The following is a 57,671-nucleotide window of genomic DNA, read 5'->3' as shown; positions in this document are numbered from 1 at the left end:
AGTAATTTTAACATTTTGTCCAATAGTTCGTTTACATATTGCTCCCCCAACTAACTCCTGAATTTTCTTGCTTGTCCTGACAGCGAAATACTGCGTCAGAAAGTCTTGAAATGCGACAGTATTCCTGCGGCTTTCTTCCTTGCCTTTCTCTGCCAGTCCGTCGCAATATTTCTTCAAGAGTTAATTGGTGGAGCAATAATAAAAAAGTCAGAGTGGAACGGATAAAGCGGACGCGGACAGTATATAAGTTAAATGAGAAAAATATTTTTCCGGTGCTTGACACACACGGCTCAGTGTGATATAATATATAAATGTAATGTACAACGGCACTACTGTCTAAAGGAACTGATGGGCTGACCGATTTACAAAAATAAATCGAAAGAGGTGACAATCGTGAAAGAGGGAATCCATCCTGAGTTTAAGAAGACTACAATTACTTGCCACTGCGGTAACGTGATCGAAACTATGTCTACTAAGGAGAACATCAAGGTTGAAATCTGCTCAAAGTGCCATCCGTTCTATACCGGAAAGCAGAAGCTTGTTGATACAGGCGGACGTGTTGACAGATTCAATAAGCGTTTCAATCTCGATAAGTAATCACAAGCCGGTCTATGACCGGCTTTTTTCCGCTTTACACGATAAAAATATGAACTATTTCACTGTTTCAAAGCCTGCCACAGCTTCCTTTATTGAGAAGCGTTCGGAATTTATAGGGTATATAGCTCCCGTAAAGACAAATGACGAGGCTGTAGAGTTCGTCAACTCCATAAAGGCGCAGCACCGCAAGGCTCGTCACAATGTGTATGCGTATATAGTGCGTCAGGACAATATTTCCCGATATTCCGATGACGGCGAACCACAGGGAACTGCGGGAGTGCCCGTGCTTGACGTTCTGAAAAAGCGCGAACTTACTGATGTCTGCATGGTAGTTACCCGTTATTTCGGAGGTATACTTCTTGGCGGAGGCGGACTTGTAAGAGCATATTCCCACGCCGCTTCCCTTGCGTGTGATGCGGCTCATATCATGGATATGCGGCTTTGTCACCGTATAAGACTTGTTACCGATTACGGACTTTACGGCAAGATAAGCTACATCCTGCCGAATTATCAGACGATAACAGAAAACTCCGATTTCGGCAGTGACGTTACACTGGACCTGCTGGTGCTCAACGAGATGCTCCTTCCGCTTATGAAAGAACTTACCGAAGCTACTAACGGTTCCGTAAACGTAACGGATATGGGGGAACTGTATGAGGACTTCTCATCGGTAATAAAATAACAGCAGATTTTATAAGAAAAAATCAATTTAAAAAAAGGGTTTTTTTAATAAACAAGGTATAAGTATATAGGAAATAATGCGCTAAGGGGTGATAGTATGACAGTTCGTGAGCAGACAGAGATAAACGAGATCGCTATATTGAGCAGATATGCCTGCACAAGCGTTGACGAGGAGAATACCAGACGAGTTAGATACGAAGAAAAGTGTCCCTACAGAACAGAATTCCAGAGGGACAGAGACCGTATCCTTCACTGCAATTCCTTCCGAAGACTCAAACGTAAGACACAGGTATTCCTTTCTCCTGTAGGCGATCACTACCGCACAAGACTTACGCACACACTGGAAGTTGCTCAGATAGCTCGTACTATCGCAAGAGGACTTCGCCTGAACGAGGACCTTACCGAGGCTATCGCCTTAGGTCACGATCTGGGACACTCTCCTTTCGGTCACTGCGGAGAAGCGGTGCTGAACGATATTTGTCCCCACGGCTTCAAGCACTATCTGCAAAGCGTAAGAGTTGTTGAAACACTTGAAAAAAAGGGCAAGGGACTGAACCTTACCTTCGCAGTAAAGAACGGCATTGCCTGCCATACCAATATGATAGCCTCTACCAAAGAGGGCAATGTGGTAAGACTTGCCGATACCATAGCTTACATAAACCACGATATAGAGGACTCTATACGTGCAGGGATATTAACTCCCTTCGACCTGCCGCCGAAATGCGTCAGGGTACTGGGAAATACCAAGACCAAGCGCATAACTACCCTCATCGCCTCTGTTATTCAGAACGGCGCCTATGAGATAGATTTCGCAAGCGATATACGCAAGGCTCACGACGATCTCAAGGACTTCATGTTCGAGAGAGTCTATACCAATCCTGCCGCAAAGCAGGAGGAAGCAAAGGCCGAACTGCTCGTCCGCAAGCTCTATGCGTATTTCATTGAGAATACAGATAAACTGCCGCCCGAATACAGACAGATAGCTCACGACACTGATGCCGACAGAGCAGTCTGCGACTATATTTCGGGTATGAGCGACGGCTATGCCGTTGACCTTTATACCGACCTTTTTGTGCCGAAATTCTGGAAGTGAGGACTAAATGCCGCAGAACGATGAATTCCTTTATGCGCTCGTAAATGCCAATCCCATAGATCAGGTAATGAGCTCTTATGTACACCTTATCAGACGCGGCAGGAACTACGTCTGCAACTGTCCCTTCCATTCGGAGAAAACTCCGTCCTGTACGGTGTATATGGACGATCCCCATTTCTACTGCTTCGGCTGTCAGTCAGGGGGAGACGTTATAACCTTCATCATGAAGATAGAGAACCTCACATTCCACGAGGCTGTGAAATTCCTCGCCCAGAGGGCAGGGATGGAGGTCCCCGATTATAACGGGAACGGTCAGGATAAGGCTTATACCCAGCGCCGTACACGCATCTATGAGATGAACCGCCTTGCCGCAAACTTCTTCTACCTCAATCTCGTAAAGGGAAGCAATAAGGCGGGGCTGAAATATTTCCACGACAGACAGCTCACTCCCCAGACCATAAAGAAATACGGTCTCGGATTTGCTTCCGATTCATGGGACGAGCTTACAAATATGCTCCGCAGCAAGGGCTACAGCGACGATGAAATAATCGATGCGTGGCTTGGCGGAAGATCAAAAAACGGACGTGTCTTTGATATGTTCCGTAACCGCGTGATGTTCCCAATAGTGGACCTCCGCGGCAATATAATCGGATTCGGCGGAAGAGTTCTTGACGATTCCAAGCCGAAATACCTGAATACGGGAAATACTCCCGTGTTCGACAAGGGAAACAACCTGTTTTCCATGAACTTCGCAAAAAATTCCAACTCCAAGCGTCTCATCCTCTGCGAGGGATATATGGACGTTATCGCAGTAAATCAGGCAGGCTTTGAGAACGTCGTTGCCACACTGGGAACAGCTATAACTCCCGAACAGGCAAGGCTCATAAGCCACTACGCCGACGAGGTCATAATTTCCTACGACAGCGACGGGGCAGGTCAGAATGCTACTCAGAAGGCGGTAAAGCACTTCAGCGACGTAGGAGTTACTGCAAAAACACTTAAGATAGAAGGCGCAAAGGATCCTGACGAGTTCATAAAGAAATACGGTGCGGACCGCTTCCGTATGCTTCTTGACGGTTCGGGAGATTCGATGCTATTCCTTCTGGGACGATGCGCCGAGGGAGTCGATGCCGATACAGAACACGGCAAGACGCTCCTTCTGAATAAAACTGCGGAGATACTCGCCGATATCGGAAACGATATCGAAAGAGAGGTCTATACCAGAAGCACCGCAGAAAAGTACAGCTTTTCATACGATATACTGAAAAGCCGTGTGGACGCAGTACGGTTCGGAAAGCGAAAGAGCTTCAAGAAGAAGGAATGGAAGAATATAACCGCACGGGCAACATACGTCCGTGATGACATAAATCCCGAGGCAGTAAAGCATAAACGAGAGGCTAAGGCGGAAGAGACCATAATATTCTATCTGCTGAGGCGTCCTCAGGAAGCGGAGAGCATAGAAAAGGATGCACCGCCTGAGATATTCGTTACAGACTTCAATAAGCGGGTTTATTCCGCTTTGCTTGACAGGATGAAAAACAGTGACAGATTTTCGCTTTCGCTTCTTGCCGATGAATTTTCGGTGGATGAAATGGGCAAAATAAGCGGAATGGAAGCGCAGAACCGTGAACTTGAAGTTAATCCGCAGGTTTTCGCAGACTGCGTTAAGGTACTGAAAAATACAAGGCCCTCATCCGATCAGGAGAACGGCATTTCCGATGATGACCTGAGGGCGCTGTTCAGTTCAAAAAGGAACTGATCACATAATTTTATACAGGAGAAAATATGAAAAGAAATATTATCGCTATACTTGCATCTGCTGTGATGCTTACCGTATCGGGATGTTCTGCTCCCGCAGTTTCGGGTTCGGACGTGGAAAAGCCTGAAAAGTACGAGCTTGAACCCGATGTGCCGATCGAACATTCCTTTGATCCTGCCGATCATGAGTGGTACGGTGATATATCAGCAAAGCTTGCGGACTATGCAGACGTTATCGAGATACCCGAAAAACTCACAAGACGTGAGGTAAAGTGGTTCCTTGACAAGATACACAATGACCATCCCGATATCTTCTGGCTTCAGTCCTATTATAACTCCACAAAGTCGAACACTACCAAGATAGACTTCGTTCTTCCCGAGGACTATACCAAGGAAGAGGAAATGAAGATGCATCAGGAACTTCTTGATAAGGTGGACGAGATAGTGGCTTCTATCCCCGAGGGAAGCTCGGATTTCGACAAGGCAAAGTTCCTTCACGATTATATCGCCGAGAACTGCTACTATGACCATGCTGCGCTGAATGACAAGGATGCAGTGTTCTGTTATACGGCTTACGGCTGTCTCGTAGAAGGCAAGGCTGTGTGTGCGGGATATACCAATGCTTATTCACTTCTTATGCGCAAGGCAGGCATCGAATGCGGCTATTCATGGGGATACCCATACGCAGGTGATTCTCACGCATGGAACTATGTAAAGCTGGACGGCGACTACTACTGGGTCGATGTTACATGGGATGACCTTGATATGGAGAAAAAAGGCGGACTTGTGGTAAATGACACCTACTTCATGATAACAAGTGAAATGATGCGCCGTACAAGATCGCTGGACCGCGAACAGAACTTCGCTCCAGAGTGTACGGCTACAGAATATAACTACTTCCGACAGAATGACGCTTACTTCACCGAGTATGATTCGGATAAGGTGAAAAAATGCCTTGAAGCTTCAAAGGACAAGGGCATGTGCGAAATGATGTTCGATAATTACGATGTCTACTGCAAGGCGGTTGATGAGCTTCTTGCAAAGAAAAAGATAAGAAAGCTTGCCGGATTCAGTATGAAAAACATGCAGTATATGCGTGATGACAGAATGTTTACTCTGACATTTTCTTTTGATACCTGATACAGAGACAGATAAATATAAGTTAGTTATTGAGGAGGAATTCATTATGGATCCTAAAAAGAATACTATCGATGTCCTTATCGAAAAAGGTAAAGCCTCAGGAAAGCTTACTACCAAGGAGATAACAGACGCTCTTGAGGAACTTGATTTCGACGTTGAACAGCTGAATAATTTCTATGACAGCTGTGAAGCGAACAACATCGATATAATCGAGGATATGGCAGAGGATACCGACCTTAAGATCGGTCTCGATTCAAATATGACGGATGACCTTGAAATGGCGCTTTCCACAGAGGGAATAGCTATCGACGATCCCGTAAAGATCTACCTTAAAGAGATAGGCAGAGTTCCGCTCCTTACTACCGAGGAGGAAATAGAACTTGCCCAGCGTATGGTGACGGGCGACAGCTATGCAAAGAAGCGCCTTTCCGAAGCAAACCTCAGACTGGTGGTAAGTATCGCCAAGAAGTATGTGGGAAGAGGAATGCAGTTCCTGGACCTTATACAGGAGGGAAACCTCGGACTTATCAAGGCTGTTGATAAATTCGACTATACCAAGGGCTTCAAGTTCAGTACCTATGCAACATGGTGGATACGTCAGGCTATAACCCGTGCTATTGCGGATCAGGCAAGAACTATACGTATCCCTGTTCATATGGTTGAAACTATCGCCAAGGTAAAGAAGGTGTCAAGTCAGCTCCTTCACGAGAACGGACACGATCCGAGTCCTGATGAGATAGCTGAAAAGCTGAATATGCCTGTGGACAAGGTCCGTGAGATAATGCGGGTTGCACAGGATCCTGTGTCGCTTGAAACTCCTATCGGTGAGGAGGAGGACAGCCACCTCGGAGACTTCATCCCCGATGATGATGCACCTGCACCAGCCGAAGCCGCTTCACGTTCAGTGCTGAAGGAACAGCTCAACGATATTCTTTCTACGCTTACGGACCGTGAGGCAAAGGTGCTTCGTCTTAGATTCGGTCTTGATGACGGAAAACAGCGCACCCTTGAAGAGGTGGGCTTACAGTTCGACGTTACCCGTGAACGTATAAGACAGATAGAAGCTAAGGCACTCAGAAAGCTTCGTCACCCAAGCAGAAGTAAAAAAGTCAAAGATTTTCTGGATTGATCAGGAGGGAACAGAATGGAAAAAAAGATGACGATCGAAGCGCTGATCGAAAAGGGAAAGGTCAGCGGAAAGCTCACAACAAAGGAAATTACAGACGCTATCGAGGAAATGGATTTCGATGTGGATCAGATCAACGGTATCTATGATACCTGTGAGGCAAACAACATCGAGATAGTTGACGACCTTGATATCGACAACTCACTCAGCCTTGACGATGATCTTGATATGGACCTTGATATGGCTGATGACCTTGAAAAGTCACTTTCTACAGAGGGAATCGCTATCGACGATCCTGTTAAGCTCTATCTTAAGGATATTGGTAACTATCCGCTTCTCTCCGCAGAGGAAGAAGCTGAACTCGCTCAGCGTGCCGCAGACGGCGACAGAGAGGCTAAAAAGCGCCTTGAAGAAGCTAACCTCCGTCTCGTTGTAAGTATCGCAAAGAAGTATGTGGGAAGAGGAATGCAGTTCCTTGACCTTATACAGGAGGGCAATATCGGCCTTATCCGTGCAGTGGACAAGTTCGACTACTCAAAGGGCTTCAAGCTCTCTACATATGCAACATGGTGGATACGTCAGGCTATAACCCGTGCTATTGCCGACCATTCAAGAAATATCCGCCTCCCCGTTCACATGGTCGAGACTCATAACAAGATAAAGAAGGCAGCTAACCTTATCCTCAGCCAGACCAACCGTGAGCCTACTCACGAGGAAATAGCCGAGATGATAGGTATAACTCCCGAAAAGGTCCGCGAGGTAATACGCTTCTCGCAGGATACACTTTCTCTTGAAACTCCTATCGGTGAGGAGGAGGACAGCCACCTTGGAGACTTCCTTCCTGATGATAACGCTCCTGCACCTGAGGAGTCCGCTTCAAATACTCTCCTTAAGGAACAGCTCAACGAAGTTCTTGATACACTGACAGAGCGTGAGGCAATGGTGCTTAAGCTCCGTTTCGGACTTGAGGACAACAAGGCACGTACTCTCGAGGAAGTAGGAGAGCGTTTCGACGTTACCCGTGAGCGTATACGTCAGATCGAGGCAAAGGCACTCAGAAAGCTCCGCCACCCAAGCAGAAGCAAGAGACTCAGGGATTTCCTGTATTGATAAGAACTGACAGATAAAAAATACAGCCATGAAGAAGAATATATGCTTCTTTGTGGCTGTTTTATCTTTGTACTTATGCAGATGTTTATATGTATTATTGGAGGGACTCTTTGAGTATGTGTTCACCGCGATCATTTTCAGAGCCTTTACTTTATATTTTCAGCCTTACAGGGTACTCACTCATAGTAATACTAAACAAGTTATTTCTACACGAGTACCCTGTAAGGCTGAAAATTTGTGGCAAAAAGTCTTTGGAAAAGGGGTTCGGGGGTGACTCCCCGCAGTGCGGGGAGATGTCCGAAGGACAGAGGGGACCGCCTCCGTCAGAGGGAACCTTTCCTCAGAAAGGTTCTTCCCCCGATAATTCCAACAGTTCTGAAATGTTATTTCATACTCTGAGTGAAGTCGTTATAGATCTTCTGCTCGATAACCTCAGCTTCCTCATGTGTAGGAGCCTTGGCAGTTATGTAAGTCTTTATCTTAGGCTCTGTACCTGACGGACGAACGATAGCCTTGCAGCCGTTCTCCAGATAGAAAGCAAGAACGTTTGACTTAGGAAGTGTAAGCTCAGTAACCTTACCTGTAGTGATATCCTTTGAAGTGCTTGCCTTGTAGTCCTCGAAGCGCTCTACCTTAAGACCGCCGATAGCAGCAGGATGTTCACTGCGGAGCTGAGTCATGATCTCTTCCATGCGCTTCATACCGCTTTCACCCTCGAAAGTGAAGCTGTAGAGTGTCTGATAGAACACGCCGTACTTCTTGTACATATTCTCACGAGCCTGCATGAGAGTGATGCCCTGAGTGCGGTAATAAGCAGCCATTTCGCAGATGAGCATAGAAGCGTTAACAGCGTCCTTATCTCTTACGTAAGAGCCTGAAAGGTATCCGTAGCTTTCCTCGAAGCCGAAGATGTAACGGTCTTCCTGTCCCTTTGATTCGAGAATACCGATCTGCTCACCGATGAACTTGAAGCCTGTGAGAACGTCGATGATCTTAACGCCGTACTCCTTGCCGATGAGGTTTACGATATCAGTAGTAACGATAGTCTTAACTGCAACAGGATCCTTTGGCATAGTGCCCTTCTTGACTCTCTGATCGCAGATGTATTCGAGAAGCATAGCACCAACTTCGTTACCGCTGAACAGAGCGAAACCGCCGTTTCCGTCGGGAACAGCGATACCAACACGATCGCAGTCGGGATCTGTAGCAAGAAGCAGATCAGGCTGTATCTCATTGCAGTATCTGAGACCTACCTCGAGAGCCTCGCGGATCTCGGGATTCGGGTAAGGGCAGGTAGTGAAGTTGCCGTCGGGCATTTCCTGTTCCTTTACAACAGTAACATCAGTGATACCGATGCGCTTAAGTATCTCACGTACAGGCTTGTTACCTGTTCCGTTAAGAGGAGTGTAAACGACTTTAAGACCGCTTGTTGGGCAGAGGTCGGTATTTATACCCTCAGCGAGAACGTTCTTGTAGAAGTCCTCGATAACGTCGTTTCCGATGTATGATATATTTCCCTTAGCGAGTTCTTCATCGAAAGAAGAAGTCTTGACGCCGCTGAATATATCAAGTGAGTTTATTTTTTCAAGTATTATCTCAGCGCCGCGGAGAGTTATCTGGCAGCCGTCCTCGCCGTATACCTTATAGCCGTTATACTTGGCAGGGTTGTGGCTTGCAGTGACCATGATACCGCCCTGGCACTTAAGAGCGCGTACAGCCCATGAAAGACATGGTGTAGGCATAAGCTCTGTGTAGATATGAACCTTGATTCCGTTTGCAGCAAGTACCTCTGCGGCAGCCTTAGAGAATACATCTGATTTGATGCGGCTGTCGTAGGAAATAGCAACGCTTGGGTTCTTATATTCCTGATTGAGGTAATCAGCGAATCCCTGAGTTGCACGTCTTACTGTGTATATGTTCATTCTGTTTGTACCTGCACCGATAACGCCGCGGAGTCCGCCTGTACCGAATTCCAGGTCTCTGTAAAATCTATCTGATATGGCTTCCTTATCCTCTTTGATGCTTTCAAGCTCTGATATAAGATCAGGATCTTCATTTACATTCTGACACCAGAGGTTGTAAAGTTCCATTTCCCTCATTGTAAATTCCTCCCATTAAAGAAATATATATTATTATAGCACACTTTCAAGGATTTGAAAAGGGGATTGGACGCTAAAACTGAAATTTTTTTGTTTTTACTATATATAAATTCTATATATCAACATAATGTGTTCAAAAAATAGAAACAACAGTGAAGTATTTTGTTTATTATCATGCGAGCGCAACTGAATGATATCAATTATGTTAGTTTAAGGTAACTGCTGCAAAATAAAAGGCGGACTTTAAGTCCGCCTTATCGTGTTATTCCATACTTGTGAGAACTTCCATAGCCTTAAGGTACTGTGCGTCGAGGTTATCGTCCTCGTTTTCGATCTGGATATCGGGGGTAAGACCAACGCCGTTGAACTTTGTACCTGCGGAAGTCTGATATTCCGCAACAGATAGCTTAACAGCGCTTCCGTTCTCGAATTCGGAAGTAACCTGCATAGTGCCGTAACCCTTTGTCTGTTCACCGACCATAACAGCGCCGTCAATATCGTGGAGAACTGCTGCGAAAAGCTCGGCTGTGCTTGCAGTCTGCGAGTTCACGATAGTCGTCATGGGGATATCAAGGTCAGAATCGTTTGAGTAGATGACTGTTTCGCTGTGACCGTCCTTATATTCTGCTGTAGCCGCAACGCCTTCGGGAAGAAGGGGATCGAGGCATTCTTCAACGGCTGAAAGAGGACCGCCCATATTGTTTCTAAGGTCGAAAATTATTGAAGTAGCGCCGTTTGTGGTAAGACGCTCCAGAACGGTTATGAACTGCTGAGGGGTATTGTCCTTGAAGCCTGAGATTTTTATATATCCGATGTAATTTGCGAGCATTTCGCCTTCTACAGTTTTTTCCTCGATAGTACGTCTTGTGAAAGTGAACTTCTTGTCGATACCGTCACGTCTTACAGTGAGTGTAACGTTTGAACCTTCGGTACCGCTCATAGCGTTTACAGCCTCAGAGAAGCCGACATCCGTAACAGCAAGGTCATCAACAGCGGTAATGATATCATTTTCCTGAAGTCCGAGTTCGAGAACAGGGGAGTTGTTCATTATATTGGTTATCCTGATATATCCGCTTTCGTCGGGAGCGAGAGTAAGTCCGAGACCTACCTGCTGACCTGAGTTGCTGTTTTTCTCGTTTATATACTCTTCCGAAGTCATATAATGCGAGTTCTTATCGTTAAGACCTGAAACATAGCCCTGAAGGATACCGTCCTTAAGCTGGTTTTCGTTGATATCGCCGAGGTAGTTGTCTCTCACGTAGGTATCAAGAGCCTGAAGAGAGCTGTATTTCCTTGATTTTTCGTTTACGTCCACGACCTTTTTATTGAAGCTCTGGAGCGAGAAGAACGAAGTTAGGATAAATGTAACGGCAATAGCTATTGCGATAAGGCTAAGCGCAAGACCGAGACTGATTTTTTTGTTCATAGTATCATCGCTTTCTTTGAGGTGAAGTAGAAGAAGTGAAGTATGCACTACCGTATTTACAGCGGTGTATACACAAAATTCGGGCAGGAGGAATAATTCTCCCTGCCCTGAATAGTATGCGGTTTATAGTTTATGGCCATACATAGCCTGAAGGATCCTGAGGAACGCCGTTCATGCGTATCTCGAAGTGGAGATGAGCGCCTGTGGACCAGCCTGTGGAACCTATGTAACCGATCACCTGTCCCTGTGAAACATAGTCGCCAACGTTTACGGAAACGCTCTGGAGGTGACCATAGAGTGTAGAGTAAGTACCGTCGTGTGAAATGACAACATAGTTACCGTATCCGCCGCCGCATCCGCAGCTTGAAGTCTTTGCGTAGTTATGGCTGCAAGAGTTGTTAGCTGTGATAACAGTACCCGACTGTGCGGCAACAGCAGCACCGCCCATGATACCTGCATCGCCGATATCGATACCGTTATGGGATCTGCCCCAGCGGTAGCCGAATCCGCTTGAGATGTAAGAGAATCCGGGTGCGGGCCATACGAATCCGCTTGAACCGACGGTGGACTGGATCTGAACCGGTTCCTGGTAAACAGGAGCGGGAGCAACATAGGTATCCTCTGAGCCTGAAGCATTAGCGGCAGCCTGTGCAGCGGCCTGAGCGGCAGCAGCTTCAGCGGCAGCCTGTGCAGCAGCGGCAGCCTCAGCAGCCTTACGGCGCTGTTCTTCCTCAAATCTGCGCTGAGCTTCTTCAGCGGCTCTGCGGATCTGTTCCTGTATGTCAGCTTCCTCTGCGGCAAGCTGAGCGTTAGCGGCTTCGAGTTCAGCCTTATCGCCGTTGAGCATTTCCTGTTCCTTGGCGATACGAGCTATTTCATCCTCGGTATCCTGCATTTTAACGTTGAGAGTTTCTCTTTCTGCTGCCTTTTCTTCCTTACGCTTTTTCTGATCCTCCTGTTTCATCTGGAGGTTAAGACGCTCGGATTCAAGGTCTTTCTTTGAAGCTTCAAGCTCGTCTATCTCGCCGAGGATATTGTTTATAAGATCCTCGTCGTATTCAGCTATACGGTTAGCCATCTGAACTCTCGACATCATGTCGTAGAAGCTTGATGAACCGAGTACGACAGAAGCGAGGTTATCGTTTCCGTTTACGTACATATAGCAGAGGCGCTCCTTGAAGACTTCGATATTCTTATCGATATCGTCCTGCTGCTGTTCGATGTCCGAGTCGAGTTGTGTGATATTCTGTTCTGTAGTGTTTATATCCTCATCGATGCTTTCAAGCTCCTGATTGAGGAGGTCGATATTATCCTGGATAATAGATATTTGCTCACGCAGGGTATCCTGATAAGCTCTTTCGTTAGCCTGATCGTTGGCAAGCGAGCTGATCTGATTTTCGAGTTCTGCGATCTTTTCGGAATTAGCCTTACGCTGTTCCTGGATCTCCTGTATCGTTCTGTCTGCCGAACCGATGTTTTTTTCCTTGAAATTCGGTGAAGCTGCAACTGCTCCGCATGAAACTGCGGCACAGAGCATAATTGAAAGTATCTTCTTAGTAAATTTTAAATTGACCATAATCGAACGGTGATTATTCACCATAGACTCCTTTCGCATAAGTTATTGTTACCTGTATATCAAGCATCATACATCAAGATGTTTTCTTGTACTGATAACGCTTCCCAATGCCCCGATAATGCAACCTGCAAGGAGGTATGCAAGTCCAACGTATAATCTTATTCTTCCGAATGGGATTATACTTCCTATACCAAATGCATTCATCAGCATAGCCTGTTCTGTGAGGATACGGTATACTGCGCGGTAAACTGCCCATGTAATGAAGAAGGCACCTGCACCTGCGAAGAAACCCGTTACCATACCTTCAACGAAGAACGGAGTTCTGATAAAGCTGTTTGTAGCGCCGACGTATTTCATGATCTGGATCTCTTCACGGCGGGCGAAAACGCTTGCCTTTGTAGTGTTAGAGATCATAATCATAGAAACGGCTGCAAGAGCGATGATGATAGCTCCTGCGATAAGGGTTACAACACGTCTCAGTTCGCGGAGGAACTCTGCTACCTGAGGTGAAGAATTGGCGCTTTGAATTTCGGAGATCTGACTGATGAGAGCAGTAGTCTGTTCTATCTTGTCATTATCCTTGACTGTGACGCTGAAGCCGTCGGGCATGAACTGATAATCGTCTATCCTGTCGAAGATAGGCTTGCCCTTGCTGGTTATCTGGTCCTGCATGCGCTTATAAGCTTCCTCCTTGGAAATATAATCGACTGTGTCGACGTTTTCCATGGACTGTATCTCCTGCTGTATCTCCTGAACTCTTTCTTCTGCGGAATCGGGGGTGAGATAGACAGCTATCTCGTTCTGGTTGCCGAGACCGAGTATCATCGAGTTCATATTGATATAGAAGAGCGCGGCGCATCCTACAAGAAGCAGGGAAATAAGCAGAACACAGAATGTAGCGAAGGCCATCATCTTGTTCTTCCAGATATTTTCAACGCCTTGATTTGCAAGGTATTTAAAACCGCTCAGTTTCATTCTGCACCTCCCTGGTTAGCGTTGGTGAGTGCAGCTATCACCTCGTCGATAAGAGCATCCTCGGTTGATGTGACAGGTTCTTCGTGAGTCTCTGCTGCGTGAGTCTGTTCAGCCACAGCCATAGCAGCTGCAAGCTCTTCCTCGGGCAGCGGTTCATCGTTTGTACCTGTTATTACCTCGTCGAAGACTATCTCTCCGTCGGTGATATTTATGATACGTCCGCCGAAGTGACGGACAAGGTCATGCTCATGGGTTACCATAAGAATGGTAGTTCCCTGATCATTGATACCTTTAAGCAGTTCTACGATCTCATAAGACAATTCGGGATCGATATTACCCGTAGGCTCGTCAGCGATGATAAGCTGAGGATCGTTTACCAGTGCGCGGGCAATGGCAACACGCTGCTTTTCGCCGCCCGAGAGCTCATCGGGGTAGGAGTTTGTCTTTGCGTGGAGTCCTACGAGACTGATAACGTAGGGTACTCGTTTTCTTATGTACTTGATCGGAGCGTCTATAACGCGAAGCACGAAAGCGATATTTTCGTAAACTGTCATAGACGGGATCAGTCTGAAGTCCTGGAATACGAAGCCGAGAGTACGGCGGAATTCAGGGATCTTTCTTTTCTTCAGCTTATTGAGGTTATAGCCGTTAACGGTAACAACGCCGCTTGTAGCGTCTATCTCCTTAAGAAGCAGTTTGATCATGGTACTTTTTCCCGCACCTGACGAACCTACAACGAAAGCGAAGTCGCCGTCGTTGATCTTGAGGCTGACGTTGTTAAGAGCGTCAACGCCGCTGGAATAGGTTACGGATACGTTCTGAAGTTCTACCAAATGGGTTACACCTTCCTTAAAGTTAGAGAGAAAAACGGATTTTGCATGTCATAAAGCGAGCAGACATGATTTTTTCTATTTTCATCCGTATTGCTGATCTTCATTACAGGAGTATCAGAATTTAACTGGGTTAGCTGACAGGTATTTCTTGACCATGAGAGCGATCTTGAAAATGATAGCGTGATCGAACTCGCGGAGGTCGAGACCTGTGAGCTTCTTGATCTTTTCGAGACGGTATACCAGAGTATTTCTGTGAACGAAGAGCTTTCTTGAAGTTTCTGAAACGTTCAGGTTGTTTTCGAAGAACTTCTGGATAGTAAAGAGAGTCTCGTGATCGAGAGAATCAATGCTTCCCACCTTGAATACCTCGTGGAGGAAAGTCTCGCAGAGAGTAGTGGGAAGGTGGTAGATAAGTCTTGCGATACCGAGGTTGTCGTAGCTTACGATGACCTTGTCTGTATCGAATACCTTACCTACTTCAAGAGCCATCTGAGCTTCCTTGAATGAACGTGCAAGGTCCTTTACGCCGACAACAGCGGTACCGATACCAACGTTAACGCGGGTATAGAATTCGCCGCTGAGAGTATCAGCGATAGAACGAGCGAGCTTTTCGAGGTCCTTTGAATCAACGGTGCTCTTGAGCTCCTTGACGAGGACGATATCGGTCTCTGTGATATTGAAGACGAAGTCCTTGTTCTTATCAGGGAAGAGGTTCTGGATAACGTCGTAAGCGGAGATATCATTAGCAGAAACGATTCTGATGAGGAAAACAGCTCTGCTTATCTCAGCGTTGAAGTGCAGTTCGCGAGCCTTGATAACGATATCGCCGGGGAGAACGTTATCGAGGATGACATTCTTGATGAAGTTGTTTCTGTCATACTTCTCATCGTAATACTGCTTGATATTTGAGAGGGTGATAGCGAGGATGCTTGCATATTTTGCAGCAGCATCGTCGACGCCCTCAACGAAAACCGCATAATCGGGCTTTACTCTTGAACCGAAAGGCTTGTAAGTGAAGCCGTCGCGGATGAATATATCGTGCGAGTCGCTCAGATCGAGTGAAACGAACTCATTTGTTGTACCTACGCGAGTGAGGTCGCTGCAGGCGATGATGGTAGCGGTCTCATCAACGACACCTATAGTAGCGTCAATGGTGTCGCGCATCTGATGAACTAAACCCTGAAATAATCTGTTGGACATAGTGTGCATCCCTTCTCTTAAAATTTTGTTATTTCGGGTGAGCTGCAAAGGAATCAGTAAACACAATTGCCCTGCGGCGAATATATTACAAATTGTAACATATAGTTATTGCCAAAGTATGAATACAGTGTTAACTTTCTTTTAACAACCCACATAAATACCATGTTTTGAGTGTGAAAGTTGTGTGAAAATTACAAAACAGCAAATGATTTTGTAACCGTTCAGTAACTTTTTGAGCTTTAAATGTAATTTTTAGATCACATTTTTTCGGGCTGATCTATCTTGAGGATAGTCAGGACATTTCTTATAGTCTGACGAACTGCTAAGCAGAGCAGAAGTCTTGCATCCCTCAGCTCGGGAGTTTCTGCATTCTTTACGCTGCATGCGTCGTAGAAGCGGTGGAAAAGTGTTGCGGTATCAACAGCGTACTTAGTGATCTTTGCAGGATCGTAAGCCTTTGCTGCGGAATCTATCTCCTTGGGGAGAGAAGCAAGGTGACGTATCAGTTCTATCTCACGGGGATCTGAAAGCAGATCGAGGTCTGCCTTTTCGGGGATATTGATACCTTCCTCGGCGAGAGCCTTCATCATGCTGCAAATTCTTGCGTGAGCGTACTGAACGTAGTAAACGGGATTCTGTGAAGTCTTCTCGATAGCGAGACCGAGGTCGAACTCGAACTGTGAATTTGCTTCACGGAGATTGAAGAAGAAACGAGCTGCATCGATCGGTATCTCATCCAGAAGAGTAACAAGAGTGATAGCCTTGCCGCTTCTCTTTGAGAGCTTTACGGTCTCACCGTTTCTTACGAGACGAACCATCTGCATGAGTACAACATCGAGCTTTGATTCGTCCACACCGATAGCGTTGAGGGCAGCCTTAAGACGAGGAACATAGCCGTGGTGATCGGCGCCGAGAACGTTTATAGCCTTATCGAAGCCTCGTGTAACGAGCTTGTCATAGTGGTAAGCGATATCGGGCACAATATAAGTGTAAAGACCGTTGCTCCTGCGGAGAACGAAGTCCTTGTCCAGACCGTAATCTGTAGCTCTGAACCAAACAGCGCCGTCCTGTTCGTAAGCCTTGCCGGATTCGAGGAGCTTGTCCACGATCATCTTTGTTTCGTTCTTTGCGTGGATCGTGCTTTCTCTGAACCAGTTATCGTATACGATGCGGTATTTTTTGAGGTCACGCTCGAGACCTGCGATATTCAGCGGCAGAGCGTAGTCTACAAGAGCTTTGCGGCGGTCCTCTTCGGAAACGTCCTTAAGCTCGAAGATGTGATCGTGGTAGTAATTTGCAGCATGTTCGATTATGTCGGTGCCGAGGTAAACGTCCTCAGGCATCTCGAAGTCCTGTCCCTCGCCGCTCTCAGCGAAAATAGCGGAGCAGAGGGCATCTGTATCGTTTCTGTGCTCATAGATGAGCTGCTGTCCCTTGTCGGAGCAGAGCTGCATATAGCGGAGCGACAGTGATTTTCCGAATTTTTCTATCTGGTTGCCTGCGTCGTTGACGTAGAACTCACGCTCTGCGTGATATCCTGCCCATTCCAGAACGCTTGCGAGACAGTCGCCTATAGCGCCTCCTCTTGCGTTTCCGATATGCATCGGACCTGTGGGGTTTGCTGAAACGAACTCCACAAGCACCTTCTTGCCGTTTCCTGTATCGGTACGTCCGTAGTTCTCGCCTTCATCGAGAACAGTGCTGACTACGTCCGAGAACCATTTCCTGCTGAGGAAGAAGTTCATGAATCCGGGACCTGCTACCTCTGCGCGTTCAAAGATCGAGCCTTCAAGTGCGATCTTTTCGCAGAGAAGTTCAGCTATCTTTCTGGGAGCCATTTTGAAGGCTCTTGCGCATACCATAGCGGTATTTGCGGCGAAATCGCCGTGGGACTTATCCGCAGGTATCTCGATAGTGAAAGAGGGTATCGGTTCAGCGGGGACAGCACCTTCCGAAACGAGGATGCCGAGAGCGTCGACGATCAGTGTATGGAGCTGCTGTGAAGCTTGTTTAATAAGGTCTGACATTGCTAATGTTCCTTTCTTATGTATATACAGGTCAATTCTGTTCTTCAACTTTCATAATGATCTCGTTATCCGAAAGATAGGATGAGTTGAGATCGAGGGTATATTTAAGATAGAGTCTGCCGTCCTTGGCGATAGTATTGTCGATAGCGTGGGTATAAACGCCTATCTGCATACTTCCGTAAGGAGTTCCGTACTGGCAGTAGTGTTTGCGTCCCAGTTCGAGGGAGAGGACTGAATTTGCGGTTCCCTCACGTATGATCGAAGCGGACTTGCTTCCCTCTACGGTGATAGTGGTAACAGAGCCTTCAAATCCCGTAGCCGAGGTATCCTCATAGGAGATGATGTCGCGGCCGTTTACGTTATACAGCTTTGCGCGTGTAAGGAGTTCGGTCTCGCTTTTTTCGTCATCCTGATATTGTACGCTGGTGAGGGAGATCAAAACGTTGTTTTTCAATTGTTTCTCCTTTTATATATAAAGTGGTTTATGCGTTCGCGGTCAATAGCTTCTGTCGGCATTTTCTATGGCAAGCTCGAGGAGCATATCGATAAGCTCGGGGAGTTCCATTCCCATATGCTGCATCAGCTTGGGGAATACGCTGTTTTTTCTCATTCCGGGAGCGTTTCCTATCTTGTTGAGAAGGAGCTTTCCGTCATCTGTAAGGAACATGTCAACACGAGCCATGCCCTTGCAGCCGAGTGCCTTGTAGGCGAGTACGGCGGTATCTTTTACCAGTTTCTCGGTATCTGCATCTATATTGGCAGGGATAACGAGATCGTCGCCTGAACGAGCCGAGAAGTTGTTGGGATCATAAGGCTTTGCGGTGGAGACTATCTCTCCTATACATGAAACGGAAGGGGACTCGTAACCGTAAACAGCAGCTTCGAGTTTTCTGCCCTTTATGAATTTTTCAACAACGACCTTGTTGTCGTTTGAGAAAGCTATCTTTACAGCGGTATTCAGCTGCTCGATGTTATCAGCCACAGTGGTGCAGAGGCTGCTGCCTGTATTTGCTGGCTTTACGATAACGGGGAAACCGAGAGTATCAGCGGCTTCACGGCATTTTTCCTCAAGTCTGTTGAGTTCACGCTGTGTAATGAGCATCCAGTCGGCAGTTGCTATTGAGTAGTCGTCCATTATCATATGTGTATGTGATTTATCCATACATGAGGCAGAGGAGAGAACTCCGCAGCCGACATAAGGAATTCCCGACATATCAAGGAGTCCCTGCAAGGTACCGTCGGCGCCGCGTTTGCCCTGAAGAACCGGGAAAACCACGTCTATTCTCTTCACGGAAGTCTCACCGTTTTCGATGGTTATGATACCGCGGTGGAGAGGATCAGGTGAAATGATAGCGGAAGTGCAGTCGGGATCTGTTTCCCATGCACCGCTTGCGATATCATCGGGATCACCGGGGAAATAAAGCCATCTGCCTTTTTTAGTAATGCCGATGCAAATAACTTCGTATTTATCGGCAGGAATATTTTTGATTATCTCTGCAGCGGTAGCGGTCGAAAGGTCGTGTTCTCTTGAAGTTCCGCCGAAGATAACTGCAGCTTTGATCTTTGCCATAGCAGTCTCCTTTACAAAAAGTTTCAATAGTCAATTTCAAGTATCACTATATTTTATCACATTTCACAAAAAACTGCAAGTATTTTTTGCGGAAATGAAAAAAAGTTCGCAAGAGTAGCACGAAACGGACAATTTTCAACACATGGAATTGTATAAAATGACGGAGGAAAATGGAGCTTTGGCTAAAATTTACAAAATTCACTTTGTTGATTATCACCAAAGGGGAAGAAAAAACCGCAGTAGGTGAACTGCGGTCAGGTATTTTATCTTCTTCCTTCTTCTGTATCGGAAACGGTGAGACAGTCATATTTCAGGATGTAGTCATATACCTCCTGAACTGTGGTATAGGCTACGCCGACGTAGCTGTCCGCACATCCGTAATAGAGTGCTATCCGACCTGTTTCCGAGTCGGCAAGTGCGGCACATGGGAAGCACACATTCGGTACGAATCCACGTTCCTCGTACCATTCCTCGGGGGCGAGGAGATAGTTTGAGCAGCGGTGAAGGACCTTCGAGGGCTCGTCCTTGTCGAGTATAGCGGCACCTATGCTGTAAACGTATCCGTTGCAGGTATTAACCACACCATGATAGAACAGGAGCCAGCCTTCTGTAGTCTCGATAGGAGCGGCACCTGCGCCTATTTTGAGGTTTTCCCACCAGTTTTCGGATCTTCCCATAACATGGCGGTGACGTCCCCAGAACTCCATATCCCTGCTTTCGCTGATGAAGATGTCGCCGAAAGCGGTGTGACCGTTATCGCAGGGGCGTGAAAGCATAACGTAGCTGCCGTTTATCTTCCTCGGGAACAGAACTGCGTTGCGGTTGTAGGGGAGGAAGGGGTTCTCTATTCGAGTGAACGTTCTGAAATCGGTAGTCCTTGCAATGCCGATAGAGGGACCGTAGCAATCCTGACACCACATTATATAATAGGTATCATCCACTCTGACCAGACGGGGATCGTAAGCATAGATCGGCATGAATGGTTCACCCTTTTCGTCGGTGAAGGGTATCTTTTCGGGATCGAAATCCCAGCGTAGACCGTCCCTGCTTCTGCCGAGGTATATATGCGGAACTCCGTTTCGCTGTTCGCCCCGGAACACGCCGATAAAGCCTTCACCGTAGGGCATAACCGCACTGTTGAAGATACGTGCCACATTGGGGAGGGGGTTCCTGTTGATTATCGGGTTTTCGGAGTGCCTCCAGATCGGAGCAGAGCAGCTTTCGGGCTTATCCTGCCACGGCATATTGGGAAGCGGCTCGCAGATAAGTTTTATATCAGACATAATTAACTCCTTAGTTATGATAATTTAATTAAATTAAGCGGTGCGCTGCACTTTAGTTTAACTTGATTATACATTATTTCAGTGCCTGTGTCAAGTAATTTCTGAGGGAATAAAGCGATTTGGTGATAGTGCAACAAAAAGGGAACTGTGACTGGACAAATTGCCTAATATAGCAGTTTGATAGGTATATAAAACAAAAAACCATAGTACTCCGAACTGCTGTCGGAAATACTATGGTTTAATTTACAGATCATTGTTTCTTAACATCAATGATTACGAATTCGGAAAAAGTACCCGTTTTGAACGGGATAGCCCAGCCTGAGATGCCTGACGTTACGATGAAGTCAGTGGTTCCGCGGCGTTCCGTACCGTATACACGGTCATTTGCACCCATGAGCTTGCCTATCTGTCCTGCGGGGAACAGGTGTCCGCCGTGAGTGTGTCCAGACAATACAAGGTCTGAACCCTCTATTGCCTCTGCTTCATAGTCATTCGGCTGATGATCGAGAACTATCATGTACTTGGACTTATCAAGTCCGGCAGTCAGGTCGGACATTGAAAGCCTTTCCTCATCGGACTTGTCCTTGCGTCCGATCACGTAGAATTCATCGTTGACCAGTACATTTTCGTCTTCGAGGATGATAACGTTGTTGCGTTTAAGTTCGGCACGAAGATCTCCTGTATTGAAATCACGCTTAGTCTTTGAGTAGCCTTTATCGTGGTTTCCGAAAATGAAGTATACACCGTATTTTGTCTGGATATCGCCGAGAGCCTGACAAGCACGTATCATATCGCTGCGGCAGCTGTCGTCGTCCACGAAATCGCCTGCCACGACAACCATATCGGGGTGAACTGCGTTTACACGCTCCATTTCTGAGGCGAACTTTTCACCGTCGAGGGTAATGCCGAGGTGAGAATCAGCTATCTCGACTATCCTCAGCTGTCCCGAACCGATATCCTTAGCGGTGTGCATGGTGTAGCTTGTCTGATAAACGGTATGAGCCTGATGCCAGCCGTAGATCAGATATCCTGCGGTAAGGAGCAGAGCAACTGCGCCTTCGTAGTTCCTGTAGCGTTCCCAGCCGTTCATCTTGCGGATGAAATAAGCGACGATATCGCATACTGCCCAGATAACGAAAAGATGTATCAGGACTATTATAGCGGTCCATGTATTTATCCTGAGCGAAGCCAGAACAATAAGCACCAGCGGCAGTAATGCTATGATCCAGGAGATCAGCTTGAATTTTTTTCCGAGTTTTTCAATGAAGCTGAAACGGTGAAAGCGGGTCAGGAGGTAGGCTGTCCCGCCGGCAGCCATAACAATAAGAAGTATAAACAGTATCAGCCACATTATCATAATTATTTTATAGCTTCCTTTATAGCTGAGAGAAGTTCGTCATATGTCTCGAAAGCAGGAAGCTCGGGGTAGTCCTTCTTTATCTGTTCGGTGCTTCTGAAGAGGAAGCCTGCCTTACTTGCCTGAATCATGCCGAGGTCGTTGTAGCTGTCGCCGCTTGCGATAGTATCGTAACCAATGGACTGAAGTGCCTTTACGGTAGTGAGCTTGGACTTTTCACAGCGCATCTTGAAGCCTGTTATCTCGCCGTTGTCTGCTACTTCGAGAGAGTTGCAGAAGATAGTTGGCCAGCCCAGCTTCTTCATAAGAGGTGAAGCGAACTGTGTGAATGTGTCGCTGATGATGATAGTCTGGCAGATAGAACGAAGCTCGTCAAGGAACTCCTTAGCGCCGGGCATAGGATCGATCTTAGCGATAGTGTCCTGTATCTCTCTGAGTCCGAGGCCGTGTTCTTTGAGAACTCCAAGGCGCCAGTTCATGAGTTTGTCATAGTCGGGTTCGTCACGGGTAGTTTTTTTCAGTTCGGGGATGCCGCTTGCTTCTGCGAAAGCGATCCATATCTCGGGTACGAGAACTCCCTCAAGGTCAAGACAGGTTATGTACATAATTGTTCCTCCGTTTTCTTAAGTTTTACATATAACATTATACATCAATAAGCGTTCTTTGTAAATAGCTGACGGAGTAAAAGTTAGTATTGACATATAGTTTTTTTCTGTTGATTATTATTGAGCTGCAAAAATAACTGAAACGGATAAAAGTAAAAAAAGTAACACTTGTAATATGCGGAATAGTGTGATATAATGTAAATATACTATGCTTTAAAGCAGGATACGGAGGTGCAATATGAATCCTGACCCTTATGGGAGTATAAAATTCTCAACTAAAAGCTTCGGCAGGCTCATTCTGTGCGCCTTTCGTCAGTGTTCCGCTTTGTAAGCAGACTGAAGAACGGCAGCTCCTTTCTGTCTGTGCCGAAGTAATTTCCGGAGAAAGGAGAGCTGTCCCTGACTCTGTGCAGGGACACAAATAACCCATGATTTGTTTTTACACTAACACAGACGGAAGATTCACACAGTGCGATGAAGCGACTGCAGGCTGCTGGATATCGGTAATAGCGCCAACTCCCCAGGAGATAAAGGAGCTTATCGATGTTTACGGTCTTGACAGCGGATTCGTAAAGTCCGCACTCGATGAGGAAGAGTCGTCACGTATCGAGCGTGAGGACGAACAGACTCTTGTTATCATAGATACACCTGTATCATCAATGGATGAGGATAAGACAAAGATGTTCTATACCCTTCCTATGGGCATCATAATAACAAAGGAGTATGTTTTCACCATATCCCTTCAGCAGACTCAGCTTCTTGACGAGGCTACAAGGGGAACAATACGAAACCTTCGTCCCGATTTCAAGACGAGGTTCGTACTACAGCTGCTTCTGCGAATTGCAGCATTGTTCCTTATGCACCTGAAGCAGATAGACAAGATATCATCCGCAGCAGAACAGGAGCTTCATGACGCCATGAAGAATGAGCTTCTCATGCAGCTCCTTGCACTTGAAAAGTCACTGGTCTATTTTTCAACTTCACTGAAAGCCAACGAAGCTACAATTGAAAAGATACACCGAGGAAGAGTAATCAAGCTCTACGACGAGGATCAGGACCTCCTTGAGGACGTTCTCATCGAGATGAAACAGGCGATCGAGATGGCAAGCATCTACAGCGGTATCCTTTCGAGTATGATGGACGGCTTCTCATCGGTAATATCCAATAACCAGAATATCGTTATGTGGCGGTTGACTATCATAACGGTCATACTCGAGATACCGAATATCATCGTAGGCTACTACGGAATGAACATACAGACGGGAACTCTGCCCTTTGATTCATCGTGGATATACCCTACGCTCATGATAATAGGCGTTGTATCGATAATGACGATACTGATGATGCGGAACAACAAAAAGTAGCGCTGCTGTGTCTATTATGATGATATTCAACTGATATTATTGTACAAAATATCCAAAGTTTGCTTTTGGAGAAAAAACTATTGAAAAATCACGGGAAATGTGATATAATGTATTTGATAGGCAGGTATGCCGTAAACCAAACAGGAGGAAATTACAATGAAACATATTCAGACTATCAATAAGGCTAACCTTAAGGAATCTGCTCAGAAGGGCGGATGCGGCAAGTGCCAGGCTTCATGCCAGTCTGCTTGCAAGACTTCATGCACTGTTGCTAACCAGAAGTGCGAGAGATAAGCGATCGCTTTACGAAAGTCTTATGAGGCAGTATTTTATGCTGCCTCATATTTTTTGCTGAAAAATAAGCTGTGAAAAAGAAAGGGTTATTACTATGATACATAAGTATAAACTTAAAGGCTATGATATAGTCCTCGACGTAAACAGCGGCGGAGTACATATAGTCGATGACCTTACATTCGACCTTCTGGACTATGTTCAGCCGCCTTTTGACGCGGAATGTCCAGCGGAGGCTATGGATAAGCTCTCGGAAAAATACTCACCCGAGGATATAAAGGAGTGCTATGAGGAGATAGTCGAGCTCTATAACGATAAGATACTCTTCTCCGAGGACGACTACGAGAAGTATGCCAAGTATTCCGTGGCTTCACCTGTAAAGGCTATGTGCCTTAATATAGCACATGACTGTCAGCTCCGCTGCAAGTACTGCTTCGCATCTACAGGCGACTTCGGCAAGGGCAGAAAGCTTATGTCCTATGAAACAGGTAAACATGCCATAGACTTCCTGCTTGAAAATTCAGGCGATCGTCCTAACCTCGAACTGGACTTCTTCGGCGGTGAGCCTCTTATGAACTTCAAGGTTGTAAAGCAGATAGTCGAGTATGCCCGTTCACGCGAAAAGGAATACAACAAGAAGTTCCGCTTCACTATCACAACAAACGGACTCCTTCTTGACGACGAAAAGATAGATTTCATCAACCGTGAGATGTCCAACGTGGTTCTTTCCATTGACGGGCGCAAGGAGGTAAATGACTACTTCCGCGTTCTTGCGAACGGAAAGGGATGCTATGACACTATCCTACCGAAGTACCAGAAGCTCGTTGCAGGACGAGGCGATAAGGAGTATTATGTCCGCGGCACCTTCACTAACAGGAACAAGGACTTCTCCGAGGACGTTTTCGCACTTTACGATGCAGGCTTCGATCAGATATCCATTGAGCCTGTTGTAGGTGAGGGAGACGAGTACGCTCTCACTATGGAGGACCTTCCCGAGGTATTCGCAGAGTATGACCGTCTTTCGGACCGCATACTTGAAAACGAGAAGAACGGAAAGAAGTTCAATTTCTTCCACTTCATGCTTGACCTGGATCAGGGACCTTGTGCTATCAAGCGCCTGAGAGGCTGCGGCTGCGGAAATGACTATGTAGCCATAACTCCCGACGGAGATATTTTCCCGTGTCACCAGTTCGTAGGCATCGACGAATACAAAATGGGCAATATCGACGAGGGCACATTCAATCAGGAGATGAAGGCAGACTTCGCAAAGGCACATGTATACTCGAAGCCCGATTGCCGTGAGTGCTGGGCGAAGTTCTATTGCAGCGGCGGATGCAACGCCAATAATTACCAGTATATGGGCGATATAAGAAAAGCTCACAAGATATCCTGTGAGCTTGAAAAGAAACGTCTTGAATGTGCTATAATGCTTAAGGCAGTCCGTATGTTCGGAGAAAAGGAATGACCTTTCGGACCGGACTTTAAAGTAAATACTGAACAAAGAAACAGAGGGAAGTCCTTTTAATAAGGACTTCCCTCGTTTTGTATTACTTTTTCTTGGACTTCTTCTTGTTTTTGCTGCCTGATTTTTCGGTTTTTTCAGTTGCTTTCTCAGTCGAAGTATCCGCTGTTTTCTTAGCCGCAGCTTCTGTCTGTGGCTTATTTTTCATTATCTCCGCACATGAAGCACCTGCGGCAGTCCAGAAGATAGGTGAATAAGCGATATTGCTGCATCCGATGAAGAAGATGAGTATACCGCCGACAGTTACCGCGAATAATACGGGGAATGTCCATGAGACCTTGCGCTTAAGGTTCGTGATACCAACTGCTACAGCCGAGATAAGTACGGCTATAAGAGCGACCAGCGAGGGGATACCTCTTGTAGCGGCAGTATAAAGGTACTCGTTGTAAACCTTATCGAAGGTACCGTTGTTAACCTCGATAATATCACGGAGGTCAACGTCAGTTTTTTCCGGATCATCCGCAAAAGGATTGGTATAGAGCTGAGGCAGTACGAGCTGATCGGGACCTGTACCTGTAAGAGCGTGAGTTGAGATGATATTCTTGGTGCGGTCGTTGAGCTTGTAGTAAACATCGAAGGTATCATCGATGTCAACCTTGTCACTGTCTGGCATACCTGATGCAGAGATACGGAAGTAGCCGTCCGCCCACCAGAGGAGCTTTCCGTCATGGAGCGAATAGCCGTCCACATTGCCTATGATACCTGCCTGAACGATAAGGAAAGCGGCACAGGCAGGAAGTATAACTGCGAAAACCAATGCAAGGCGTTTTTTGGGAGCCTTTGAACTGAAGACTGATATAACACCCATCAGCACAGCGAGTACAAGTCCGCATATACCGATGAATGAGTAGGTGAACATCATAACAAATGACATCACACAGGTTGAAACGATGAAGAAAGTACGCTGTTTCTTGCTGCTGCTGCGGACGAATCCCACCATTGCAGCAATCATTGCAGCGGTAAGCACCATTGCAAGGAAAAGTGGCGACTGAGCAAGTCCTGAAGCAGCATATATCTCATCTGTTGAGGAGATTCTCTTATACTCACCGGGTTCACCAGTGATTATCTGAATGATACCGATAAGCGAGTGGAGAAGACCGACTCCCACAAGACCTGTGATGATAGTATTCATTGCCTGTTCTCTTTTGATAGAGAGTGCGGTCACGAAGAAGCTGAAATAGAAAAGTATAGCGAGGATGCCTTCGCCTCGACCTGTAAAGCCGTAAATCGAGATAGTAATATCGTATGAATCAACGACTGAAACTATTGCCCAAATGAAAAGGGCGGCGAAAGCGCAGCAGGGGACGATGAGTTTGCCCTTGATGTAATTTTTCATTGCGGATATGAGTGCAAGCACCATACAGGCAACTCCCGCAACTGCAAGTCCGCCGGCGGCCATAGCGTACAGTCCCGAGTTGTCAGCTATTTCGGGGATGAGAGTAAAGAGCGGAGCGAGGAACATAGCGCCCAGCAGACCGTATGAGGCGAGCTGTGAGTATTTTTCCTCTGTCATATTAAGAATGAAGTTTGATTTTTCCGTGGTGTGGAATATTTCTTTAGCCATAATTCTGGACCTTTCTTGCCCTTTCGGACAGAAGATTATTGTATCCGACAGTCAGAAAAAACTGCGGACAGCCTGAGCCGTCCGCAGTGTGTCGCTTATTTTGCGTAGTCAGTAACTCTGCTTTCGCGGATGATATTGACCTTGATCTGTCCCGGATAGTCCATTTCGGACTCGATCTGCTGAGCGATCTGTCTTGCAACGATGACCATTTTCTCATCGTTGATGACCTCTGGGAGGACCATGATCCTGACTTCACGTCCTGCCTGAACAGCAAAGCACTTCTCGACACCCTCGTAGGAGGTGCATATCTCCTCAAGCTTCTGAAGGCGTTTGATATAGCTTTCATAGTTTTCACTTCTTGCGGCAGGTCTTGCAGCGGAGATAGCGTCGGCAGCCTGAACTATGCAGGCGATGACCGTTTTTGGCTCAACATCGTTGTGGTGAGCTTCAACGGCATGGATAATAACAGGACTTTCGTTGTATTTTTTACAAACGTCAACACCGATCTGAACGTGAGAGCCCTCGATCTCTGAGGTAAGAGCCTTACCGATATCGTGGAGCAGTCCTGCACGGCGTGCAACGTTAGCATCTACACCAAGTTCCGAAGCGAGAACGCCGCAGAGCTTAGCGACCTCGATAGAATGATCGAGGACATTCTGTCTGTAACTTGTACGGAATTTCAGACGACCGATGAGCTTGATGAGCTCATGGTTAAGGCCATGAACGTTAGTTTCGATTACAGCGCGTTCGCCTTCCTGTTTGATGCGGTACTCTACCTCACGGCGAGCCTTATCGACCATTTCCTCAATACGTGTAGGATGGATACGTCCGTCAGCGATGAGCTTTTCAAGGGCGATCCTTGCGACCTCTCTGCGTATCTGGTCGAAGCAGGAAAGAGTGATAGCCTCAGGCGTATCGTCGATGATGAGATCAACGCCTGTAAGAGTCTCGAGGGTACGGATATTACGTCCCTCACGGCCTATGATGCGGCCTTTCATTTCATCGTTTGGCAGAGGAACGACAGACACGGCTGCTTCAGACACCTGATCGGCAGCGACCTTAGCGATAGCGAGAGATATGTAGCTTCTTGCCTTCTCCTGACATTCGTCCTTGAGCTGCTGCTCATAGGCTGCTATCTTAACGGCTTTTTCGTGTACGAGGTCATCCTCGAGTTTGGATATAAGGTATTCCTTAGCCTGATCCTTAGTGAACTCAGAGATCCTTTCGAGGACATCCATTTCTGTCTTCTTGATAGCCTCGGCTTCCTGAAGTTTTTCCTCAGCGGACTTTATCTTCTGATTGAGAAGCTCGTCCTTTTTCTCAAGATTATCATTTTTCTTGTCGAGATTTTCCTCTTTCTGCTGTATACGTCTTTCCTGACGTGACAGTTCAGATCTGCGGTCCTTTATCTCCTTATCAGCTTCACTGCGGAGCTTATGGATCTCGTCCTTTGCTTCGATGAGCGCGCTTTTCTTTCTATTGTCTGCATCTTTTTCGGCATCTGCGATAAGACGTTTAGCCTGTTCTTCGATACGTTTAGCCTGCATTTCGGCGGAACCTGTTATGGATTCTGCTTCCTGCTTACGTTTTTCAACGCCTGCTTCAACGCCTTTGCCGAAGAAAATGGTCTTACCGATGAAGAAACCTGCTGTGAGAGCTATCAAGATAAGAACAATAGCTAAAATCGGGTTCATGAGCATTCCCTCCTTTTCGTAATTGTAAATATAGTTTGTATCATAAAACTGATTACTACTACTCAGGCGGTAAATGCCGCGATATTTTATTCATTTGTAATATATCAAGAGTCCGGCGAAGGACCCGAAAACATGGTTGGACATACCGTCCTTTTTGCTTCGGTATCATATAATGAACCGCCTGAAACTGCTGATGAAAGCGGAAGGCGGATCAATGATCTAAAACAAAGCTGCAATTTACGCCTGTATAAGTAATACTTCTGCAAATAAATACAACATAAATATTATACACTTTTTAGAAAAGGATGTCAATAGAAAAAGGGGCGATTTGTTAAGCATGTGCATAAATTAATTTATTGAATATATTGCTCTCTCAACTGAACCTTGCCGTCAGATGCTTGCCATAAAGAATATTTCTCTGCGTCAGGAAAAACTGAAATGCGAAAGTGTTCCTGTGCTTTCCTTTCTTGATATATTACTTTTCTGACTTTGCCTTTGGGGCAAAGATTAATTGAGAGAGCAATAAAAAACGGACTCTGTCATTCAGAGTCCGTAACTTTGTCAAGAGACTTTATTTCTTTTAGCATTTTATGTTTTATCCTGAGCTGTCTGAAGAATTCCGACAGAACAGCCGAACATTCCTCCTGCATTAACCCGCCTTCAACGTTCGGGAAGTGGTTATATGGAAGCTCGAACATATGCTGTACAGACACGGCGGAGCCGCTTTTGAGGTCGTAGGCACCGAAATAAACATCGTCTATCCTTGAGTTGATGATAGCGCCGCAGCACATTGGGCAGGGCTCAAGGGTGACATAGATAGCACATTCGGGGAGCCTCCAGCCGCCGAGTTTTCGGCAAGCCTGGTCTATAGCCTGTATTTCGGCATGTGCGAGAGCGTTTTTCTGAGTCTCACGCATATTTCTTCCTTCGCCGATTATCTCTCCCGTAGTTTTCTTTACAACGACTGCGCCTACGGGAACTTCGCCTTCGGCGGCGGCAGCCTGTGCCAGTTCAAGGGCACGTTTCATGTATTTTTCCATTAGTACACCAGTTTTATAATCGCATAGACGAAGCATACAGCGGCAACTGCCGAATACGGGAATATCTTCACAGAGTTGAAAACTCTCATTCCGAATGTCTGCTTTGAGGTGAAGATAGCCAGACCGTGAGCGGGACTTTCGTCATCCGTTCCGTTTTTATCGATGAGCCATGCGATGAACAGTAATATAGCGCCTGTTATGAATACAATGAGTATGAAGAAATTCCTTGTAAGCGGCATATCTTCGGAGGGATCGACCTCGAGAAGCGTTATCGCAAGCTCATACATCTTGTATATTACGCTTACGGACATTGCGGTGAATATAGAGCCGCTCCTGAGCATTCCGTAAGATGCGATAAGCGAAAGGAAGAATACGGGGATAGCTTCACGTAGATCTGTTGTAAGCATTGCGGCGGTGACCGATGTTATAAGGATCGCAAAGGGATCGCCGAACTGCCTGAGTACTGCGAACATAGCTCCTCTGAAGAAAAGCTCGGAAAGGATCGACATAATGACGATATCGAAAAGAGAATAGATAACAACTTCCAATTGTCCCCACATTTCGACATCCGTATTCAGCGTACTGAAATATGCGTATATTTCCCGTGTATCATTGGAGTATGCCTTTGGAAGGAAATTTATGGTACACAGGATAAGCGTCATTGACAGTGCGAGGACGAGACCGATCGGATGAGTCATCTTATCCATTTTTCTTACATTTTTCGGGACTTTAAACTTGCTGTTGAGAAAAATTGTCGGGACTAACACTTTAAGTAAGGACGAAGCGATGAGGAGAGAAACTATCTCTACGCTGCCTCCGTAAAGTGAGGAATTGAAAATGGTGGTATGTATAGAAAAGCCGAATATAGAAAGCACTTGAGCGACCAGTTTTATGGCGATAGTATCCATGACCAGCCATATCAGAGCAGCCAGACCGAGGGTATAGAATATTTTCGAGAGAACATCGTTTTCTTCTTCAAGGGGATAACGAGCGACGAAGCCGCGTCCCTCGATGTACACTATTTCTCTTTGATTTGCTCTGAAATTGAAAGTAAAAGGATTATTCCTTTGTTTGCGCCATTTGATAAACTCTGTGTTGTATGAGCTGTGCTGTGTGGAGTAGTCGAACTCATCAACAACGTTTATAATGTCGGCAGAATGGCCACCAGTGAAATTGTTCATTCGACCACCTCCCTTTTATCAATTACAGCTCTGTCAGCGTATAGTTTGTCTTTATAATGCTAACATATTTTAAGCTATGCGGTGTTATTATTTTAGTCATATCATCTTAATATTCTGTTAATTGATTAATTGAACTAATGTAATTGCCTGCCGACAAGCTTTTCAGCATTTTTATGGAATATGAGTTCGCGTTCTTCATCCGTGAACGGCATCCTGTTTATAAGCGCTATTTCGTTTTCGGGATGATCCCAGGGGCAGTCGCTTCCGAAGAGTATTTTGTCCGCACCTTGTTTCTGCGCGATGCTCAGGAACTTTTCATCGGAAATATAATTTGCGACTACGCCTGTATCAAAATAGAGGTTTTCATACCTTCCTGCGAGACGGTCCTCGACCTCATCCGCACATTTTATACCTCCCATGTGGGCGGCGATTATGGTCAGGTCGGGAAATTTCTCGGCGATGTCAGCAAAGGTTTTTGGAGAAGCAAGGGGTTCGTCGCCTCCGAAGGGATCCCAGCCGCCGTGAAATACCACGAAGACCCCGAGTTCGGCAGCTTTTCTGTAAATCGGGAAAGCCTTGCTGTCGTTGGGACGGAAATGCTGGTATTCCGAGTGGAATTTCAGTCCGCAGAGTCCGAGGGAGTATATCCTTTCGACCTCCTGAACCGCATCATCGGCATCGGGGTGAACGGAACCGCAGCAGTACAGTTTATCGTTCATGATGCTTGCAGCCCAGTTGTTGATGGTTGTCTGCTGAGTAGGCTTTGTAGCTATAGGAAGGAGCATCGCATTATCTATCCCGTTTTTTTCAAGGACGTTCATAAGACCTGCGAGAGTTCCGTCGGTTGCGGGAGTTATACCGCTGGTCTCGGATAAGCCTGACATTGCCCTTTCGACTATGGAATCGGCGAAAGCGTGTGTGTGAAAATCGAAATACTTCATTGCTTACTCCATTACGTGTTCCATAGCGGCGTAGAATATTTTCTGAACGTGTGAATCACAGAGGGAATAGAATATAGTCTTTCCGTCACGCCGCGCATTTACGAGACGAGCCTGTTTCAGCACACGAAGCTGATGTGAAATCGCTGACTGAGTCATACCCAGAAGGTCCGCTATATCGCAGACGCACATCTCGCTCTGACAAAGTACGAAAATAATGCGGATACGAGTTGAGTCGCCGAAAACTTTGAGCAGCTCGGCGGCGTCATACAGGACTCCTTCGTCGGGCATCACCTTGGAGACTTTGTCGACGATGTCCTGATGTATGCCGCAGTCTCCGCAGATATGTTCTTCCATGTTGACCTCCTTACATAACGAACGAAAACATCCAGAACGATGCGAATACCGCCAATGTACTGCATATGAATCCGAGGATGCATGTGAGTATTGTCCAGATGTCGAATACACGCTTCATGCTCTTGCTGAACATGACTGTGTAGGTACGGTCTGTGCGGTACATTTTATCGTTGAGTATCATTTCGCTCGGGAAAAAGCACGGATATTCAACTCCGTCAATGTTGTAGAAAGCGACTTTGAACCTGTTCTTGGAAGAAGGAGGGAAGTCGATACGTGTGAACTGTGCTTTTTTCTTTTTTGAGAAGGCGAGGCGGATACAGCTGTAAAGAAAGAGTATCGCCATGGAGATTATGGTAAGTTCTATAAGCGCAAGAATGCCGAGAACTATGTATTCTGTGCTGATGTTGAAGATGAGGCAGAGTACTACGATGACAGCAAGAGCAAGAATGATCTCCATATAAACACCTCCGTGTATCAATATATAAAATATTATACCGCAAAAGCGGAACGCTGCGGTATAATTGCCCGAAATGCAGGGAGCAAATCGGAGATTTGCGTATCTGCAAGGGCGTTCAGATAAAATATAATGAATACTTTGCGTTCATTATACCACATTTTTGGCGATACGTCAAATCTTGTTGTACAAAGTGTATTGAAGGTATACAGGAGGCTTTAATATATAATAATGTATAGTCCGGATAAAAAATAAAAGCTACGCAATTTGCGTAGCTTTTATTGGTGCGAGTAATGGGACTTGAACCCATACGTCTCTCGACACACGCCCCTCAAACGTGCCTGTCTGCCTATTCCAGCACACTCGCATCACAGTTCTGTTCCGTGACTGCTTTAATATTATAGCAAATATCGGATGACTTGTCAAGAGTTTTTTGAAAATTTTTTTGGATTTTTTTGAAGAAAGTCCTGAAACGGCGGATCAAAGCCCAAAATCTGCTGAAAAAATTTTTTCTGAACCGTCAAAGAAGCTGAACTCTGTTGACGGACACAAGAAAAGCAATGTTTTTGTTTAAAACCTACAAAAGTGATGTACGATAACGTTCATATCAGAAAAAATTTCTCATTTCTCTTGCAATGCTGACGTTTTTAGGTTATAATATATAGTGAGCTTACTATTGATCCTGTAAAGGATCGGTCCAAGCACAATCCCGATCAGGAGGCTGATGAAATATGTTCGATAAAACTATGACATTTTCCGTTAACGAAGACAAGGAAGCAGAGCTTAAAAAGAATCTTACTATAATCTATGATGCTCTCACTCAGAAGGGCTACAATCCGATAAATCAGATCGTAGGCTATATCCTGTCCGAGGATCCTACCTACATAACGACCTACAACAATGCAAGAAGCCTTATCCGTCATATCGACCGTGACGAGCTGCTTCAGGTGCTTGTAAGGTCATACCTTCAGGGCTGATAAAAATATCCGTCTTTAAGGCGGAGGGGATCGCTGATAACGGAATGAACACGGCGGCAGGGGAAACTCTGCCGCTTTATGTTTATTATCCGCGCTGTTATACCGACTGTAGTAAATGCGGTGAAAAACATGTGAAAAATTGCGGTTTCTCTTGACATATAGGAGAATTCATGGTAAAATCATAATGAGAAGATACGACCATGGTACAGCTCCCGTATGCCGTGTCCTGCACTGCACTGCATCGGCTGCATGAACCAAATAAATCTTTGTATCTTGAGAGGGGAAAAAGCTATGAAGAATTTAACAAGATCAGTACTGGCTTTAGCTTCGGCTATGACTCTTACCTTTACAGGTGCAGTCTCTGCAGCTCCCGTACTGATGCAGCCTGTCACAACAGCAAACGCTGTAGATGACGGAAACGACGACTGGCTCCACGCAGAGGGAAGCCGTCTCTATGACATGAACGGAAACGAAGTATGGCTCACAGGTGCGAACTGGTTCGGCTTCAACTGTAACGAAGCTTGCCCGCATTACCTCTGGAGCGCTGATGCAGACGACTGTCTGACCGAGATCGCTGACCGCGGTATCAACATCATCCGTTTCCCTATTTCCACAGAGCTTATCGTTTCATGGATGAATGGTAAGCCAAAACCGGTAAACAGCTTCTCTGCAAACGCTGATCCTGCTTTTACAATAAACAAGGATTTCTGCGAAGCTGACGGTAAAACTCCTGTTGACAGTATGCAGGTATTCGATATCATGATGAAGAAGTGCAAGGAGCACGGAATCAAGGCATTTATCGATATCCACAGCCCACATACCGACAACTCAGGCCACAACTACAACCTCTGGTACGGCAAAGCGGGCGTAACTACAGACGTATGGATAGATTCACTGGTATGGCTTGCTGAGAAGTACAAGAACGACGATACCCTCCTTGCTTACGACCTTAAGAACGAGCCTCACGGCAAGGGACAGGAAGGCGATGCTGCTGCAAAGTGGGATGGTTCCAAAGACGAGAACAACTGGGCTTACGCTGCAACAAGATGCGCAGAGGCTATCCTCGATGTAAACCCACACGCTCTTATCCTTGTAGAAGGTGTTGAGCAGTCCATGAGCGGCGCTATGGAGGGCGACTACTGGGGCATGCCCGACAGACGTGACAATTCTCCATACATCGGCGCATGGTGGGGCGGTAACTTCCGCGGCGCAAGAGAGTTCCCTATAAAGCCAAAGCAGGGTACTTCACAGATAGTATACTCACCTCACGATTATGGTCCGTCTGTTTACGCACAGACATGGTTCGACAAGAACTTCACCGAAGAAACTCTCCTTAAGGACTACTGGTACGATACATGGGCATACATCAATGCCGAGGATATCGGTCCTGAGCTCATCGGCGAGTGGGGCGGACATATGGACGGAAAGGACAACCAGAAATGGATGACTCTCCTCCGCGATTACATGATAAAGCATCACATCAACCACACATTCTGGTGCCTCAACACCAACTCGGGTGATACAGGCGGACTCTGGGATGACCTCAGCTTCCAGCAGGGCACAGGTACAAAGATAAAGTGGAACGAGCCTAAGTATGAGCTGTTTGAAAAGGCTTTATGGCAGACAACAAGCGGCAAGTACATCGGTCTTGACCACCAGGTAGCACTCGGTAAGAACGGTATTTCACTTTCACAGTTCTACGCTTCGGGCGAGGGAAGCAACCTCGATGCAGGCGGTAAGGGTTCATCAGTTGTTATAACTCCTACACCAACTCCTGCTACGACTGCTCCTGTTGTTACAACAAAGGCTCCCGAGACAACTACAGCTGCTATAGTTACTACAACTGAGGCTCCTGTAACAACAACAGAAAAGGTTACTACAACAACAGTAGCTCCTACAACAACTACAGCTGCTCCTGCAACTACTACATCTCCCGTCAGTACAGCTACTGAACCGGCTGCGACTGAACCTCAGACTGCGCCTGAACCTCAGGCTGCGCCTGCTACTGATTCGCCAAATTCTCCTATCTCTAAGGCAGTTGTATATGGAGATGCGAACCTCAACGGTACTGTAGAGCTTGCAGACGCACTTCTCATTCTCCAGAACTGCGCTAATGCTACAAAGTATCCTATGTCCGAAGAAGCTGCTGATAACGCAGACGTTTATGAGAGAGGCGACGGAATTTCACCTATGGATGCACTCAGTATCCAGAAATACGATGCTAAGCTCATAAGCAAGCTCCCTGAGAGCATCAAGGCATAAGCCTTGTTTAAATCACATAATGAACGGCAGGAACTTCTCCTGCCGTTTTCTTTCTGTTATGTGAAAAATGCACAATTTCAGCGGCTTTGACCGCTTTCGTCATCTACTCGGAAAACTGCAAAAAATCCTTGACAACAGCGGAAAATTATGATAAAATAATATTGCCGCTTGTAAACAGGCTTTAAAGTTGTGCCATCACACGCCTGCTGCAGCGAGTTTATTGAAAAGGCAGGTGCCGCAAATGTACGCAGTTATCGAAACAGGCGGAAAGCAGTATCAGGTTAACGAAGGCGATATTATTTTCATTGAGAAGCTCGCAGCTGAGGCTGATGAGACAGTTACTTTCGACAAGGTAGTAGCTCTCGGAGCAGACAATGGTCTTAAGATCGGTACACCTTATGTTGACGGTGCAACTGTTAGCGCTAAGGTTCTTAAGAACGGCAAGGCTAAGAAGATCACTGTATTTACTTACAAGCCTAAGAAGGGCGAGAAGAAGAAGCAGGGTCACAGACAGCCTTACACTCAGGTACAGATCGAGTCTATCAAGGCTTAAGATCTATGATCAAAGCAGAGTTTTATGAATCCGACGGATTCAAGAAGGGATTCAGAGTCAAAGGACATGCTGAGTATGCCGATAAAGGACACGATATTGTCTGTGCGGCTGTATCAACAGCAGTGTCTATGGCTGCAAATATCATAACCGACGGCTTCGGTATCGATGCTGAAGTCTCGGCAGTAGACGATGAGATCGATCTCAATGTCAAAGCTCCCGATGAACATTCGGAGGCTGTGCTCAACATCCTTGTTGCACAGCTTGGTATGATACTTGAAGAATTTCCTGACACTATCAAAATCACTATTTCGGAGGTGTAAGTATGTTAAAGATCAGTATTCAGTTCTTCGCTCATAAAAAGGGTGTTGGTTCTACAAAGAACGGCCGTGATTCTGAGGCAAAGAGACTCGGCGTCAAGAGAGCTGACGGTCAGTTCGTAAAGGCTGGCAATATCCTCGTTCGTCAGAGAGGTACACACATCCACCCAGGTGAGGGCGTAGGTATCGGTTCTGATGATACATTATTCGCTACAGTAAGCGGAAGAGTTAAGTTTGAGCGTTACGGCCGCGACCGTAAGAAGGTTTCTGTATATACAGAGCAGTAATGATCAACGATCAAATAAATCCCGAGCTTTCGCTTGGGATTTTTCTTTAGAAAATCAGGGAGGTCGTAAAATGTTCGTAGACCAGGCAAAAATCAAGATCAAAGCAGGCGACGGCGGTGACGGTGCAGTATCATTCCACCGCGAAAAGTATGTTGCAGCAGGCGGCCCTGACGGCGGTGACGGCGGCAGAGGCGGAGACGTTGTCTTTCAGGTCGACGATAATTTCTCGACCCTCATCGATTTCAGATATAAAAGGAAATACGTCGCAGAACGCGGTCAGAACGGTTCAGCCCGCAACTGTACAGGCAAGAGCGCTCCGCCGCTTATAGTCAAGGTGCCGAGAGGTACTCTCGTCCGCGACGCAAATACGGGACGTATCATGGCGGATATGTCCACAGACGAGCCGAAGGTGCTTGCAAGAGGCGGTCAGGGAGGCAAGGGAAATGTCCACTTCGCCACCTCTACAAGACAGATACCCAAATTCGCTAAACCCGGTTATCCCGGCGAGGAGTTCGAGGTAACTCTCGAGCTTAAGCTCCTTGCGGATGTGGGACTTGTGGGATTCCCGAATGTCGGAAAATCCACCCTTATATCTGTTGTGAGCGCCGCAAAGCCAAAGATCGCAAACTACCATTTCACTACACTTACCCCCGTCCTCGGAGTTGTAAGAACTGACGAGGAGCGTTCCTTCGTAATGGCGGATATCCCGGGACTTATCGAGGGCGCAGGCGACGGTGTGGGACTTGGTCACGAATTCCTCCGCCACGTTGAAAGATGCCGCCTTATAGTACACGTTATCGACGTTTCAGGCATCGAGGGACGCGATCCCAAGGAGGATTTCGACATCATAAACGCAGAACTGGCTAAGTTCAACGAGGAACTTGCAGAGCGTCCGCAGATAGTTGCCGCAAATAAAGCTGATATGGCTACAGAGGAGCAGATAGAGGATCTCAGGAGCTTCATCGAGGCAAAGGGACTTCCTTTCTACTGTATCTCAGCCGCAACTACTCAGGGCACAAAGGAACTCGTAATGAAGATAGCCGAAGTCCTTGAAACTCTCCCTCCTATCAAGGAGTATGAGGCTGAACCTATCCCGCAGGCAGAGCTTGACGAGATGCTGGGCGTGGACAAGAAGTTCACCATAGAGGTAGAGGACGATGTATACTACGTTGAAGCACCGTGGATACAGCCTATAATGCGTACCGTCGATCCCGATGACTATTCATCACTGCAATACTTCCAGAGAGTTCTCATCAACAGCGGAATTATCGCAAAGCTTGAAGAAATGGGCGTCAAGGAAGGCGATACGGTAAGTATCGAGGGCTTCGAGTTTGACTTTGTATACTGATATGAACAGAGAATATTTATCAGAACGTGAAGCTAATACCTACAGTCCGCTGAGTCTTGCCTTTTTAGGTGACAGTGTGTATGATACACTTGTAAGGGACTATCTTCTGCGTCAGGCGAATATGCCTGTTGCAAAGCTTCACTCTGCAAAAATAAGACTTGTGTGTGCGGAATTTCAGTCCGATGCCTATGACGCACTCTCCGAACAGCTTACCGAGCACGAGCTTTCAGTGCTGAAAAGGGGACGCAATGCCACGGGAAACACTGTTCCGAAACACGCAGACGCTGTGCAATACCGCAGGGCTACAGCTATAGAGTGCCTTTTCGGCTACCTGTACATTACAGGTCAGAATGAGAGGATAACTCAGCTTTTTGAAGTCATGATGCCTGAGGAAACTGAGGTACAGAATGGCTAAGGTAGTAATGACATGCGGAAAGATATGCAGCGGAAAATCAACATACGCAGCAAAGCTGTGCAGTGAGCTTAACGGCGTTATATTGTCAATTGACGAGCTGACGCTTGCCCTGTTCAATAATGAAGCAGGGGATAAGCTTGATATGTATGTGGAACGAGCAAGAAGTTACTTATATAAACAGTCTGTCCGGCTTATCCGTGCAGGAGTGAATGTGGTTCTCGACTGGGGATTCTGGACTGAGGCTGAAAGAGAATACGCAAAGAGATTCTACGATTCTGAAGGTATTGAACATGAACTTCATTATCTGAGCATTGATGATGAACTCTGGAAAAAGAGGATCGATGGAAGAAATGCGCTGGTCAGCGAAGGAAAGACCGATGCATATTACGTTGATGAAGGACTCATGGAAAAATTTGCTTCGATATTTCAAGAACCTGAAGATCGTGAGATAAATAAAATAATTTCACAGATAGGAGTGTAAAAGCAATGTCAGGTCATTCAAAATGGAATAACATCAAGCGTAAGAAGGAAGCTACCGATGCTGCAAAGGGTAAGATCTTTACCAAGATAGGCAGAGAGATAACAGTTGTTGTCAAGGAGGGCGGTCCCGATCCTAACAATAACAGCAAGCTCCGTGATCTTATAGCAAAGGCTAAGGCAAACAACGTGCCTAACGACAATATCGACCGTATAATCAAGAAGGCTGCAGGCGACGGCGATAAAAACAACTACGAGAATATCACATACGAGGGATACGGTCCTAACGGCGTTGCTGTTATCGTAGAGTGCCTTACAGACAACAGAAACCGTACAGCAGGCGAAGTTCGTCACTATTTTGATAAGTTCGGCGGAAACCTCGGTACTATCGGATGCGTATCATTCATGTTCTCGAAAAAGGGTATAGTTATCCTTGAGAACACAGATCTCGACGAGGACAAGGTAATGGACGATGTATTCGAGTGCGGCGGCGACGATTTTGATATCAGCGACGAGACAGTAGAGATCGAGTGCGCTCCCGAGAGCGTAGGTGCAGTCCGTGAAGCTCTTACAGCAAAGGGATACAACGTACTTTCAGCAGAAGCAGAAATGGTTCCTGCTAACTATACAACTCTTACCGACGAGGAGCATATCAAGAAGATGAACCTTCTCCTTGAGCACCTCGAGGACAACGATGACGTTCAGAACGTTTATCACAACTGGGAAATGCCCGACGAGGAGTAAGTGGGTATATGGGGGAATTGTTGAGGGAAACCCTTTTGAAAAAGGGTTCTCCCTCAAACTCCCTTCCTAAAACTTTCTACCCCAAATTTTCAGCCTGACATAGCGCTCTTGTAAAACTGCTGTTTTAGTGATACTGTGAGTGAGCGCTATGTCAGGCTGAAAATTTAAAGTAAAGGCTCCGGAATGCGATAGGGCAGACCTTCCCGGAAGATCTCCCACAATATCCCCATAAACCACTGTAGAAAAGGAGTATGGATATGGCTGTTGAAATAAAACGAGTTAAATACCTTCCCGAGCTTCGTCAGGTGGCTGAGCTTGCGGACGAAATATGGCACGAATGCTTCATAGGAATCATAACCGTGGGACAGATAGACTATATGGTGGATAAATTCCAGTCCCTCAGCGCAATGTGCGACCAGATAGACAAACAGGGATACAGCTACCTTGCAGTACGTGATGAAGGCGAGCTTTGCGGATATATCGCAGTTAAACCCGAGGAGGACGACCGTTTCTTCCTTAGCAAGCTCTATCTCAGAAAGGATAAGCGAGGCAGGGGAATAGCTACGGAAATGCTTCACAGAGTTTTCGACGAAGCTCTTGCGGCAGGTAAAAAGAGAGTCTATCTTACTGTAAACAAGCATAACGAACAGGCGATAGCAGTCTACAAAAAGACCGGCTTCACAGTTGCCGAGGACGTTGTAACAGATATCGGAAACGGCTATGTTATGGACGATCACATAATGGAATACGTTCTCTGAGTTAGTATTATAAAACGGTTATTTATTGACTTGCTCCTGAATATAATGTATAATAAAAGCTGTAAATGTGAGGGAGTAGTTAGCACAGCATGGCTGTGTGGCAAGCCGACATACTGATCGGAAGATCCGGTTTTGCATTAAATAATGAGACTCATGTATGGCTTTCCGGCTGTACCTGAGTTGCTTTTCGGGTACGAAGGTATCCGATTTTTTTTTGGAAGGACGTTTTTGGCAATGGGTTTAACTGAACTTGTACTTTTATCATTCGGACTGGCATCAGATGCTTTTTCCGTCTCGGTCTGTAAGGGACTCTGCATGAAAAAAATAGACCGCAGGGGAGCGGTGATAACAGCATTATTCTTCGGCTTTTTCCAGTTTTTGATGCCGATAATAGGCTTCTTGCTGGGAGTTCGCTTCGAGGCATATATGAGCAGGTTCAGCCACTGGGTAGCATTTGTACTGCTTGGCTTTATCGGCGGAAAGATGATATTCGAGGCCATAAAAGACCGCAATGAGGAAAAGGAAACATCGGTCTACAGGCTTGACATAAAGGAACTAACACTCCTTGCGATAGCTACAAGTATAGATGCACTTGCGGTAGGTATCGTATTTGCAGCAGAGCAGGCAAAGCTTCTGTTCTCGGTATCTGTCATCGGAGCGATAACATTTGCGGTCTGTCTTGCTGGAGTAGTAATAGGCAACCGCTTCGGAAGCAAGTACGATGACAAGGCGCAGATAGCAGGCGGAGCGGTACTCATAGTCATCGGACTTAAGCTCCTTCTGGACGGTCTCGGCGTTATCTGAGTTAGTATCATATGCAAAAATAATGTAAATTCTGACGGGATGTGTTTACATCTGACGAAAAATGTGATATCATTATTACAAGGGGGGAGCTCCCCCTTTTCAAGTTAAAAGACAAACGGAGGATAAAATGTCAGGATCACAGAATTTCAGACTTAGACTGATAGCAATACTCGAAGCGATAATAATACTTGTAATGTCGGTATTTATCATATGGATATGCTTTCTCAGGGACAACAACAGAGCAGTACCTGCAAGCACAAATGTATCGGAAGATCCCGAGATACGCTCACGTCCCGTGATAGAAAAGGAAGAGACCTTCTATCAGCTTGACGGCAAGAAGATACTCGTCCACGACAGCGCACTGGGTGAGACTTTCATCCCTGTATACGGCGATGTACCTGCAAGTGAGCTTGATATGGACAAGCTTGTGAGCCGAAACGGCTATTCGTTCTACAAGGACAACAACGAGATAGTATCCTATGCAGGAATCGATATTTCCCAGCATCAGGGAGAGATAGACTGGAAAAAGGTAAAGGAAGCAGGTATTGATTTTGCTATAATCCGTGTGGGTTATCGTACATACGGCGGCGGCATCATAGAGATGGACGAAAGCTGCGGAAAGAACATCCGTGAAGCAGATGCCGCAGGAATAAAAGTCGGGGTATACTTTTTCTCGCAGGCAGTCAATACCGAAGAAGCAATTGAGGAAGCGGATACCGTACTGAACGCCATAGAGGGCTGTAACATAACCTATCCCGTTGTATTCGACTGGGAAATGATAGCAGACGACCATGCCCGTACAGATTCCGTATCGGTAGATACACTTGCAGACTGCTGTGTGGCATTCTGTGAAAGAGTACGTTCGGCAGGCTATACTCCCATGATATATCAGAACAAGAACACAGCCATGAAGAAGCTTGACCTTCCGAGGGTAAAGGACTATGATTTCTGGCTTGCGGAATACGGAAGAGAACCATCATACTACTATGATTTCAGGATATGGCAGTACTCCTCGGACGGAACAGTCCCCGGAGTTTCAGGCAGAGTTGATATGAATATATGCTTCAGAGATTACGGAGAAGAATAAAATGTTTTTTCTAAAATACAAGCATCCTTTCCGCGGATATGGACACATAGTGTTTATTATAGCTCTGGTGACTTCTTATGCGGCGATCTTTATCGGTATTTATGATCCCGATTCTATACTGTTTCTCGGAATGGCGCTGATATTCATAGCCGTGCATATCATAGCTTATCTGATAATAAATCATCCGAGAGCAGAGGAACGTGAAAAAATAGAAAGTGCAAGGGAACTTGTCTGGAGGCAGATGACGGGAAGGGAACGCGAACAGTTTGACGCTTCAAAAAGTGTTGGAAAAGGCACGGGACTCGTAATGCTTATTGCTCCGATAGTGATAAGTCTGATAACGCTGATCTCCAGTACTGAAAAATATGCGACAGTTCTGGTAATTGTTGGTGTATTTTTTGTATTCGGGGTAGTATATATAGTCCTCCTTGTGAGACAGGGCATATGGCTTTCGGCTGATGACAGTATCGAGTGCGCCGAGATAGATGTGGACCATATAGAGGTTGTAAAGCATCACGGCAAGCATCATACCTATTATTACAACTATGCTGTGTACTACACACCCGAGGGCAGGTTCATGACACGTCTGCCTGATTCGGCAAGCTGGAAAACAAAACTGTACCTTGCGAGATACAAGAACAGGTACAGCTATGTCTTGTTTGAAAATGAGAGTGCAGATGACAGATTTGAAAGAGAAATGCGCTCTGCGAAAAGGTACAAGAGATAAAAAAGCGCCCCTGCTGTCAGGGACGCTTTTGTTGTATCATATCATTTGTTTATTCTTTTTTGGATTCGGGAAGCTGTATGAGCTTTGCCTTATAAAGCGCTGTTCCGACAGCACCTGTTATTACAGTTGTAGCCAGCAGTTCGAGAAGTGCATTTACTCCGATCATACCGATAACAAATGCGAGAACGTTCTTTCCGCCCTGAAGGTTCTGGATGTACTCCGAGTTTCCGAAGAAGAGGATAAGAGCACCCATAAAGAACAGTGTATTAAGGAATGCTGTGAAAAAGCCTGTGATAAAGCTTGCTCTTGAAACCTTGCCTGATCTTGCGATAAGTCTGAAGAGACATCCCACGATAAATCCGTCGAGAGCTCTTGCAACAAAACGCTGAACGAATGTCAGTACAGGACTGATCTGAAGTGTAGCAGCGCCCATACCGCTGAGAACGCCTATTCCGAAGCACTGAAGAAAGCTGCATAAACCGAATACGGCTCCCACGATGAGTCCACCTATGGGTCCGAGGACAACAGCTGCAATAGCTATCGGGATGGTATTAAGGGTGATGGAAAGCGGTCCTATCGGGATAGTGCCTATCGGTGTAAATGAGAAGATGATAACGATAGCCGATAACAGACCGAGCAATACCAGTGATTTGGTGTCGAACTTTGTTTTCATTATTAAATTCCTCCTTGTTATTATTCCTCTTAAGAGGATACAATACAACGCCATTATTCTAACATATATTTCCTGAATTGTCAAGGGCTAATCCAATTTGTAACCACAATGTCAAAACAAACAATTTAACATATTTTTTATTTGTTTTTTTGTTAGAACCTGCATAATCTATTGCAAATTATGAAAAAACATGTTATAATCTATTTATATATAAACATTGTATATAAATATAGGATGGGCACTACCATGTTTAAAAAATTTTTATCACTCGCTGCTGCGTTGACCGTTGCGTTTTCGGTTACAGGCTGCGGCGGCAAGACCGATCGTTCATCGGATGATCTGTCGTTTGATTCACATGTAGAATTCAACGCTACCAGAGCCCCAAAATCAACTGCTGTCCCCGACAATGCAGAGGAGGTCGTCACGCAAGTGCATACAGAGAACGTAAGCTTAAAGGAGATAGTAACTTCCTCTATGGGAACCCAGACTACTCCCGATAAGATAATAGAACGGACAGAAGGAAAAAATACAGTTCTCCTTCCTCTCTCCGATTTTATCGAGGACGGCGATGATATACAGTCGTTCACGTTTATAATCTATTCTCCCGATGACAGGGATATAGGTGAATTCAAGGGCGGATGCGGCATTGCTGTAAACAACAGCTGTCCTGTGGCTACTAATGACGGCTGGTATCAGTCCGAAGACTTCTCCGCTCCTACACAGGGAAAATACGGAGAGATAACGTGGAACGTTCCGGATGAGATAAAGGACTATATCTCCACTAACGGAAAGGTGCTTTTCGGCTACTGGTGGGGAAATACAGAGAGCATACGCCTTGACAGCGTTGTTTGTACCTACACCCGTACAAAGGAGATACCCGTTGACGGCGCTCTTGCTGTAAACGTCGGACAGAGCGTAAGATATGACGGCGATGATAAATTCATCCGTTTCTCCGCTAAGGACCAGCTCCCCGAGGATGCAGTCATACAGGCTGTGACCTACAATATAAGCGGTGCAGGTACACTTGGCAAGTTTACGGGAGCTTTCGGCTGTGAAAGAGGCGAAAGCAAGTATCAGTCACCCGATTCGGCTGTGTTCACAAACGACTCCAAACTTTCACTGACGTGGATACTTCCCGACAGGATAAAGAAATTTGCAAGGTATGACAGTGAGCTTTCACTGGGATACTGGTGGAGTCAGCAGGATTCTGTAACACTGGATTCCGTAATGATAAAATACAGTACAGGCGCTCCACCCGAGGCTGCGGCAGAGGAAACTACAGAGCGTCCCGAGAAAGTCGAAACAGGCTTCAGAAGTACAAATGAGATATTAAGGGAAATAAAGGTCGGCTGGAATCTGGGAAATTCACTTGAATCCTACAACACCGAGAATACAGGTCTCGATACCGAAACAGGCTGGGGCAACCCTAAAGCAACTGCCGACATGATAAAGAACGTCAGAAAAGCAGGCTTCAACGCCATAAGAATACCTGTTACATGGGGCGAGCATATGGACGGCGATACGATACAGCCCGAGTGGCTTGGACGTGTAAAGGAAGTTGTGGACTATGCATTCAGCGAGAACATGTACGTAATAATCAATATGCACCACGATGACTATATATGGTTCAACCCGACGGATTCAGAGTATGAAAACGACAGCAAGCGCCTTAAGGCTATATGGAAGCAGATAGCCGAGTATTTCGCAGACTATGACGACCACCTTATATTCGAGGGTATGAACGAACCCCGTACTATCGGAAGCAATAATGAATGGACAGGCGGTACATCTGCCGAAAGGGATGTTATAAACCGCTATGCAAAGGATTTTGTCAACACGGTAAGAAATACAGGCGGCTCGAATCAGGACCGCACACTCCTTGTAACTACCTATGCGGCATCCGCAGAGGTAAGCGCAATGCAGGACATGGAGATACCTAAGGACGATCACATAGCGCTGTCCCTCCACTACTATGCACCGTGGAAATTCTCGTCAGGTAAAAGCACATCATTCGGAGTTTCCGAAACAAGCGAACTGGACGCTAAATTCGCAAAGATAAAGCAGATGTTCGTCGATAAGGGAGTACCTGTTGTTATAACCGAGTTCGGATGTGTGGCAGCAGCAGACGACCAGACAAGAGCAGATTATTTCAACTATTATATCTCAGCTGCAAATACCAATGGAATCAAGTGCTTTATCTGGGATAACGGACAGCTTGCAGGCGGCGAGGATTCTTTCGGTATATTCCGCAGAAATGATCTTACGTGGAACAACACTATCCTTGACGGCATCATGAAAGGTGCATTATAAAAGTTGTACGCATACAGGAGTTTATGTGAATTTATCGGGGAAAACCTTTCTGAGGAAAGGTTCTTCCCCGAACCCCTTTCCAAAGACTTTCTGCCCCAAATTTTAAGCCTTACAGGGTACTCACTCATAGTATTACTAAACTGATAGTTTTACATGAGTACCCTGTAAGGCTTAAAATTTAAAGTAAAGGCTCTGAAATGATCGAGAAGAAATCTTTCTCAAATAGTTCTGCTCAATAAAACACATATAAACTCCTGTAGGCTTACAACTCTTGCATTTTTTCTTCGGATGATGTATAATAAAAAGGCACGAAACAAGAAAGGAAGTTATATCATGAATAAAAAAGAGACAGCAGAGATAAAAAAGAATTTTTCCGACAAGAGCGGTTTTTTCATAATGGAAAGAGTACTTACAGGCTTCATAGACGCTGAAAAGAACCTTCGCTATCACCATGTGAATTCATGTCTTACCATGCCCGTAGAGGAGCATGATGTATATGATGAGACTCTTAAAAAAGTCCTTAACACAAACGTAGGCAAGTCCTTTGTTGAATACGAGTTCCCGAATGAGGCATACGAGGAGGGCAAGCCGCAGGAGATGCTCTACACTCTTCTGCGTTCCGAGCTTAAGGACGAGGTGCTCTGTGAGAATTTCCTCAACCACATTGCAAATAATATAGCCTATACAGGTCCCTTTGCAGTCATCACAGCTTACTGCACATACACTATCCGTAAGAAGGACAAGAATGACGAGTACGCAGAGGGCGAGGACGAGATATACAACTATCTGCTTACAGCTATCTGTCCCGTGAACACAGGAAGCGACGGATTCGTTTTCGATTCCTTCAACAATGAGATAATGAAGAAAATGAACACCGAGCTCATCATCAGCAAGGCGCCTTCGGACGGATTCCTTTACCCTGTATTCAGCAACAGAAGCAGTGATATAAACCACGTTATGTACTACGCAAAATCTGCGTCAAAGCCGAATATCTCGGTCATAGAGGACGTTCTCGGATGTACCTTTGTGATGTCCGCCGAAAACGAGAAGGCTAACTTCCAGAGCATACTTAAGAACGTAGTAGGGGACGATCTGGACTATATGGTAATAAAGACCGTCAACGAGAAAATACAGGAAGTTGTTGAAGAAAACAAGGAGGAGACCGATAAGACAGTTATCGATGATCTCCGTCTTAAGGATATCCTCACGGATATCGGTGTTCCGCAGGAAAGAGTTGAAATGGTAGCACCTGTATTCGAGAAGGTCTGCGGAAACACACCGCTTACTGCGTCCAATCTGGTTGAGAACAAGACAGTTCTTGCAGCTCCGGGAATAACGGTGAATATCAAGCCTTCCGCAGCGGATAAGGTAAGGACAAGCGTAGTGGACGGCAGAAGATGCCTGCTTATAGATATTGACGATCCAACGATCGAGATAAACGGACTTCCAGTAACTCTCAGCTGACAGAAAAAAACAGCGCCTGACTTTTGCAGAAGCATGGTCAGGCGCTTTTCGTATAGTGGTACAGTAATTTTTACATGTACTATTGGGGTGGACTCTCTGAGAAGGTCTATCCTATCTCATTCCGGAGCCTTTACTTTAAATTTTCAGCCTGACATGGCGCTCCTGTAAAACTACTGTTTTAGTGATACTGTGAGTGAGCGCCATGTCAGGCTGAAAATTTGGGGCAAAAAGTCTTTGGAAAGGGGTTCGGGGGAGAACCTTTCCTCAGAAAGGTTTCCCCCGATATAAGTGCATGTATAACTTTAACTGTATCAGTCCTCGGAGAGTTTACGGCGCAGGGTGCCGGGGAGAGTTCTTTTGATATTGTCGAGCATTTTCTCGTCGGGAGAGAAAACAAGTCGTGTATTGCCGTATTCCTCGTGGGTGAAGTCGGCGAAGTACTCACCGGATGCGATATTGTCGGAAGCGAAGATAACAGTCATATCCGAGGACTCGTCGCCTGCTTCATCGTACTTGCCGAAGTCGGTGAACTTTCTTATATCCACCGTAAGCATCTCTTTGCGCTTTTTCTTGGCGATTATCTTATCGATATCCAGTTCGCCGTTAGTGAAGGTATACTCATACTCAACGTACATATTCTGTATCAGCATGAAAGTACCCACAGCCGCAGCAATAGCGATAAGCAGACCGATAAGCATAGCAAGTCCGTTTGTCATAAGTGAACCGACTGCAAAGACTGCGGTAAGGATGATACCGATAACAGCCACAGCGACTTTTTTTATCTTATCGCTGCTGCTGTACTGTTTTTTTACGAGCTGTTCTGCAAAATTATCCATAATAGTCTCCTGTAGATAGATTTGTATACTGCAAATCCCGCAGAGCTTGAAAGTCTGCGGGATGATCATCAAAGTGAAGCAGTTGCGGAAAGAACCTTCATTGCGTGTATCTGATAGCCTCCGTTTACTTCAAGGAGGGTGAACTCTACCTGCTTTGATGAGGTAGTCTCCATCCATGATGGAAGCTCGTTGATATAGTCTACAACTACTTTATACTCGTTTCCGTTCTTTGTTACGGACTTGATATCTGGCGAATATGTGAAGGTTATGGGGCGTATCGGAACATTGTAAGCCTTGTTCTCCTCATTGTAGTAGAATCTTGCCTCGGCAGGACCTACGTTTGTATGAGTGAGCTGAGGGATGTTCTCGCCGAATATCTTTACTGCATAAGCTTCAACGTCTACCGCAGGAACTGAAGCAACGTCGAATGTACGCTCATATGGCTCCATAGCTTCGTCGTCCATTATCATGGACCAGAGAGCGGCAGTAATTACCTGTTCGGAGGTAAGCTCCGAGGGATCATTGAAGGACTCTATATCCATGATAACGGCAGGATAGATAACATCCGTGAAGCCGTCCTTCTTGACCTCGCCCGAGGTAAAGCTTCCGAGATAGCCGATGCCCTTTGAGATAACGGTGAACAGACCTACGCAGGCAAGAGCTGCGAATATAACGCCGAGGATAGTGTATATCTTCTTTTTCAGTCCGCCCTTTGCAGGAGGAACAGCGAAGTCGTCCTCAGTCTTTTCGCTTCTTGCGTTTATGATATCCTCGGGATCCTCATCGAGTATCTGACCGAGGGTTGAAGTAACTCTGTTTTTCGGGAATATAGGCTCGGGAGGCGCAGCAGTGAATTCGGGTACAGCCTCCTTTTCGGGTTCTGAAGCGAACTCGTCTGCGGTATTATCGGAGCGGTTCTCGATATCTGCGATAGCGTCGGCAGCATCAGCACGGATGCCCTCCAGCATATTGTCAACGGCAGAAGTATCATCATCGGGCTCTGTATCGTGCATTTCCTCGTGTACGGCAGCAATAGCAGCATCCATAAGCTCGTCCACAGAAGGACCGCCTTCGGACTGTACAGGGTATGTGCCGCTGTAGCCGGCTGCATTTCCGCCTGAGGACTGTGTAACTATCAGCTCCTCGTAGAACTGTGTAACTCCGTTAGGAACAGATTCCTGAGTTTCTGTGAAGTCGATAACAGGTTCTTCCTGAACCTCATCCTCTGCATCGTCGCTGAATCCCGAGAAATAGTCGGTCTGTGCGGGAGCTTCGGGAAGGGTGAGAGGTATTATCTCATCACCGGCCTCGGCCTCAGCGTTGGTATCGTCCGAGAGGAGGGGAGCCTCATCCGCAGCGGCTTCCTTATCGTAAGGCTCCTCAGCAGGGTGTACATATTCTTCCTCCTGAGCGGCACTGAAGGGACCTTCCTCGTCCTGTACTGGTGCTTCATACACAGGTTCTTCGGTATACTGCGGAACTTCTTCATACTGTGGCTCTTCCGTATACTGAGGTACGTCATTGTACTGCGGTTCTTCTGTGTACTGAGGCATTTCCTCGTACTTCGGCTCTGTGTACTGAGGTGTTTCTTCAGGCTCGGGAGCGTTCTGCGGTACAGCTTCCTCAAATGAGGGGACTTCTTCCTCTTCCTTTTTCAGGAATGAGAACAGACCTTTCTTTCTGCCGCTTGTGAGCTTGTTGAGCTGAGCTATAGCGGCATCGGCGTCCTGAGCAATATCGGGTTCATTTTCTGCGGCGAACATTTCGGCAGCAGTATGCTCGTGTTCTCTGCGTACAGTTTCTTCTGCGGCAGCGTAGGCACGTTCACGCTCTATGCGGTCGTGCTCGAGAGCATCATGGCGCATAGCCTCATAGTCGGGGAGCTCTTCGCTTACTACTACCTGACTTGCCTTAAGGTGCGGCTCTTCCGCAGGTATTTCGGCAGGAGCTTCCTGTTCTGCATGTGCTTCCTCGTTGTGGATGGCGGTAAGCAGGTCGTCGACAGACATATTATCAAACTTAGTCTTGCGGCGCAGCTTAGGAAGTTCAGTTCTGGGTTTTTCAGGCTCGGACGGAATGCCTTTAAGGTTATTCAGCATATCGTCCAGATCTTTTCTGATAGCCATTGCAGCCTCCTAATAAAAATAGAATTATCTTATCTGACCGTTTCCGTCGATCAGGTATTTGAACGTTGTAAGTTCTGTAAGTCCCATAGGACCGCGTGCGTGGAGTTTCTGTGTGGAAATGCCTATCTCAGCGCCGAAGCCGAATTCTCCGCCGTCGGTAAATCTTGTTGAAGCGTTTACATAGACCGCAGCGGCATCTACCTGACGCTGGAACTTCTGAGCGTTCTCCAGCGACTTTGTTACGATACATTCAGAATGTCTTGTGCTGTATTTTCTTATGTGAGCGATAGCCTCGTCGATATCGTCCACTACCTTGACTGCGATGATGAAATCGTTGAACTCGGTAGCGTACTCGGTCTCGGTAGCTTTTTCGATGTCCTTGCCGAGAATAGCGATAGTTCTGTCGCAGCCGTATATCTTGACGTTGTGTTCCTTGAAGCGTTCAGCTATCATGGGAAGGAACTTCTCAGCCACATCCTTATGTACGAGAAGGCTCTCTATAGCGTTGCATACAGAGGGACGCTGAGTTTTAGCGTTATCGGTTATCTCGACAGCCATATCAAGGTCAGCCGAGGAATCAACGTAAACATGGCAGTTGCCTGCGCCTGTCTCGATAACGGGAACTGTAGCGTTCTGTACAACAGCCTGTATGAGGTTAGCGCTTCCTCTCGGGATAAGAACGTCCACATAGCCGTTGAGCTTCATGAGGGCGGTAGTGGTCTCACGGGAAGTATTCTCGACTACCTGTATAACATCGGCAGGGAGTCCCTGTGATTCAACAGCCTTACGCATGATGCTGCCGAGGCAGATATTGGAGTTTATAGCTTCCTTTCCGCCTTTGAGGATGACAACGTTTCCTGCTTTGAGGCAGAGTGCAGCGGCATCCACGGTAACATTCGGGCGGGACTCGAAGATTATTCCTATAACGCCCAGCGGAACTCTTGTCTTTGTTATCCTGAGACCGTTTGGACGTACAAAACCGTCCGTAACCTGACCGATAGGATCCTTAAGAGCGATAAGCTCGTCCACGCCCTTAGCCATGCCTTCGATGCGTGACTTATCGAGTTTCAGGCGGTCTATCTTTGCATCGGTCATGCCGTTTTCCTTAGCAGCGGCGATGTCCTTGGCATTCTCGGCGATTATCAGGTCTGTGTTTTCGATGAGAGCCTTTGATATCGCAGCGAGAGCGCTGTCCTTTAACTTTGTTGACGCTGAAGCTATAACAGGCTCAGCAGCCTTAGCCTTACGTCCGAGTTCTTCTGTATAATTCATAACACACCTCTTATTCAGCTATCAGCCTTTAGTCTGTGGTGTCCCCTGTCGGGGACGGATTTAATGTGGGTATTCGTACAATTGCCCGTAACCCTGACACCCTGTATGGACGACCATTGGTCGTCCGCATGTATAATGCAAATATGGATGAAAACGGACGGCGTCCCGACGTCCCATTGGCACACGTACATCCACATGTAACCCGGATACCTTGTAGGGACCGCCTTGGGCGGTCCGTTGTATCTGACCGTATATATTGGATCATGCGGGCTGCCAAAGGCAGCCCCTACAGGGGTTCCATAATTGTGTTTGGTCATCACGGGCGCTCGGAAAGCGCCCCTACACATTGTTTAACCATATATGCACGGTTATCTGCGGACGGCCAATGGCCGTCCCTACACTGCTTTCTACTTTCTGATTTCTGACAACTATTTTAGTTTATAGCCTTGAAGACGGTACCTATCTCCTTGTCCTCAAAGAGGTCATAGAGCTTTTCGGGATCGCGGCCGTTCATGATGACCATGTCGATGCCTGCCGAAGTTGCTATCTTTGCGGCGTTTATCTTGGTGGACATTCCGCCTGTACCAAGTGAAGTGCCTGCACCGCCTGCCATGCCCTCTATCTCGGGAGTTATCTTCTCAACGTAGGATATAGGCTGAGCATCCGGGTTAAGACGGGGATCATCGTCATAGAGCGCATCTATATCCGAGAGTATCAGCAGAAGGTCTGCACCCGAAAGTTCGGCAACAAGAGCCGAAAGGGAATCGTTCTCGCCTATTTCAAGTTCCAGCTCGTCGATAGCGATAGTGTCGTTTTCGTTTACGATAGGTATAACGTCCATACCAACCAGTGATTCTATAGTGTTCTTGAAGTTCTCGCAGTGGTTGGGGTTGTTGATAATGGTCTTGGTAAGGAGTATCTGAGCAACAGTAACGCTGTATTTCTCGAACATATCGTCATAGACGTGCATGAGTTCGCACTGACCGATAGCCGCAACAGCCTGTTTCATTTTGGTCTCTTTAGGTTTCTCGGGGAGTCCCAGTTTACCTGCACCCAGTCCCACAGCACCCGAAGAAACGAGGATTATTTCACGTCCCGAGTTGTGAAGGTCTGAGATGACTCTCACGAGGTTTGTCATTCTGCGTATATTTAGCTTGCCCGTTTTGTGGGCGATAGTGGAAGTTCCGAGCTTTATTACTATACGCTTTTTTTCCGAAATATTTCTCATATCAAAGCTTCTTTCAGTTGACTTTATTGACGGGAGAACCATCCATCCATGCTCTGATGTTGCCGCATACGATGTCTACAAGGCGTTTTCTTGTCTCGAAGGGTGCCCATGCCGTATGTGGAGTTATGACGCAGTTCTCCGCATTTTTCAGAGGCGTATCGGGGGACATCGGTTCCTTTTCGAGAACGTCCAGATAAGCGCCTGCTATCTTTTTCGAGTTAAGGGCATCGGCGAGTTCCTTTTCGTTCACAACGCCGCCCCTTGATGTATTTATGAGTATTGCCGAGGACTTCATTTTTCCCAGAAGTTCCGCATTTATCATGCCCTTTGTCTGTTCCGTGAGGGGACAGTGGAAGGTGAGAAAATCCGCTTCTCTTACGGCAGTATCGGTATCCGCCCAGCGATAGGGACAGTCTCTTTTTGTGCGTGATGAAGCGATGATGTTCATGCCGAAAGCGTTTCCTATCTCAGCGACCTTCTGACCTATAGAGCCATAGCCGATAATGGAAAGAGTTTTTCCTGCAAGTTCCAATGTAGGTACGGGGAAGTATGAGAATGAGGGAGAGCGCTCCCACTCGCCGTTCTTTACAGCGTTATCGTAATCACGTATACGGCTGCTGTGGTCGAGTATATAGGCGAAAACCTGCTGTGCAACGGCATTTGTGGAATATTGTCCCGCATTGCATACGGTAATGCCTTTTTCTGCGGCATAGTCCACATCAACGTTATTGTAGCCTGTTGCGAAGAGTCCCACGTACTTTATATTGGGACATGCATCCATTACCTCTTTTGTGATAAGGACCTTGTTGCAGAGAACTATATCCGCATCGCCGATATTCTCTGCGGTCTTTTCGGGAGGAGTAAGGGGGATGACCTTTACCTCGCCCAGTTCTTCAAGCTGAGAAGTTGGGATATCGCCGTTTATGTTGACTGTATACCAGTCCAGAACAGCTATCTTCATGAGTTGCTCTCCTGTTCTTCCTCGGGCTTTTTCTTACGGAAGAGGTAAGCGATGAAAGCGATAAGAAGGAGTATGCCCTCGATGATGCCGAGAGCGTAGAAGGGAAGTCTCTCCTCGGATACATGTATAGCGAGCGAGAGAGGTATCGCAACAGCTAAGATGAGCTGATATATATGCTTTTCTGAAACGAACCTTGCAACAAAGAAGATGAGCGAGATGATGCAGAAAGCAAGGTGTATCGGAAGGGGGAATGGGAAAAGTCCTACAGGCTCGACTTCGGGAGTCTGAGCCATTATGCTGATGAAATTACTTATCATATTTATCTCCGATCTGCGTATCAGGCGCAGAGGCAGCAGCTTGTTCGGCGGACTGCCGTACCGTAATAACGTCCCTTTCGGCAAAAGATTTTACCGAAAAAAGACCACACACTTTAGTATAACATAAATTATCGGGAATTTCAACCGCTTTTTAAAATTTATCCTTAATTTTCAGAAATCAGAGATCAGTAGGGGGCGACTCCTAACCGTCGCCCGTCCCCTCTGTCAGCTTCGCTGACATCTCCTAACAGGAGCGATGACCCTCTGTCAGCTTTGCTGACATCTCCCTACACTGTAGGGAGTTACCCCACACTGTGGGGAGTCACCCACATCGCCCCTTTAGTTTTCAGAAATCAGTAGGGGCGCATTCCGTGCGCCCGTCATTACACGTACATCCACCTGTAACCCTGATACCATGTAGGGGCTGATGCCTACATCAGCCCTGCCTTACAATATGTAAATTATCGGGGCGATGTAGGCATCGCCCCCTACAGATCAAATGTGAACAATTTATGAACGTCCTGCTCGTCTTTACAGTGTGAGCAGATGAGCAGTTGAAAAAGAAAAGGGCGCACGGAATGCGCCCCTATGATTGTTTTACCATAATTATATGGTTATCTGCGGAACGCCTCGGCGTTCCGTTGGCACACGTACAACCACATGCAACCCTGATACCGTGTAGGGGGCGATGCCTACATCGCCCCTTTAGTTTTCAGAAATCAGAAAGTAGAAAGCAGTAGGGGCGCATTCCGTGCGCCCGTGATAACCAAATTATGATGAATCAATTGTAGGGGCTGCCTTTGGCAGCCCGCATAATCCAATACATACGGTCATATACAACGGACCGCCGAAGGCGGCCCCTACACTGCTTTCTGCGCTCTTCGTTCACGAATGTGAACATTTTATGAACGTCCTGCTCATCTTTACAGTGTGAGCAGTTGAGCAGTTGAGCAGTTGAAAAAGAAAAGGGCGCACGTACATCCACATGCAACCCTGATACCATGTAGGGGCTGATGCCTACATCAGCCCTGCCTTACAATATGTAAATTATCGGGGCGATGTGGGCATCGCCCCCTACAAGTTAAATGTGAACAATTTATGAACGTCCTGCTCATCTTTACAGTGTGAGCAGATGAGCAGTTGAGCAGTTGAAAAAGAAAAGGGCGCACGTACATCCACATGCAACCCTGATACCATGTAGGGGCTGATGCCTACATCAGCCCTGCCTTACAATATGTAAATTATCGGGGCGATGTGGGCATCGCCCCCTACACTACTTTCTACTTCTCGGAACAGAACTCTACTTTCTCTCCGTTGAGTATCATATTTGTTGTACGTACAGCACACATCTTTCCGCACATAGAACATGTATGGCGGTCAGCAGGCGGAGTGCTCTCGAAGTAAGCCTGAGCCTTTTCACGGTCGATAGCAACATCGAACATAGCATCCCAGTCAACATTGTGACGAGCCTCAGCCATAGCGTTATCGGCATCTGTAGCGTGAGGTATACCCTTTGCAATATCGGCAGCGTGAGCAGCTATCTTGCTTGCCATAATGCCTTCCTTAACGTCGTCTATATCAGGCAGTCTCAGGTGCTCTGCAGGAGTTACGTAGCAGAGGAAGTCCGCACCGTTTACAGCAGCAATAGCTCCGCCGATAGCAGATGTTATATGGTCGTATCCGGGAGCTATATCCGTTACGAGAGGTCCCAGTACATAGAACGGAGCGTTATGACAGATACGCTTCTGGAAGGTCATATTAGCGGCTATCTCGTTCATTGCCATGTGTCCGGGACCTTCTACCATTACCTGTACATCCTTTGCCCATGCACGTTCTGTAAGTGCGCCAAGCTCGATAAGCTCGGATATCTGACCTGCATCTGTAGCATCGTCTATACATCCTGGACGGAGTGCGTCACCGAGACTTATTGTAACATCAAACTCGCGGAGTATATCGAGAACTTCGTCATAGTGCTCGTAGAACGGGTTCTCGTTGCCTGTCATCATCATCCACGCAAAGAGGAGAGAACCGCCTCTTGATACAATGTTCATCTTACGCTTGTCACGCATGAAAGCTTCAACAGCACGGCGGTTTATACCTGCATGTATGGTCATGAAGTCCACACCCTCTTCAGCGTGGGCACGAACTACCTTAAGGAAGTCCTCGGCAGTGATTTCGAGAAGATCCTTTTCGAGGTAGCCTATAGCGTCATACATTGGAACGGTGCCTATCATGGCAGGTGACATCTCGATGAGCTTTGTACGGAAGGTATTAGTCTTGCCGTAGTTAGAGAGGTCCATGATAGCTTCTGCGCCGTACTTAAGGGCAAGCTGTACCTTCTTCATCTCGTTGTCGTAGTTGTTGCAGTCGCCCGAGATACCGAGGTTTACGTTTATCTTGGTGCGAAGACCGCTTCCTATACCCTCGGGATCAATGGAAGTGTGACGTACATTGCAGGGAATAGCAACTTCGCCCTTTGCGACCTTTGAACGGAGAGTCTCGGCATCCATGTATTCCTTCTCGGCTATTCTTTTCATTTCGGGAGTTATAATGCCTTTCTTAGCGGCTTCCATTTGTGTGCTGTAGTTTCTCATAATAAAATTCCTTTCGTATTTGGATTAGCTTATACATTACAGTATCGGAGCACTGTCCAACTGCTCAACTGCTCAACTGCTCACACTGTAAAGATGAGCAGGGCGTTCATAAATTGTTAATATTTGATTTGTAGGGACGGCGATTCGCCGTCCGTTTTCATCCGTATTTGTATTTGACCATGCGGACGACCAACTACAGTATATCATGGTTGTGGATGATTGTACGTGTAATGACGGGCGCACGGAATGCGCCCCTACAATTGTTTAACCATA

The 57,671-nt window shown here is 46.4% G+C and carries 52 protein-coding genes and 1 tRNA gene; 25 read left to right on the top strand and 28 right to left on the bottom strand.

Translation table 11 applies throughout. From position 1 onward, the window contains the following. Positions 1-393 precede the first annotated feature (393 nt). The 7 genes from rpmE (at position 394) to rpoD (BT127_RS05205) (ending at position 7,505) form a co-directional block, all read left to right on the top strand. A complete protein-coding gene (rpmE, locus tag BT127_RS05235) occupies positions 394-597 on the top strand; it encodes a 50S ribosomal protein L31 (protein WP_075423975.1) in 204 nt (67 codons plus the stop codon). Between the two features lie 49 nt (positions 598-646). Continuing rightward, positions 647-1,279 carry a YigZ family protein gene (locus BT127_RS05230; protein ID WP_075424055.1) on the top strand — a complete coding sequence of 211 codons (633 nt, stop codon included), beginning with the start codon at positions 647-649 and terminating at the stop codon, positions 1,277-1,279. Between the two features lie 96 nt (positions 1,280-1,375). Continuing rightward, positions 1,376-2,371, top strand: coding sequence for a deoxyguanosinetriphosphate triphosphohydrolase (locus tag BT127_RS05225; protein ID WP_075423974.1), 996 nt, complete (start codon positions 1,376-1,378; stop codon positions 2,369-2,371). 7 nt (positions 2,372-2,378) lie between these two features. Then, positions 2,379-4,130 carry a DNA primase gene (dnaG, locus tag BT127_RS05220; RefSeq protein WP_075423973.1) on the top strand — a complete coding sequence of 584 codons (1,752 nt, stop codon included), beginning with the start codon at positions 2,379-2,381 and terminating at the stop codon, positions 4,128-4,130. Positions 4,131-4,156: 26 nt separating this feature from the next. Continuing rightward, on the top strand, positions 4,157-5,269 hold the full coding sequence (locus BT127_RS05215) for a transglutaminase domain-containing protein (protein ID WP_075423972.1): 1,113 nt from the start codon (positions 4,157-4,159) through the stop codon (positions 5,267-5,269). A 46-nt stretch (positions 5,270-5,315) separates the two neighbouring features. Next, entirely contained in the window at positions 5,316-6,398 is a 1,083-nt protein-coding gene (gene rpoD, locus BT127_RS05210) for an RNA polymerase sigma factor RpoD (protein WP_075423971.1), read from the top strand. A 15-nt stretch (positions 6,399-6,413) separates the two neighbouring features. Then, positions 6,414-7,505 carry an RNA polymerase sigma factor RpoD gene (gene rpoD / locus BT127_RS05205; protein ID WP_075423970.1) on the top strand — a complete coding sequence of 364 codons (1,092 nt, stop codon included), beginning with the start codon at positions 6,414-6,416 and terminating at the stop codon, positions 7,503-7,505. A gap of 383 nt (positions 7,506-7,888) precedes the next feature. Here rpoD (BT127_RS05205) and BT127_RS05200 read toward each other — a convergent pair whose 3' ends face one another. The 12 genes from BT127_RS05200 to thrH form a co-directional block, all read right to left on the bottom strand. Beyond that, positions 7,889-9,604 (bottom strand): phospho-sugar mutase, encoded by a 1,716-nt coding sequence (locus tag BT127_RS05200; protein ID WP_075423969.1) that lies wholly within the window; start codon positions 9,602-9,604, stop codon positions 7,889-7,891. A gap of 262 nt (positions 9,605-9,866) precedes the next feature. Next, positions 9,867-11,030 carry a S41 family peptidase gene (locus tag BT127_RS05195; RefSeq protein WP_075423968.1) on the bottom strand — a complete coding sequence of 388 codons (1,164 nt, stop codon included), beginning with the start codon at positions 11,028-11,030 and terminating at the stop codon, positions 9,867-9,869. Between the two features lie 130 nt (positions 11,031-11,160). Continuing rightward, positions 11,161-12,630, bottom strand: a complete 1,470-nt coding sequence (locus BT127_RS05190; RefSeq protein ID WP_173541439.1) for a murein hydrolase activator EnvC family protein — start codon at positions 12,628-12,630, stop codon at positions 11,161-11,163. A gap of 42 nt (positions 12,631-12,672) precedes the next feature. Then, on the bottom strand, positions 12,673-13,581 hold the full coding sequence (gene ftsX / locus BT127_RS05185) for a permease-like cell division protein FtsX (protein WP_075423966.1): 909 nt from the start codon (positions 13,579-13,581) through the stop codon (positions 12,673-12,675). Beyond that, the gene (gene ftsE, locus BT127_RS05180) at positions 13,578-14,414 is read right to left on the bottom strand and encodes a cell division ATP-binding protein FtsE (protein WP_075423965.1); all 837 of its coding nucleotides are present in this window, start codon (positions 14,412-14,414) and stop codon (positions 13,578-13,580) included. Before ftsE ends, ftsX begins: the two co-directional genes overlap by 4 nt. A gap of 114 nt (positions 14,415-14,528) precedes the next feature. Further along, positions 14,529-15,614 carry a helix-turn-helix domain-containing protein gene (locus BT127_RS05175; RefSeq protein ID WP_075423964.1) on the bottom strand — a complete coding sequence of 362 codons (1,086 nt, stop codon included), beginning with the start codon at positions 15,612-15,614 and terminating at the stop codon, positions 14,529-14,531. A gap of 257 nt (positions 15,615-15,871) precedes the next feature. Further along, positions 15,872-17,641, bottom strand: a complete 1,770-nt coding sequence (gene argS / locus BT127_RS05170; RefSeq protein ID WP_075423963.1) for an arginine--tRNA ligase — start codon at positions 17,639-17,641, stop codon at positions 15,872-15,874. A 31-nt stretch (positions 17,642-17,672) separates the two neighbouring features. Then, on the bottom strand, positions 17,673-18,095 hold the full coding sequence (locus BT127_RS05165) for a YwiB family protein (RefSeq protein WP_075423962.1): 423 nt from the start codon (positions 18,093-18,095) through the stop codon (positions 17,673-17,675). Between the two features lie 42 nt (positions 18,096-18,137). Further along, positions 18,138-19,211 carry a D-alanine--D-alanine ligase family protein gene (locus BT127_RS05160; RefSeq protein ID WP_075423961.1) on the bottom strand — a complete coding sequence of 358 codons (1,074 nt, stop codon included), beginning with the start codon at positions 19,209-19,211 and terminating at the stop codon, positions 18,138-18,140. Positions 19,212-19,474: 263 nt separating this feature from the next. Next, complete coding sequence (locus tag BT127_RS05155) at positions 19,475-20,494, bottom strand: glycoside hydrolase family 130 protein (protein WP_075423960.1); 1,020 nt, start codon at positions 20,492-20,494, stop codon at positions 19,475-19,477. Between the two features lie 250 nt (positions 20,495-20,744). Then, positions 20,745-21,851, bottom strand: a complete 1,107-nt coding sequence (locus tag BT127_RS05150; RefSeq protein ID WP_075423959.1) for a metallophosphoesterase — start codon at positions 21,849-21,851, stop codon at positions 20,745-20,747. A gap of 2 nt (positions 21,852-21,853) precedes the next feature. Then, a complete protein-coding gene (thrH, locus tag BT127_RS05145) occupies positions 21,854-22,456 on the bottom strand; it encodes a bifunctional phosphoserine phosphatase/homoserine phosphotransferase ThrH (protein ID WP_075423958.1) in 603 nt (200 codons plus the stop codon). Between the two features lie 428 nt (positions 22,457-22,884). On the opposite strand from thrH, the gene BT127_RS05140 reads away from it, so the two are divergent. The 3 genes from BT127_RS05140 to scfB all read left to right on the top strand — a co-directional run bounded on the left by BT127_RS05140 (position 22,885) and on the right by scfB (position 25,576). Next, the gene (locus BT127_RS05140; RefSeq protein WP_075423957.1) at positions 22,885-23,820 is read left to right on the top strand and encodes a magnesium transporter CorA family protein; all 936 of its coding nucleotides are present in this window, start codon (positions 22,885-22,887) and stop codon (positions 23,818-23,820) included. Between the two features lie 156 nt (positions 23,821-23,976). Next, entirely contained in the window at positions 23,977-24,114 is a 138-nt protein-coding gene (scfA, locus tag BT127_RS05135; protein WP_075423956.1) for a six-cysteine ranthipeptide SCIFF, read from the top strand. A gap of 94 nt (positions 24,115-24,208) precedes the next feature. Then, complete coding sequence (scfB, locus tag BT127_RS05130) at positions 24,209-25,576, top strand: thioether cross-link-forming SCIFF peptide maturase (protein ID WP_075423955.1); 1,368 nt, start codon at positions 24,209-24,211, stop codon at positions 25,574-25,576. Positions 25,577-25,658: 82 nt separating this feature from the next. On the opposite strand, the gene BT127_RS05125 is transcribed toward scfB, so the two are convergent. The 8 genes from BT127_RS05125 to BT127_RS05090 form a co-directional block, all read right to left on the bottom strand. Next, complete coding sequence (locus BT127_RS05125; protein ID WP_075423954.1) at positions 25,659-27,197, bottom strand: O-antigen ligase family protein; 1,539 nt, start codon at positions 27,195-27,197, stop codon at positions 25,659-25,661. Positions 27,198-27,292: 95 nt separating this feature from the next. Continuing rightward, positions 27,293-28,891, bottom strand: coding sequence for a ribonuclease Y (rny, locus tag BT127_RS05120; protein WP_075423953.1), 1,599 nt, complete (start codon positions 28,889-28,891; stop codon positions 27,293-27,295). Positions 28,892-29,430: 539 nt separating this feature from the next. Then, positions 29,431-29,931: a nucleoside deaminase gene (locus BT127_RS05115; protein ID WP_075423952.1), complete on the bottom strand. Its 501-nt coding sequence runs from the start codon at positions 29,929-29,931 to the stop codon at positions 29,431-29,433. Continuing rightward, complete coding sequence (locus BT127_RS05110; RefSeq protein WP_075423951.1) at positions 29,931-31,112, bottom strand: CPBP family intramembrane glutamic endopeptidase; 1,182 nt, start codon at positions 31,110-31,112, stop codon at positions 29,931-29,933. Before BT127_RS05110 ends, BT127_RS05115 begins: the two co-directional genes overlap by 1 nt. Positions 31,113-31,246: 134 nt before the next feature. Continuing rightward, on the bottom strand, positions 31,247-32,053 hold the full coding sequence (locus BT127_RS05105) for an amidohydrolase family protein (protein ID WP_075423950.1): 807 nt from the start codon (positions 32,051-32,053) through the stop codon (positions 31,247-31,249). Positions 32,054-32,056: 3 nt separating this feature from the next. Then, the gene (locus BT127_RS05100; RefSeq protein WP_075423949.1) at positions 32,057-32,407 is read right to left on the bottom strand and encodes an ArsR/SmtB family transcription factor; all 351 of its coding nucleotides are present in this window, start codon (positions 32,405-32,407) and stop codon (positions 32,057-32,059) included. A gap of 10 nt (positions 32,408-32,417) precedes the next feature. Then, entirely contained in the window at positions 32,418-32,864 is a 447-nt protein-coding gene (locus tag BT127_RS05095; protein ID WP_075423948.1) for a hypothetical protein, read from the bottom strand. A gap of 279 nt (positions 32,865-33,143) precedes the next feature. After that, positions 33,144-33,228: transfer RNA gene (locus tag BT127_RS05090), tRNA-Leu, on the bottom strand. Positions 33,229-33,592: 364 nt separating this feature from the next. Here BT127_RS05090 and BT127_RS05085 point away from each other — a divergent pair. The 13 genes from BT127_RS05085 to BT127_RS05025 all read left to right on the top strand — a co-directional run bounded on the left by BT127_RS05085 (position 33,593) and on the right by BT127_RS05025 (position 43,617). Next, positions 33,593-33,838 carry an IreB family regulatory phosphoprotein gene (locus tag BT127_RS05085; protein ID WP_075423947.1) on the top strand — a complete coding sequence of 82 codons (246 nt, stop codon included), beginning with the start codon at positions 33,593-33,595 and terminating at the stop codon, positions 33,836-33,838. Positions 33,839-34,129: 291 nt separating this feature from the next. After that, positions 34,130-36,100: a cellulase family glycosylhydrolase gene (locus BT127_RS05080; RefSeq protein WP_075423946.1), complete on the top strand. Its 1,971-nt coding sequence runs from the start codon at positions 34,130-34,132 to the stop codon at positions 36,098-36,100. Positions 36,101-36,341: 241 nt separating this feature from the next. Beyond that, positions 36,342-36,653, top strand: a complete 312-nt coding sequence (gene rplU, locus BT127_RS05075) for a 50S ribosomal protein L21 (RefSeq protein WP_075423945.1) — start codon at positions 36,342-36,344, stop codon at positions 36,651-36,653. Positions 36,654-36,658: 5 nt separating this feature from the next. Continuing rightward, entirely contained in the window at positions 36,659-36,973 is a 315-nt protein-coding gene (locus BT127_RS05070; RefSeq protein ID WP_075423944.1) for a ribosomal-processing cysteine protease Prp, read from the top strand. Between the two features lie 2 nt (positions 36,974-36,975). Further along, positions 36,976-37,257 (top strand): 50S ribosomal protein L27, encoded by a 282-nt coding sequence (rpmA, locus tag BT127_RS05065; RefSeq protein WP_075423943.1) that lies wholly within the window; start codon positions 36,976-36,978, stop codon positions 37,255-37,257. A 70-nt stretch (positions 37,258-37,327) separates the two neighbouring features. Beyond that, positions 37,328-38,605: a GTPase ObgE gene (obgE, locus tag BT127_RS05060; protein WP_075423942.1), complete on the top strand. Its 1,278-nt coding sequence runs from the start codon at positions 37,328-37,330 to the stop codon at positions 38,603-38,605. Continuing rightward, positions 38,589-39,020 carry a Mini-ribonuclease 3 gene (locus BT127_RS05055; protein ID WP_502687144.1) on the top strand — a complete coding sequence of 144 codons (432 nt, stop codon included), beginning with the start codon at positions 38,589-38,591 and terminating at the stop codon, positions 39,018-39,020. Before obgE ends, BT127_RS05055 begins: the two co-directional genes overlap by 17 nt. After that, positions 39,013-39,501, top strand: a complete 489-nt coding sequence (locus BT127_RS05050; protein ID WP_075423941.1) for a P-loop nucleotide/nucleoside kinase family protein — start codon at positions 39,013-39,015, stop codon at positions 39,499-39,501. The genes BT127_RS05055 and BT127_RS05050 overlap by 8 nt, the downstream gene beginning before the upstream one ends. Positions 39,502-39,506: 5 nt before the next feature. Next, a complete protein-coding gene (locus tag BT127_RS05045; RefSeq protein ID WP_075423940.1) occupies positions 39,507-40,241 on the top strand; it encodes a YebC/PmpR family DNA-binding transcriptional regulator in 735 nt (244 codons plus the stop codon). A 257-nt stretch (positions 40,242-40,498) separates the two neighbouring features. Continuing rightward, positions 40,499-40,999, top strand: coding sequence for a GNAT family N-acetyltransferase (locus tag BT127_RS05040; RefSeq protein ID WP_075423939.1), 501 nt, complete (start codon positions 40,499-40,501; stop codon positions 40,997-40,999). 234 nt (positions 41,000-41,233) lie between these two features. Beyond that, positions 41,234-41,803, top strand: a complete 570-nt coding sequence (locus BT127_RS05035) for a manganese efflux pump MntP (protein WP_075423938.1) — start codon at positions 41,234-41,236, stop codon at positions 41,801-41,803. 127 nt (positions 41,804-41,930) lie between these two features. Further along, positions 41,931-42,890 carry a glycoside hydrolase family 25 protein gene (locus BT127_RS05030; RefSeq protein WP_075423937.1) on the top strand — a complete coding sequence of 320 codons (960 nt, stop codon included), beginning with the start codon at positions 41,931-41,933 and terminating at the stop codon, positions 42,888-42,890. Between the two features lies 1 nt (position 42,891). Then, on the top strand, positions 42,892-43,617 hold the full coding sequence (locus BT127_RS05025) for a hypothetical protein (RefSeq protein WP_075423936.1): 726 nt from the start codon (positions 42,892-42,894) through the stop codon (positions 43,615-43,617). 49 nt (positions 43,618-43,666) lie between these two features. On the opposite strand, the gene BT127_RS05020 is transcribed toward BT127_RS05025, so the two are convergent. Beyond that, positions 43,667-44,290, bottom strand: a complete 624-nt coding sequence (locus BT127_RS05020) for an ECF transporter S component (RefSeq protein ID WP_075423935.1) — start codon at positions 44,288-44,290, stop codon at positions 43,667-43,669. A 246-nt stretch (positions 44,291-44,536) separates the two neighbouring features. On the opposite strand from BT127_RS05020, the gene BT127_RS05015 reads away from it, so the two are divergent. Both BT127_RS05015 and BT127_RS05010 read left to right on the top strand, forming a co-directional pair. Continuing rightward, on the top strand, positions 44,537-46,600 hold the full coding sequence (locus tag BT127_RS05015; RefSeq protein WP_075423934.1) for a cellulase family glycosylhydrolase: 2,064 nt from the start codon (positions 44,537-44,539) through the stop codon (positions 46,598-46,600). A gap of 333 nt (positions 46,601-46,933) precedes the next feature. After that, positions 46,934-48,064, top strand: a complete 1,131-nt coding sequence (locus tag BT127_RS05010) for a DUF4317 domain-containing protein (RefSeq protein WP_075423933.1) — start codon at positions 46,934-46,936, stop codon at positions 48,062-48,064. 311 nt (positions 48,065-48,375) lie between these two features. On the opposite strand, the gene BT127_RS05005 is transcribed toward BT127_RS05010, so the two are convergent. The 7 genes from BT127_RS05005 to thiC all read right to left on the bottom strand — a co-directional run bounded on the left by BT127_RS05005 (position 48,376) and on the right by thiC (position 57,398). Further along, positions 48,376-48,900 carry a DUF6106 family protein gene (locus BT127_RS05005; RefSeq protein ID WP_075423932.1) on the bottom strand — a complete coding sequence of 175 codons (525 nt, stop codon included), beginning with the start codon at positions 48,898-48,900 and terminating at the stop codon, positions 48,376-48,378. A 68-nt stretch (positions 48,901-48,968) separates the two neighbouring features. Next, positions 48,969-51,026 carry a hypothetical protein gene (locus BT127_RS05000; RefSeq protein ID WP_075423931.1) on the bottom strand — a complete coding sequence of 686 codons (2,058 nt, stop codon included), beginning with the start codon at positions 51,024-51,026 and terminating at the stop codon, positions 48,969-48,971. Positions 51,027-51,050: 24 nt separating this feature from the next. Further along, positions 51,051-52,298: a glutamate-5-semialdehyde dehydrogenase gene (locus BT127_RS04995; RefSeq protein ID WP_075423930.1), complete on the bottom strand. Its 1,248-nt coding sequence runs from the start codon at positions 52,296-52,298 to the stop codon at positions 51,051-51,053. Positions 52,299-52,731: 433 nt separating this feature from the next. Then, a complete protein-coding gene (proB, locus tag BT127_RS04990; RefSeq protein WP_075423929.1) occupies positions 52,732-53,526 on the bottom strand; it encodes a glutamate 5-kinase in 795 nt (264 codons plus the stop codon). Between the two features lie 13 nt (positions 53,527-53,539). Then, positions 53,540-54,487, bottom strand: coding sequence for a D-2-hydroxyacid dehydrogenase (locus BT127_RS04985; RefSeq protein ID WP_075423928.1), 948 nt, complete (start codon positions 54,485-54,487; stop codon positions 53,540-53,542). Further along, positions 54,484-54,804 carry a hypothetical protein gene (locus tag BT127_RS04980; RefSeq protein ID WP_075423927.1) on the bottom strand — a complete coding sequence of 107 codons (321 nt, stop codon included), beginning with the start codon at positions 54,802-54,804 and terminating at the stop codon, positions 54,484-54,486. The genes BT127_RS04985 and BT127_RS04980 overlap by 4 nt, the downstream gene beginning before the upstream one ends. 1,280 nt (positions 54,805-56,084) lie before the next feature. Then, on the bottom strand, positions 56,085-57,398 hold the full coding sequence (gene thiC, locus BT127_RS04975; RefSeq protein ID WP_075423926.1) for a phosphomethylpyrimidine synthase ThiC: 1,314 nt from the start codon (positions 57,396-57,398) through the stop codon (positions 56,085-56,087). Between the last annotated feature and the right edge of the window lie 273 nt (positions 57,399-57,671).

It is taken from the genome of Ruminococcus sp. XPD3002, assembly GCA_900119535.1.
Taxonomy (GTDB): Bacteria; Bacillota; Clostridia; order Oscillospirales; family Ruminococcaceae; genus Ruminococcus; species Ruminococcus flavefaciens_H.
This window is presented reverse-complemented; position numbering and strand designations above follow the sequence as displayed.

Excerpts from the sequence above, each read along its gene's own strand:
- BT127_RS05095 (WP_075423948.1), bottom strand. The coding sequence starts at position 32,864 with ATGGAGATCATTCTTGCTCTTGCTGTCATCGTAGTACTCTGCCTCATC.
- BT127_RS05000 (WP_075423931.1), bottom strand. The coding sequence starts at position 51,026 with ATGGCTATCAGAAAAGATCTGGACGATATGCTGAATAACCTTAAAGGC.
- argS (WP_075423963.1), bottom strand. The coding sequence starts at position 17,641 with ATGTCAGACCTTATTAAACAAGCTTCACAGCAGCTCCATACACTGATC.
- obgE (WP_075423942.1), top strand. The coding sequence starts at position 37,328 with ATGTTCGTAGACCAGGCAAAAATCAAGATCAAAGCAGGCGACGGCGGT.
- BT127_RS05215 (WP_075423972.1), top strand. The coding sequence starts at position 4,157 with ATGAAAAGAAATATTATCGCTATACTTGCATCTGCTGTGATGCTTACC.
- BT127_RS05020 (WP_075423935.1), bottom strand. The coding sequence starts at position 44,290 with ATGAAAACAAAGTTCGACACCAAATCACTGGTATTGCTCGGTCTGTTA.
- rpmA (WP_075423943.1), top strand. The coding sequence starts at position 36,976 with ATGTTAAAGATCAGTATTCAGTTCTTCGCTCATAAAAAGGGTGTTGGT.
- BT127_RS05085 (WP_075423947.1), top strand. The coding sequence starts at position 33,593 with ATGTTCGATAAAACTATGACATTTTCCGTTAACGAAGACAAGGAAGCA.
- BT127_RS05050 (WP_075423941.1), top strand. The coding sequence starts at position 39,013 with ATGGCTAAGGTAGTAATGACATGCGGAAAGATATGCAGCGGAAAATCA.
- BT127_RS05045 (WP_075423940.1), top strand. The coding sequence starts at position 39,507 with ATGTCAGGTCATTCAAAATGGAATAACATCAAGCGTAAGAAGGAAGCT.
- BT127_RS05015 (WP_075423934.1), top strand. The coding sequence starts at position 44,537 with ATGTTTAAAAAATTTTTATCACTCGCTGCTGCGTTGACCGTTGCGTTT.
- BT127_RS05230 (WP_075424055.1), top strand. The coding sequence starts at position 647 with ATGAACTATTTCACTGTTTCAAAGCCTGCCACAGCTTCCTTTATTGAG.
- rplU (WP_075423945.1), top strand. The coding sequence starts at position 36,342 with ATGTACGCAGTTATCGAAACAGGCGGAAAGCAGTATCAGGTTAACGAA.
- BT127_RS05225 (WP_075423974.1), top strand. The coding sequence starts at position 1,376 with ATGACAGTTCGTGAGCAGACAGAGATAAACGAGATCGCTATATTGAGC.
- BT127_RS04985 (WP_075423928.1), bottom strand. The coding sequence starts at position 54,487 with ATGAAGATAGCTGTTCTGGACTGGTATACAGTCAACATAAACGGCGAT.
- ftsX (WP_075423966.1), bottom strand. The coding sequence starts at position 13,581 with ATGAAACTGAGCGGTTTTAAATACCTTGCAAATCAAGGCGTTGAAAAT.
- BT127_RS05100 (WP_075423949.1), bottom strand. The coding sequence starts at position 32,407 with ATGGAAGAACATATCTGCGGAGACTGCGGCATACATCAGGACATCGTC.
- scfA (WP_075423956.1), top strand. The coding sequence starts at position 23,977 with ATGAAACATATTCAGACTATCAATAAGGCTAACCTTAAGGAATCTGCT.
- rpoD (WP_075423970.1), top strand. The coding sequence starts at position 6,414 with ATGGAAAAAAAGATGACGATCGAAGCGCTGATCGAAAAGGGAAAGGTC.
- BT127_RS05200 (WP_075423969.1), bottom strand. The coding sequence starts at position 9,604 with ATGAGGGAAATGGAACTTTACAACCTCTGGTGTCAGAATGTAAATGAA.
- thrH (WP_075423958.1), bottom strand. The coding sequence starts at position 22,456 with ATGTACATAACCTGTCTTGACCTTGAGGGAGTTCTCGTACCCGAGATA.
- BT127_RS05070 (WP_075423944.1), top strand. The coding sequence starts at position 36,659 with ATGATCAAAGCAGAGTTTTATGAATCCGACGGATTCAAGAAGGGATTC.
- BT127_RS05115 (WP_075423952.1), bottom strand. The coding sequence starts at position 29,931 with ATGGAAAAATACATGAAACGTGCCCTTGAACTGGCACAGGCTGCCGCC.
- scfB (WP_075423955.1), top strand. The coding sequence starts at position 24,209 with ATGATACATAAGTATAAACTTAAAGGCTATGATATAGTCCTCGACGTA.
- BT127_RS05040 (WP_075423939.1), top strand. The coding sequence starts at position 40,499 with ATGGCTGTTGAAATAAAACGAGTTAAATACCTTCCCGAGCTTCGTCAG.
- BT127_RS05010 (WP_075423933.1), top strand. The coding sequence starts at position 46,934 with ATGAATAAAAAAGAGACAGCAGAGATAAAAAAGAATTTTTCCGACAAG.
- BT127_RS04995 (WP_075423930.1), bottom strand. The coding sequence starts at position 52,298 with ATGAATTATACAGAAGAACTCGGACGTAAGGCTAAGGCTGCTGAGCCT.
- thiC (WP_075423926.1), bottom strand. The coding sequence starts at position 57,398 with ATGAGAAACTACAGCACACAAATGGAAGCCGCTAAGAAAGGCATTATA.
- BT127_RS05005 (WP_075423932.1), bottom strand. The coding sequence starts at position 48,900 with ATGGATAATTTTGCAGAACAGCTCGTAAAAAAACAGTACAGCAGCAGC.
- BT127_RS05195 (WP_075423968.1), bottom strand. The coding sequence starts at position 11,030 with ATGAACAAAAAAATCAGTCTCGGTCTTGCGCTTAGCCTTATCGCAATA.
- BT127_RS05125 (WP_075423954.1), bottom strand. The coding sequence starts at position 27,197 with ATGGCTAAAGAAATATTCCACACCACGGAAAAATCAAACTTCATTCTT.
- BT127_RS05025 (WP_075423936.1), top strand. The coding sequence starts at position 42,892 with ATGTTTTTTCTAAAATACAAGCATCCTTTCCGCGGATATGGACACATA.
- BT127_RS05110 (WP_075423951.1), bottom strand. The coding sequence starts at position 31,112 with ATGAACAATTTCACTGGTGGCCATTCTGCCGACATTATAAACGTTGTT.
- BT127_RS05190 (WP_173541439.1), bottom strand. The coding sequence starts at position 12,630 with ATGGTGAATAATCACCGTTCGATTATGGTCAATTTAAAATTTACTAAG.
- dnaG (WP_075423973.1), top strand. The coding sequence starts at position 2,379 with ATGCCGCAGAACGATGAATTCCTTTATGCGCTCGTAAATGCCAATCCC.
- BT127_RS04980 (WP_075423927.1), bottom strand. The coding sequence starts at position 54,804 with ATGATAAGTAATTTCATCAGCATAATGGCTCAGACTCCCGAAGTCGAG.
- BT127_RS05175 (WP_075423964.1), bottom strand. The coding sequence starts at position 15,614 with ATGTCCAACAGATTATTTCAGGGTTTAGTTCATCAGATGCGCGACACC.
- proB (WP_075423929.1), bottom strand. The coding sequence starts at position 53,526 with ATGAGAAATATTTCGGAAAAAAAGCGTATAGTAATAAAGCTCGGAACT.
- BT127_RS05150 (WP_075423959.1), bottom strand. The coding sequence starts at position 21,851 with ATGATAATGTGGCTGATACTGTTTATACTTCTTATTGTTATGGCTGCC.
- rpoD (WP_075423971.1), top strand. The coding sequence starts at position 5,316 with ATGGATCCTAAAAAGAATACTATCGATGTCCTTATCGAAAAAGGTAAA.
- BT127_RS05035 (WP_075423938.1), top strand. The coding sequence starts at position 41,234 with ATGGGTTTAACTGAACTTGTACTTTTATCATTCGGACTGGCATCAGAT.
- BT127_RS05080 (WP_075423946.1), top strand. The coding sequence starts at position 34,130 with ATGAAGAATTTAACAAGATCAGTACTGGCTTTAGCTTCGGCTATGACT.
- BT127_RS05160 (WP_075423961.1), bottom strand. The coding sequence starts at position 19,211 with ATGGCAAAGATCAAAGCTGCAGTTATCTTCGGCGGAACTTCAAGAGAA.
- BT127_RS05105 (WP_075423950.1), bottom strand. The coding sequence starts at position 32,053 with ATGAAGTATTTCGATTTTCACACACACGCTTTCGCCGATTCCATAGTC.
- BT127_RS05140 (WP_075423957.1), top strand. The coding sequence starts at position 22,885 with ATGATTTGTTTTTACACTAACACAGACGGAAGATTCACACAGTGCGAT.
- rny (WP_075423953.1), bottom strand. The coding sequence starts at position 28,891 with ATGAACCCGATTTTAGCTATTGTTCTTATCTTGATAGCTCTCACAGCA.
- BT127_RS05155 (WP_075423960.1), bottom strand. The coding sequence starts at position 20,494 with ATGTCTGATATAAAACTTATCTGCGAGCCGCTTCCCAATATGCCGTGG.
- BT127_RS05030 (WP_075423937.1), top strand. The coding sequence starts at position 41,931 with ATGTCAGGATCACAGAATTTCAGACTTAGACTGATAGCAATACTCGAA.